Source organism: Oscillatoria sp. HE19RPO (genome assembly GCF_024220515.1).
GTDB lineage: Bacteria > Cyanobacteriota > Cyanobacteriia > Cyanobacteriales > Laspinemataceae > Laspinema.
Window position 1 is genome coordinate 1 of the sequence record NZ_JAMXOT010000033.1, and the last position, 47,494, is coordinate 47,494.

Consider the following 47,494-nt stretch of genomic DNA (forward strand, 5'->3'; position numbering starts at 1 on the left):
AGAACCGGCAGTGGCCTTTTCTTTCACCTCTTCCGGCAGCAATTCCGACGTCATGGCAGTCCATTCGTCCGAGAGTTGGCGCACTTCCCTGCGGGTGATGCGATCGCCATCTCGGGCCGCTTGGGTGACCATCTGCTGCACCTCCGGGGCAGATTTAGCCGTTTCCACAAACGCCCGTTTGCTAAATTTATTAATGGTATCCGGGTCCAAATCCCCCTGACTTAAGAGGGTATCGGCACTGTTGGCCAGTTCAATCAGGGAGTATGCCTGACTTTTGCTGATTTCCCGGTCTTTGAGCCAGTTGAGGAAGCCCCTGCCGCGTCCTTCCCCGCCAATTTTCTCGCGATCGCGCACCGCACTCAGGATCCGTCCACGCCAAATATCCGTTTGCAGGTCAAAATGGTCGCAAACTTTCCAGGCATTATCCACCTGATGCTCAAAATCAGGCTCGGAAATGTCCTCATCTTCCGGGTCCGGAAGGTTAAAATTCAAGTCCGTGATGTTTTCTAAAACCGCAGCAAGTTCTTCCGGGGATTGGGGTCGTTCAGCCATTGACAGCAGCAATTTTGTTGGGCGACAGCCGACTTATTATGGCATGAGTTGGGTCTAGTCCATGCATTGTTTTGCCCGCAGAGACTCCGGGTCCCAGGGGCGATCTCTATCCTCTCTACCTGATTGACTCCCCGTGATGTAGGGGTTTGGTCTCCAAACCCTCCCCTCCGTATCAAGAGGATTTGGGAACCAAACCCCTACATCATCAAGAGGGTTTGGGAACCAAACCCCTACATCATCAAGAGGATTTGGGAACCAAACCCCTACATCATCAAGAGGATTTGGGGACCAAACCCCTACATCATCAAGAGGGTTTGGGGACCAAACCCCTACATCCTCCAGCGGGTTTGGGAACCAAACCCCTACATCAGGGGGGCGATCGACTTACTCCTGTACTCCGGTTTTAGCGCGATTTCATTTCGGCTAATGCACCTCTAGCCATATCGGCGATCGCCCGGTCTGTGGCCTTGGGTAAACTATAATATCGACCCCCTGCCGCTTTGGCCAACTCTTTGGCAAACCCAGTAGAAACAAACTTATTCTCTGTATCAATCATCAACAACTGCATTCCCACGCCGCGAATTTTTCCGGCAATTTCCAGTAATTCTCCCTTAATATCCGGTTTCTCACCTTCGATCTGGGGTTCACCCAAGGACCGAGATAAGGGAACATTCCCCCGTCCATCGGTAATGGCGACGATCGCCACCTGACCGATATCTCCCGATTGTTGAGCATTTAATCCCACCCGCACTGCGGTGGTTAACCCATGTGCTAAGGGCGAACCCCCGCCACAGGGCAACCGTTCCAACCGTCTGCGGGCGGAAGTAATCGATCGCGTCGGGGGTAACAAGACATCCGCCTGTTCTCCCCGGAACGGAATCAAAGCAATTTGGTCGCGGTTTTGATAGGCTTCGGTCAACAGTTGTAAGACCGCACCTTTAGCCGATTGCATCCGATTGAGTGCCATCGAACCCGAGGCATCCACCACAAAAATTACCAAAGCACCAGCTTTTCTCGCCAAGCGCTTCGATCGCAAATCCCCTTGTTCTACAATCACCTTCCGGTCCGGTTGCCGTTCCCGACGGGCTTTTTGATAGGGGGCAGCAGCGCGTAACGTCGCATCCACCGCCACCCGTTGCACTTTCCCCTTGGGTAACATCGGCTTAATATACCGTCCGCGATCGTCGGAAAAAATAATTGTGCGACTGCCGGTCTTGCCTTGCCGCTTCGCCATTTGTGCGAAATACAGCACACTCGGGTCCATGATCACCCCTTCGGGGTCGAACAAAAACTCCTCGGGAATACTTTGTTCCTGTTCCGGTTGTTCCGGTTGTTCCTCTTCTTCCTGTTCTTCCGGTTCTTCCTCCTCCGGTTCCTCTTGTTGCTGATCCGAGTTGTCTTGCGGCGGTGGCGGTGGCGGTGGCGGTGGCGGTTGTTCCTCCTCTGGTGGCGTTTGGACAATCGTGCAACGGGGAACGATCGCCAATTCCACCGCCCGACGCAGGTCCTCGGCATTGACTGCGGTGCGACCATCCAGGGCCGCCGATGCCTTGGCAACGCGCAGGGCAAATAATTCGGCGCGATGACCCTGAACGCCCCCTCGGAGGGCTTCATTGACGAGATAGGCGATTTGGTCCGATTGAATTTCGACATCTTTTAACCATTCTCGGGCGAGGAGAATTTGGGTTTTGAGGTTGTCGATGTCTTCGGTGTATTGGTGTAAGAATGCTTGGGGAGAGGCGGAGTAAGATAAGGCTTGTTCCACCGCTTCCACGCGCTGATCGAGGCCGAGGACCCCATCGGCGGAGAGGGTAATGGCAATGCGATCGAGCAGATGTTCGCGCAGGGACCCTTCCTCGGGGTTATAGGTGGCGATAAATAGGGGTTTGCAGGGATGTTGGAAGCTAATCCCTTCCCGTTCGATTTGGTTGCGTCCATCGGTGAGGACGCTTAACAGCAGGTTAGCAATTTGGTCATCGAGGAGGTTGATTTCATCGATATAGAGTACCCCCCGATGCGCTTGGGCGAGTAAACCCGGTTGAAATACGGTGTCCCCTTGCTTGACCGACTGTTCCACATCCACGGACCCTAAAAGACGGTCTTCCGTGACCCCGAGGGGGATTTGGACAAAGGGGGCGGGAATAATTTGGGTGGGAACCTCATCCGGGGTCGTGCCGTTGCTACCTTGGGTCGGATAAGTGTCTCGGGTGAGGTCGTCCCATTCATCGGGATTGCTGGGATTGCAGTTGGCGAGGGAGTCTTTGACGACTTCAATCGGGGGTAACAGGGCGTGAATGGCACGCGCCATCACGGATTTGGCGGTTCCCCGACGACCGGCGATCGCCAGTCCTCCCAATCCGGGGTCTACTGCGGTTAACAGTAGGGCGAGTTTAATCGCCTCCTGACCAACAACTGCTGTCAGAGGAAATGCTGTGAGGGTAGAGGTGCTGGGCGCGGGCATGGTTTGAATAATTGCTAGTCCAATGGTTCAGAATATCAAAAAAGCGGGCGGGTCCGGGGATTTTTTACCGGGTAGGGGCAAGAGACTGCCCTAAAATCGCGGCCCCTCTCCCCAATTTGCCGAGGTCATGGGCTATATTCCTAAAGGAAAGTTTATTATCGCGCGCGAGCAACACCTGTGAAATTTGGTCAATGGCTGGGGTTTGTTGCCATTCTGATTTCCCTTTATATTCTGTGGGAAATTCGGCAATTGTTGTTACTGTTATTTGTTGCGGTTGTTTTTGCTACTGCTTTAAATAGTATTGCCAAGCAGTTCCAGAAGCGATTACGTCTCAACCGCACGGTTGCTATTTTCATCACTCTGAGTTTGACGGTTTTGTTCAATGTGCTGTTTATTTGGCTGGTGGTTCCTCAGTTTCTGGAACAATCCCAACGGATGATTGAGTTATTACCGCAAGTGTTTCTAGCGTTGCGGGTTTGGCTGCGATCGCTGGAGACTCAGTTGCCCCTGTGGTTACCTCAACCGCCGAGTCTGGCTGAGTTGATTGTGCAGTTGCAGCCGTTGGTTTTGCGATCGGTCACGAATTTTTTCGATTTCTTCTCCAATTCTTTTAGAATTGCCCTGCAATTTTTATTTGTGATTGTGCTCACTTTAATGCTGTTAGCCAATCCCTTGGAATATCGGCAGGCATTTGTCCGGCTATTTCCTTCTTTTTATCGCCGTCGGGCCAATGAAATTTTAGATGAATGTGAAATTGGTTTGGGGAACTGGTTGGCCGGAATTACGATTAATTGTATTTTTATCGGGAGTTTAAGTGGACTCGGCCTCTGGATCTTAAAAGTGGACCTGGTTTTAGTTCATGCGTTAATGGCAGGGCTTTTTAATTTTATTCCCAATATTGGCCCAACCATGAGCGCGGTCTTTCCCTTGATGATTGCGTTATTAGATGCCCCGTGGAAAGCCTTGGCAGTGTTGATTTGGTATATCATTATTCAACAAATTGAAAGTTATTGGCTCACCCCTACGGTGATGGCCAAACAAGTGTCTTTGTTACCAGCGGTGACCTTGGTCGCGCAAATTTTCTTTGCCAGTATTTTTGGGGTGTTGGGATTATTGTTAGCTCTCCCGTTGACGGTGGTTGCTCAAATTTGGATTCAAGAGTTATATTTTAAGGATATTATGGATAAATGGAAAAATAGACCCTCTAAATATGAATTGGAGGGGGGCGATCGCTACTCTCCTATCCCGACAGCGCCACCGTTACAGGCGGAGGATTGAGCCGATCGCCGGTTGATTCCATCCACCCAAATGGGTTCTTAATTCAGAACCCATCACCAATCTCGAAGATGCGGATTAATAGAGGGTGAAGGGAATCAAAATTAGGGTTAACTTCGGGGCGGAAAATGCGCCACAAGGGTTGCCACATCAGGATGTGCTCGCACGATGGCTTCCGGTTCTACTAATCTGCCGGATAAGCCAAAGGCTTGATGTTGATGAGAAGCGGAGGTTAAAACTAACAAATCATCGGTTTTGAGCATTCTTGATACTTTTCTAACAAAGTTTCCCCGCAGGCGTTGAACGGGAGTTGTTTCATTCAATCCAAAGGCTTCGAGGTCAAATTCTATGTCTTTAGAACTTCCAGTGACAATTAATAATAACTGTAAGTTAGCCTTGAGTTCAGTGGCGATGGTGTTGGCAATTTCTAGGGTTTGTTTAAATTCCCCAGAGGTAGTTTCGGCGAGGGTGGCGGCGACAAAAATTCGGGCGGTATTCTCGATAGGTTGGGGAAATCGGGTAATCAGAACTGGGACTGGCGATCGGCGCACAATCCGATCGATCACGTTGCCAAAGAAATTTTCCCGATAGGTAGAGAATCCTTTCCACCCACAGATAATTAAGGTGGCATTGCGTTCCGAGGCACTGCGAACGATCCCACCGGCGATCGCCGCATCAATTCGACCAATGGGTTCTACGGCTACCGTTGCCGCATGAGCAATGGTTTCTGCTGCTGCTAATAACTGGGTTTGTTGAATTCTTTGTTCCGGGGAAATCCGGCCATTTTTATCCGAAAGAACGTGCAAAGGAAGCAATGTACCCTTGGAGTTTTTGGCCAACAAAATCGCCAAATTTAACAGATTATCTTCGGTACTGGGGTTGGCAACGGGAACTAAAACGCGATCGGTCAACCCTTGAGTTTCACTGGTTGTCGTTTTCTCCTCGGGTTTTACCCCTTTTCCCCATTTGGCAGTAATCCAGGGAGAAGCAATACAACTGACGAGAATCATTGCAATAATGCCATTCACGGTGACTTCATCCACCAGTTCTATCTCATAAGCAACGGTAACCGCTGCTAGGGTAGAAGCGGCTTGAGCAACGGACAAACCAAATACGACCATTGTACTGGGAAAGGTCCAGCCAAATAGCTTCCCTGAACCCCAGGCGGCTAGATATTTAGCAATAAATTCAGCAGCAATCATGACCCCGGCGACTACGAGCGATCGGGGTTCACTAATCAGAATCATCGGGTCAATTAACATCCCCACAGACAGCAGAAAGAAGGGGACAAAGAGCGTATTTCCAATAAACTGAATCCGATTCATTAACGGACTCAAAGCGGGAATCAGTTGAGTAATCGCCACTCCCGCTAAAAATGCTCCAATAATGGCCTCAATTTCAATCAGTTGAGCCACATAAGAAACCACCAGCAAGGTAGCCACCACAAAGGTAAATTCTGCTCCCTCATCATGACCAAATTTTCTGAAAAACCATCGCCCGAGTTTGGGAACTCCCCACAAGGTAGCGAGAGTATAAATTGCCAAGGCTGGAATGAGAAACAGCCAAAAGTCTAGGGTTAATTCACCTCCGTATGCTTTAACCACAACGGCTAATACTAACAATGCCAGAACATTCGTGATTAAGGTTCCGCCCAATGTGGCCGTTACTGCTTGCGCTCGCATGATTCCCAAGCGGGTCAAAACGGGCAATGCCAGCAGGGTATGAGAGGCAAAACAAGAAGCAACAAGAATTGAGGCTAACCAGCTATATCCTAGCAACAACATCGCCCCAGTTCCTAATATCATCGGAATGGCAAAGGTAGATAGACCAAAGACAATGGCTTTATCCGCATTGAGTTTGAGGTCATCTAAACTGGTTTCTAACCCCGCCATAAACATTAAAAATAATAATCCAACTGTGCCTAAGAGCACAATCGTTTCATCCCGGGCTAAGAGTCCCAAACCGTAGGGTCCGATGACAACTCCAGCTAGAATTAGACCCACAATTCCCGGCAGTTTTAATCGCTCAAACACCAAAGGCGCGACGAGCATCATTGCCATGATAATCAAAAAAATGGCAACGGGGTCTTTAATGGGGCCGCTTAAAACTTGAGCCAAGGGAGTTTCTATCAACAGTCTGGTGATTTCTCCCCCATTCGTTTCAATGAACGGCCAAAGGTTTGCCATAAACGAACTCCTGGTAATTGTATTGGAAGAAGTAATTTTTGGTAATTCAGTTTATAACATACTTTTCAAAATTTTGCACTCTTATAAACCTGCCAAAATATGTGATTTCAAACCAGTCAAATATTTCTCAGGAGAGATTAACCCTGATTTTTGAGGGACAACTGACCCAAATTTACAAGACCTGATTTTTAGAAGTTAACAAATACAAGATATGCTTTTTATTTATAGAATTAAAATCAGCCCATTAACTCTCCCTAGAGGAATATTTATCAGGCTTAATTTGGCAACGTCCTGGTTAATAGATTAGGAAAGGCACTCGAAGTCAAACGAATCGAATCAATCTGATGACAATTTGTTTTTAAATGATGATGATGCTACCCGGATCAGCCGGAAAGGGGGGAATTTTGGCTGGGGTCGCCCAGAACCGAGGCGATCGCCCCTGACTTCATCCCGGATTGAGTACAGCACCCCGGGCTGAAATTCCCAACTGAGACGGAATTCGGTTGTTAAAGGTCTATAAAAACCCGCACACTCAAGGGTGGGGCTACACAGACAAAGCCTGCCTACGCAGGCTGAAGAGTAAAATAGGTCTTTCACAACCGGATTTGGTATGAGACGAGCGATCGCCCCGAACTCGGAGCAGCTTTGTTAAACTGAAACCTAGGCTGTACAAAGGGATGACTGAGTAGCAACATGAAGATTTCCGAACTCATTCAATGGTTTGAAGGCTGGGCAAACCCAGCATGGCAAGAAAAATGGGATAATTGTGGTTGGCAAATCGAACCGGGAATCTTAACCCAACCGGCGCGGGTGTTAGTCTGTTTAACCCCCACCTTAGCCGTCATGGAAGAAGCCATCGCCCTCCAACAAACCGATGAACCCGTTAATTTAATCTTTGCTCACCATCCCCTGATTTTTGGAGGAGTCAATTCCCTCTGTAGCGGTGAAGCAATTGGTGAGATGGCAAAACTTGCCTTTACCCATCGCATCGGCATTTACAGCGCTCACACCAATTTTGACCAAGTGAATCATGGCACGGCTGATGTCTTAGCGCAGCTCTTAAAACTTAAACAAGTCAAGGCGGTTGTCCCTACCCAACCGGGACTCGGTTATGGAAGAATCGGACAACTAGAACCGGCACTTCCCCTCCGGGATTTGTTAACCCTAATTCAAGCAAAATTGCAGCCGCCCGAACTGATTGTTTCTCCGGCTGACCCCGAGAAACGCATCCGCAGGGTAGCGGTTTTAGGTGGTTCTGGAGCAAGTTATATCGATGCCGTGGTTCAAGCGGGTGCTGAGGCTTATCTCACCTCAGATTGCAAATTTCATCAATTCCAGGAAGCGCGCGATCGCGGCTTAGTTTTGATTGACGCGGGTCATTATGCCACGGAACGCCCCGCCTGCGATCGGCTGGTGGAAAAATTAAGTAAAGCGGGAGCAGACTGGGTAAAATTGAGTACCCAAGATGAAGATTTCCGGCAGTTTGTTCGCAGATAAAGCCAGCACAACTTCCCGACTGAGTAGAAGAATTTCCTAGAGAAATTAAGTCGATAAGGCGAAAACCGACTTTTATCAATCGGATTTGGAATCAGAACCTTCCTTTGAATCTTTCCCACACTCCAGATCTGGGTTAGCGAAGCGGTTGATTTCCTCCCATTCACCCTCAGAAAGAGGTTGAGGAATCAACTGCACCCCGAAACAACGGGAAGCAGACTCCACCAAAGAGGCGATCGCCCGTTCCCCGAGCACCTCCAACGGCAAAGATAGCACCGGCAACCCCGGCACCCGTCCTTCCGTTCCAAACACCTCAGAAAACAACTCCGGCGACGGGTTTAACTGCATCGAACCCTGCTGCAAAACCGCCCCATTCCGTCGGAGTTGAGCACTGCCAATAAACTTTTCCCCCGACGGCAACACCAAATCCGCACCCGTTGCCGTCGCGAAACAATTCGCCGTCTGCCGGTATCCCCGTCTAGCCTGACCATACCGCAACTCCACCCCCAAACTGCACCAACCCGCGATTAAAAACTCACAAATCGCCTCATATCCAGGCATCGGAGAGCGTTTCGCCCCTGTTCCCTCCCCGGCATCCGGATCCGACATCACCACCATATAAGTCAAATCCCCTTGATGCAGCACCGCGCGACCCCCAGTCGGACGCCGTACCAACTCAATCGGCATTCCCTGCCACGTTAAATTCTCCCACCGTTGGGGCCAGCGCCGTTGATGGTAACCCAGAGAAATTGCCACCGGGTCCCAGGTATAAAATCGCAACACCGGGGAATGATTCCCTGAGACATACTGTTCTAGTAACCATAAATCGATGGTCATCTGCATGGAACCGTTCACCTGAATCGGTGGAATCAATCGCCAAAGGGGACTGTGCATCAGTAACGAGTGAAGGGTGCTAGAGAAAACGGACTTTTTACAATCGAATTGGGTATTACCTCCCTTTAACCCACTCATTCGGTGGTTGAACAGGGGAAGGAACATTTGCTAAACTAAATTAAACAAAGAGCCAAGATTATCCTATCCTATAAGGATGGCGGAGGAACTGAACCCATGAATTTAGAACAGGCCGTTTTAGAAAAGTTGCGGACATTAACCCCCGACAAGCAGCAAGAAGTCCTAGATTTTGCGGAGTTTCTTAATCAAAAGAACCCACATAAACGACCGTTAAAGAGCGTCAAAGGATTGTGTGCTGATTTAAAAGTTGATATTACGGAAGAAGACATTGCCCAAGCCCGGAAAGAGATGTGGGGTAATTTTCCCCGGGAGATTATTTAATGCCATCTGTCGTAGCAGATACGCATACCATAATTTGGTATGTTTTTGACCTCCCCAGACTTTCTCCCTCGGCATTAAATGCTTTAGAACAAGCAGCGACTGAGGGAGATATCATCTATTTTTCTGCTATTTCTATTGTAGAAATTTCTTATTTGATTGAACGAGGGCGTTTAGTAAATGAGGTGCTGACCCGAGTTTTAAATGCAGCGGATAATCCGAATATGGGCATTTTATTAGCACCCTTGGATCGGAATATTGCCGCAACTGTTCGACAAATTGACAGGGCAACTGTGCCAGATATGCCAGACCGGATTATTGCGGCGACTGCTTTATCTTTAAATCTTCCCTTAGTCACCCGTGACCGGAAAATTCAGGCATTAACGACGATTCAGACGATTTGGTAATTCATACAATCGAGGGTCATTAGTCCTTGGTCATTTGTCATTTGTCATTTGGATTGTTGAATACCAAGGACTATCGAGGGTCATTAGTCCTTGGTCATTTGTCATTTGTCATTTGGATTGTTGAATACCAAGGACTAAGGACTAAGGACCAAGGACAAATGACAAATGACCCTATGTCCTGCTTCACCTATTGTCCGTACTCCGCCAGCAGTTTTTCATCATTTTCATCCGCGATCGCCGCTACGATGGTGACGCATCGCGAAATTTCGCTGGGATTGAGGTCCATGACGGTGCGGCTACTGAGGACCGTCACTCGGTCGTCCACAATGCCAAAGTGGGCTTCATAAGTGCTCAGCCAGTTCATTTCCAATAACTTCCGCATTAACTCCGGTTCGTTCTTGGCGGGGAGTTGGAGGACGAAGGACCAAACGGTTAAAGTATCCTCATCACTGGTTCCTGACAGTTGCACGAACACTTCAACACTGCCGTATTTGAATTTCCAAAGATGACCCGATTCGTTGAGCGCAAACATCACCTTTTGGTCCTGAGCCAAACTGCCAATGACGGTTTCAAGTTCCTCTACGAGGTTAGTCTCTGAAGGCTCCTCTAATAACTCTTCCGTAGAAGGGGTGGGAGTGCATTGGGTTTCTAAGTCGGTTGTCATTATCAGGTTCCTACTGGTGCATCGTTGGGTTTTTCTTAGACCTTGTATAGCGTATCCATGCCGTTTCTGTCTACTCTCCAAGGACTGATAGATTGCGGTGGCATTGATCATTCGAGTGCGAGCAGTTGAGTCGCTTACCCTTGACAATAGAAGCGTTCAAAACGCTGTCGTCTCTATTTTTAAGGCTTAAATAGGGTTTCGGCTGATTGGATAGGGCCGATCGCCTCCGCCACAGCAGGCGATCGCCTCTTTCAAGTCGCCCGACCTATTCACTCAAGTGAGGCTTACGGGCGGTCCAATATTTACTCATGAAATGGGTTTCAATTTCAACATCCTTGAACCCGGCTGTTTCTAATCGCTCGACTAAATCATCCTGAATATAATGCCGGTAGTAGGGTTCATGAAACATCTGAGGAAAGTTTTCCATAACCTCTTTCAATTCAGGAGAATCACTCACTTGAATCGAATCACAAAGGGTTAAACTTCCCCCGGGTTGCAGAACCCGGAAACATTCATTAATCACCGTTTGTCGAGCGTTCGCTGGAAGTTCATGGAATAGAAAAACGCTAGTTACGGCATGAAAATAATTATCCCGATAGGGCAACTCCTCTGCATTTGCCTGAGAGAGTTGGGGTAATTCCCCCGGAATTTGAGAGAGAATTTGATTCGCTTTTCGCAAGTAAGCCGGGGATAAATCAATCCCAAAAAGTGCAGCTTTCGGGAGCATTCCTCGGAGGAATTTTAGGGTGCGTCCGGTGCCACAGGCCACATCTAAAATGCGGAGTTGATTTTGAGGAATGGCAGGCCAAGTATTGAGAGAGCGCTTTACGGGGGCTAAAATTCTTCGCCGCATGGCATCGGCAGACCCATTAAATAACAATTCTACCTGTAAATCATATAAGTTTGCCGAATTTTCACTTAAGTAACCATCGGTTTGGTGATGGAAGTTTTGCAGATAGTAGGCCGGATAGCTGCTGGTATCGATGTCCGAGGGAAATTCCTGATTCTTGTTTTGTTGCGATCGCATCCAGACTGTCGGCATATCTAAACAGAGCAACGGATACTGCCGCAAAAAGTCTTCCCAGGGATGATCGAACAGCAGATCCGTCGGATAAATCCCCTGTTCTGCATCATTCCAGTCGGTTTCAATCAGGCGATCGAGTCGTTCCCGAATCAGCATTAACAGCTTGGGGGAGATGGGATTCGTCTTAGATTCGCGCGGGGGTGCAAAGGTTTTGAGTAACTGAGTGCTGATGGATTTATGAGCCAGACTAAAATAGGTTTTGCTGTTTTGAACCGTTTGATAGGCTACTTTAGTGAGATAGTCGGTCATGGTAGGGGTGAATCAATGCGATCGATGATGTTTTAATATAAATAATTGTAACGAAACCTCAGTCAACCCGCTTTGTTCACTGGTGTCACCAAAAAGGGCCACCCTAACCGGGTGGCCCTTGTCTAATTAATTCGCCAAGGGTATGTAACCCAAGGGATTAACAATCGTAGTAGAGTGCAAACTCGTATGGGTGAGGACGCAAACGCATCGGGTTCACTTCATTGTCAAGTTTGTACTCAATCCAGTTGGTGATGAAATCTTCCGTAAACACACCGCCAGCCGTCAGGAACTCATGATCCGCTTCCAGGGCCTTGAGTGCATCCAACAGAGAGCCAGGAGTAGAGGGGACCTTAGCCAACTCTTCCGGGCTCAAGTCATAGATATCCACATCCAAAGGATCACCGGGATCAATTTGATTCTTAATCCCATCAATACCAGCGCAGAGCATCGCCGCAAACGCCAAGTAAGGGTTACAGGTGGCATCAGGACAACGGAACTCCATGCGTTTCGCCTTTGGATTCGGTCCAGAAAGGGGAATCCGGATCGAGGCAGAACGGTTACCTTGGGAATAAGCCAAGTTCACCGGGGCTTCAAAACCAGGAACCAACCGCTTGTAAGAGTTGGTGGTGGGGTTAGTAATCGCTAACAAAGCCGGAGCGTGCTTGAGCAAACCGCCAATATAATACAGTGCAGATTTGCTCAAATTCGCATACTCATTTCCAGCGAAGGTGGGTTGACCATTTTGCCAGATCGACTGGTGGGTGTGCATCCCCGAGCCATTATCGTTAAATAAAGGCTTCGGCATAAATGTCACCGTCTTGCCATATTTCTTAGCAACGTTTTTGATGACATACTTGTAAGTCATCAAATAGTCCGCCGCTTGCACCAAGGGAGCAAAGCGAATCCCCAGTTCATTTTGTCCGCCGGTGGCGACTTCATGGTGATGCTTTTCAATGGGAACACCGCAATCCGCCATTGTCAGCAGCATTTCGGTCCGCATATCTTGGAGGGTATCCGTTGGCGCAACGGGGAAATACCCTTCCTTGTAACGGGGTTTATAACCGAGGTTCCCACCCGCTTCTTGCTTACCAGAGTTCCAGCGTCCTTCCACGGAATCAACGTAGTAATAGCCGGTGTTTTCAGTTTGATCGAAGCGGACATCATCAAACACAAAGAATTCAGCTTCAGGGCCGACGAAAGCCATATCGCCCAACCCGGTGGCAATCAGATAGTCCAAGGATTTTTGAGCGATGGTGCGGGGGTCGCGGCTGTACCATTCGCCGGTGCGGGGTTCCTTGATGCTGCAAATCATGCTGAGAGTTTTCTCGGACATGAAGGGGTCGATCCAAGCCGTTGTGGGGTCGGGGACCATTGACATATCCGATTCATTGATGGCTTTCCAACCCCGGATGCTGGAACCATCGAAGGCGACGCCTTCATCGAAGGCACTTTCGTCAATCAAGTCGCGATAGAACGAGCAGTGCTGCCAGATTCCTGGCGTATCGATGAACTTGAGATCGATGATCTTGATGTCTTGCTCGCGGATATAATTTAAAACTTCTTGTGGAGTCTGGAACATTAATATCTCCTCTGTTCTGGGTTAGGGTCAATCGACGTCAGGGAACGAGCGTGCCGACAAGGGGCAGGATGTCAAAGCGGTTTGGGTACGAACCTAGATCTAGCCGGATCTCTTTCCGGGTCAGGTTTAGTGGGAAGAGAGGCATTCGGGGTGCGCCCGCGAACTTCGAGGATTCAGATCTATCGGTCTATTTTCGATGGCAAAGTCGGTGCCGATCGCCAGGAACAATGCAGGGTCAATACATTGCAAAATTCCCCTCTGTCGCTTGAGTTGATAGCGCATCTGCTCCCTTATGGCGTTGGCGATCGCGGATTAGCAAGGTGCAGATCCGCCGGTGTGCAGCACCATCGCTCGTCAGGCTCCAAGATTCAGTTGCGTTATCTCTGAATCATCCTAGGGATTGACTTAGGGATTTTTTGTATCAATTGATACAAAAATCTGTTTCCTGAGTATTCTGGACAACTCTGGTTGGATTTAAGCACAATTCTGAGTGACGACGAATAGAGAAAATATTAAGGATTTAAGGGGGAGGATGGGGAGGGTGGGAGAGATGGGGTAGATGGGGTAGATGGGGTAGATGTTTGTAGTAACGACTTCAGTCGTTGCTTTCGTGTCATGGCGGATGCCATGACACGCACACTGAGCGCCTTAAGCACCTGTTTAGGCACTGGAGCGATCGCCTCCAAAGGGGCGCGTTACTTGGCATCCGCCAAGTAACGCGGTAACGACTGAAGTCGTTACTACAAACATTGGACCCATCTCCCCCATCTCCCCCATCCTCCCCATCTCCCCCATCCTCCCCACCCCGATCGCCTTTCTATCGAGTGTACGCTCGATAGTCTGTTCCTGGGTATCGCTTTGTAGTAGACTACAAACGTTCGAGCATCTGACGTCCGAGGGGAAGCAAAGGCCAATTTGCCTCCATCCCTCCTAAGTATTCTTGCTCATTAAAGGAGTCAAAATACTCAAGGGCGATCGGTCCTGTTGTTGCCCGAATCTGGATAACGCACAACACTCTCATTGACACAAGAGTGGTAAACCATCTGTTGACACTGTTAGGAGAAGAAATTTAATGCGCGACGCAATCACAAGCCTGATAAAAAACTATGACGTCACAGGTCGCTATCTCGATCGCGACGCCATTGATAACCTGAAGTCCTATTTTCAAACCGGGACTGTCCGGGTACAAGCGGCTGGAATTATTAATGCCAATGCAGCCGAACTGGTGAAACTAGCCGGGATCCGTTTATTTGCCGATTTACCTGAGTTAATTCGTCCCGGTGGAAATGCCTATACGACCCGTCGCTATGCGGCCTGCCTGCGGGATATGGACTATTATCTGCGGTATGCCAGCTATGCCTTAGTTGCAGGAAATACCGACGTTCTCGATGAACGAGTTCTGCAAGGATTGCGGGAAACTTACAATTCTTTAGGCGTTCCCATTGGACCGACCGTAGTTGGGATTCAAATCCTCAAAGAAATGGTCAGAGAAAAGGTCACCGAAGCAGGGATTCAACCCGGTGATTGGTTAGATCAACCCTTTGATCATATTAGTCGCGAGTTAAGCGAACGCGACATTTAGTCGTCAGACTTTAAAACCGAATTTTGAATCTCGGGAAGTCCGCATTGGCGGACTTTATATTTTTTGGGGGTGAGGGGTCTTAATCAATCCTTTAATTTTTCCCTGATTAGCTTAATAAAAAGGTTAATCAGGGAAATCCCCAATCCGGGTTAGTAACCTGATAGCTGAATTTTATATCCTCACACTGCTATAGAGATAAGAAATGGAGCATTTCTACATCTTCTTTTTATTTGAGGTTATCTCCACCGGATTTTGGATGACTCGCTATCCCTTTTTTTAAAAAGCAGCCAGGTCGCCCCAGACATGACAACCCTGAAGTAGGTTTTTAATCCGCGATCGCTCTAAAAATTGACTGGCGATCGCTTCTACCTTGCCATTGGGATAAACAATATAAATGCTATCTCCACTCAGAACCGCTAATGGATTTTCTGAGGGGTTGAAGGAATCACGGTCGGTCGCTTGTAAGAAGGCCATACCTGAATTTGCCTAGAACGTCAATATTGGTTCTGAAATTGTTGCCTATATCAATCATCAAGCCATTTCTATATTTGCTAAGTGATCCTACTTAGTCCATGAGGCGATCGCAAACATCTACAAAGGCGATCGCGATCGTTTCTAAAATGGACTGTATGTGATATAGACGTAAAAAGTTCCCTGATTCCTGAACTTAAAGAGGATTCCCCCAGTCCTGAAAATGCCACACCCTTTTCAGAGTATGACCTTCTGGTATAAGGCCCAGATGTCCAGGATGATTTTAAAAACGGATTTTGTGATGTTATCAAAGCTTTAAAGGGATTTTCAGTCTATTTCAGTCTATAGATAGATTTAAACCCTTAATAAGTCTGATGGTCCCCCAGTACACTCCAGGGCGTGAGAGTTTCCACTTGCGCCACCTGGGTTTCAGGCAGAGTTTGAACGACGACTAAGGGAATGAGTCCACAGAGAAAAGAACTCAAGACAACCAGGGAAACGGTTAGGAATCGATTCGGGCGATCGCCTGAAATCTCATTCCAAGGGCGTTGATTTCCTGAATGTTCTCCGGTGAAATTGCATTCATTTAGTAATAATTCCAGAGACGGATGCTCGGTAGAACCTGGGATTTCTCTTGGTAAAACAGAGACTGTGACTTCAGTTTTCGAGATCGCTACCGCTGCGAGTTCTTTTAATTGTTGCAAGGCATCAAAAATTTCGCGATCGCTATAAGGATGATCCCGATATTCTGCTGTCCAGGCTTTAAAATCTTGCAAATCCACCTTAACAGGTGATTCCCCGCTTCCTCTGCGCTGAATCCAGCCATACAACAAATTGGCGCAGGGATTGAGTTTTGCTTCTAACATGAGTGCCTCTCCACTGTAACTTCAACTGCGGATCCAAGCTAATTCCTCGTCTTAATCAAACTCCCTCACTCTATTCAATCGCATCTCGTCTCTCCAGACTCCAGGGATCAAGAGGGGGATGAAGAACATGGGTCATTTTTCTTGGATTTCTCTTTAATGGTAACATTGGTTACAGTTCCGTCCATAATTCTGTGCGTAAGTTTTCGTAAAAAAATATGAAGCATTCAGCTTTGAGTGCTTCTGGAGAGGTTCTGCACAACGAGGACCCTCCCAGGTCCCTCTTGGTCAATGAAAAGTTTGGGAAGGATGTAAAAGCTTCAATGGTCATCAATTCTTGACAATTCAAAATTATTAATGATTCATGACGGATAAAAATTTATCCCGCTTGATCCAGTGCCTGAAACCTGGTTCACTGACAAAAGAATCAGAGGAGAAGGCTGAAGAATTTGCTAGACATCTCCTCCTAACTGAGATCGGTCTGTGTCCTTTCTCGCCTCTGCTTTGTTCTGGCTTTGGCTATTTATGTCCCGGCTCAGGGTCTTGATGTTGTCCATTCTGGCCAGCTTCGATGGGTTGACCCTCATTGGTTTCGGGGGAATAGCTATTTTCGTCTGGGTCTTGAGTGGGTTCGCTGTGTTCTTGCCCAAGGTTTGCGCTTCCTTCGACCCGTTGTTTTTACTTCTAATTCTGACCCTGACCCGGCTATGGCTTCTCGCTCTGAGTATGGGCTTCGCTCTCAATGGCTTGAGTTTCCAGGTCGGCTCTTTTTCTTACTCCCCTGAGTGATCTTTTGTCAGTCAATCAGGGCATTTCATCTCAAACCCAATGGGTTGCATATCTTCAAATTGAATAGGCAAAAGCGAGGATCGATTGGATTACCATCAACACTGAAATTGACCATATCTGTCAGATTCGGCAACTGGGCTATATCTTTAATTTCATTGTTACTAAGGTGAAGGTGTTTCAACTGTGTCAAACTGGCTAAAGGGGCTACGTCTTTTATTTCATTGTCACCAAGCTGAAGAAATGTCAACTGTGTCAGATTGGCTAACGGGGCTACGTCTTTAATTTGATTTTGATAAAGGTCAAGAATTGTCAACTCGGTCAAACTGCCTAAAGGGGCTACGTCTTTTATTTCATTGTCACTAAGCTGAAGAGATGTCAACTCGGTCAAACTGGCTAAAGGGGCTACGTCTTTTATTTCATTGTTACTAAGCTGAAGGCTTTTCAACTGTGTCAAACTGGCTAAAGGGGCTACGTCTTTTATTTCATTGTAACGGAGGTCAAGGTCTTCTGTCAGATTGGTCAAACTGGCTAAAGGGGCTACGTCTTTTATTTCATTGTCACTAAGGTTAAGAACTGTCAACTGTGTCAGATTGGCTAACGGGGCTATGTCTTTAATTTGATTTTGATAAAGCTCAAGAGATGTCAGATTGGTTAGACTTGATAACGGTGCTAAATTGACAATTTTATTGTTACCAATGCGAAGCTCCATCACCTTAGTGAGACCTTTTAAAGGGGCTAAATCTTCAATTTCATTACTACTGAGATAAAGCCGTGTTAGCTTGGTCATACTTACTAACGAAGCCACGTCTTTAATTTGATTACCATCAAGCCAAAGCGATTTCAAATTAGTCAGCTTCGCTAACGGGGCTACGTCTTCAATTTGATTGCCACTAAGATGAAGCTGTGTCAGTTTGGTCAGACTAGCGAAGGATGCCACCTCTCCAATTTTATTTTTATCGAGCCAAAGCACTTCCAAGTTAGTCAAATTCGTTAATGGCGCTACGTCTTCAATTTGATTGTCACCGATAGCAAGGAATTTCAGATTAGTCAAATTGGCTAACGGGCCTATGTCTTTAATTTTGCCATCTAGGCGATATCCGTTATCGAGGTCAAGGTGTGTCAGATTGGTCAAACTAGCTAATGGAGCTAGGTCTTTAATTTTCTTATTATCACTAAGGTCAAGCCATTCCAAGTTAGTCAGACCCGCTAACGGGGTTATATCTTCAATTTGATTATTATTCAGGTCAAGCCCTTTCAAGTTAGTCAGACCCGCTAACGGGGCGATATCTTCAATTTCATTGATATATAGGTTAAGGACTTCCAAGTTGGTCAGACCCGCTAACGGGGCGATGTCTTTAATTTCATCACCTAAGATACTGAGTTCTGTCAGTTTGCTGAGGCTCTCTTGAGCCCGATCGCACTCTTGAGTTTCCGCTTCCTTTAATAGCACTTCCACCGTATGCTTTGCATCGGGACTCAAGCTCTCTTGGTTTTGACACCACTCAATAAAAGTTTCAAAGGTTGGAAAAGTTTTTGACTGATCTGGTTGAGGTAAGTCACTTTTGCCACAAGCTGTTGTAATCAGAAGCGACAGCAAGCCAAAGGTAAGTAGTTTCTTCATGTTTCTGTTATTTTCACCTCGGTAATTTGAGAAGTTTGCGAATTAAACCAATGGTTAATCCAGGTAGTTCTAACTGTGTGGTTAAGCCGACATCTTCAATCTGTTGAAAAATCCGAACGGCAGTGGGGTTGATGTTAGCCAACCGCTGACCAATTTCAGGATTGGTAAATTGAGATTGCCGACCCCAGATAATGGCGGTGGGGACGGTGAGTTGGTTCATGTACAGAAATAGATCGAAGCAGAGATCGCCTCGGACCAAGGAAAAGGCTGCATATTCGCTATTGGGTTGTTTGGCAGATTCTAGGTAGGCTTCAACGATTTCCTCATCTATGCGGTTGAGTTGGGCAAATTGGCGAATTTCTAAGAAGTGACGAATTCCCGACGGGTTGGTGATGGCGACATTATAGAAGAAGCGATCGAGTATTGGGTTTTTCACCACTTGGACAAAAAAAATGAATTCCCAAGTGTTCGTAATTGTCAGTTTAATAGTAGCAGATTCTGGATCGAGCCGTCAGATCTCAATGGTTGTTGGTTATTCGGTTCAAACAACTAATAACCAATAACTAATGTAAATTTAAATAAATTTTTCCGTGGTTTCGGGGGAATAGCTATTTTCGTCTGGGTCTTGAGTGGGTTCGCTCTGCTCTTGCTCAAGGTTTGCGCTTCATTCGACAAGTTGTTTTTACTTCTAATTCTGACCCTGACCCGGCTATGGCTTCTCGCTCTGAGCATCGGCTTCGCTCTCAATGGCTTGAGTTCCAGGTCTACTCTTTTTCTTACTCCCCTGAGTAATCTTGTGTCAGTCAATCAGCGTTAGGGCTTTAGAATGAACCCTGTCAAGGTGTACTTGTAGGGGCGCTGAGGGCGATCGCCTCTACAAAGGGCGCTTCCCGAAGCGCCCCTACATTCCATCCCTCTTTTTCGTCATGAACTTGACAATTTGGACTGGCGAAAAACGAATCGCCCCTACAGGAAACAACGATTTTTCATAGATTCAATTTACCACCTTGACAGGGCTAGGGCTTTAGAATCGATGTCCGCAAACATCCTATAGACGAAATGATGACAGCCGGGAAGACTCAATTCCTGACTGTCCGACCCTACCAAGGGCAGCAAGGCACCTGTTAGACTGGAACGGTAAAAAAATTGGTACTCAGTATGGTGAAGTCTACAGTTGCGCTTCTAGTCACGATGTTAGGCACTGTAGTGATGGGATTGCCTGCGATCGCCCAACCCGAACTAGAGTTCAACTCCCAAACCCCCTCCTTCGAGGATAGTCTTTCCCTGGGCAATATTCGCGTTCAAGTGAATTATGAAGCCAGTGAAACTCTGTTTGAAAGTGATGTTAATTACATTCTGTATTATCAAGACCAAGCCCAACTTCAAGAGCAACGCTCAGAATTCATGCTCGGTAAAATCTGGCTCCAGGATTTAACGGGTGATGACAATGCCGAGGTAATTGTTGAAACCTACAGCGGTGGTGCTCACTGCTGTACCAGCCACGAAGTCTACACATGGACAGGGGAAGAGTTTGAAGAAATCGACTTCGGCTATAGGGATGGAAATGGCGGCGAGTTTCAAGATTTGGATAACGATGAAGTCTTTGAATACTTAACTTTTGACGGGGCATTTTTATATGCCTTTAGTTCCTACGCAGGCTCATTTCCTCCCTCTCAAATCCTCCGCATTGGTAATAATGGCTTGGAGGATGTCACCCGTGAATATCCTGAGCGATTGCGGGGTACGGCATGGCAAATGTATCAAAGCATTCAAAGCCGAGACTATGAATTGAATGGAATTTTAGCCGGTTATGTTGCTCAAAAAATGCTTTTAGGGGAATTTGAGGAAGGCTGGGAATTCATGTTAGCCCGCTACGATCGCACCTCAGATCAGGGTCTCGATATCCGTAACAGCAAAGGCGAAGTGATCGGTCAATATCCCGATTTTCCCACCGCATTACGGGCCTTTTTAACAGAGAACGGGTATTTTTTATCCCCGTAGACATAACGCCAGCAGGGGGTTAGTCCTCCAGGAGGTTATGACTGAGACCAATATGAATCAGAGGGTTCGGGCTGATTGACTCACAAAAGAAAGAGTAAAGATGAAGAATTTAAACTGCTTTATCTCATCTTTAAAAAGAGGGAAGCTTGAGCAATTTATGAAGCATTCAAGGTTGACGGGGTTGGCCGGATCCTCGCCATTGTTCCCCAGCGATCGCCTAAATTCTCGCCCAAAAAACGGTAAAATCAAGTATTCCAAATCCCTCTGCACCCTGAAATCCCGTGGCTAAACAACGACTCGACACCCTGTTAGTAGAAAAAAACCTCTGTTCCTCCAGGCAGCAGGCACAGCGGTTCATTCGGGCTGGGGAAGTCAGGGTGAATGGGCAACTCCTGGATAAACCAGGGACCGAAGTCGATATCAATGCCGAACTTCATATCAAAGAGCGATCGCGCTTTGTCTCCCGAGGCGGCGAAAAACTAGCCAAAGCCTTGGAAACCTTTCCCATTCCCGTGAGCAGTCGCCTCTGTCTCGATGGTGGCATTTCCACTGGAGGCTTTACCGACTGCTTGCTGCAAGCTGGGGCTAAACTCGTCTATGGCATTGATGTCGGCTATGGACAAGTGGATTGGGGACTGCGTAACGACCCCCGGGTAATTTTGCGCGAACGCACTAATTTGCGGTATTTGACCCAGGCGGATTTGTATGAGTCTGAAGAGAATCTGCCGGATTTGGGGGTGGTGGATGTCTCGTTTATTTCCCTGACCAAGATATTACCGGCCTTATGGGAATTGCTGGTGTCTCCCCGAGAATTAGTCTTGTTGGTCAAACCTCAGTTTGAAGTGGGCCGATCGCGGGTGGGGAAAAAAGGCGTCGTCCGGGATCCAGCAGACCATACCGATGCAATTTTCCAAGTTTTGCAAGCGGCACTAGAACTGGGTTGGGGTTATGGGGGGTTAACTTGGTCTCCCATCAGTGGTCCAGCGGGAAATATTGAGTATTTATTGTGGTTAAAGATGGCAAGCGAGACCCCCGCACCGGATAAAGCGGCGATCGGCCAGATGGCAAAACAGGCGCAACAAATCTCCAAAAAACCCGCAGGCTGAAGCCTGGGGCTATACGGACGAAGCCCGCCTGCGCGGGCTGAACCCCTACACCGGATAAAGCAGCGATCGCCCTGATGGCAAAACAGGCGCAACAAATCTCCAAAAAACCCGCAGGCTGAAGCCCGGAGGCTACACGGACGAAGCCCGCCTGCGCGGGCTGAACCCCTGCACCGGATAAAGCAGCGATCGCCCAGATGGCAAAACAGGCGCAACAAATCTCCAAAAAACCCGCAGGCTGAAGCCTGGGGCTATACGGACGAAGCCCGCCTGCGCGGGCTGAAGAGAAAAATAAAAACTTGTTTAGGTGCGATCGCATCACATTTGGATGATTTATTTGTTGGAATACTCTACGCTGTTGCTGTACAGGCGATCGCCCCTGATACCAAATCCGGTTGTCAAAAGTCGGTTTTCTCTTCAGCCCGCGCAGGCGGGCTTTGTCCTGTGAGCCTCCAGGCTTCAGCCTGCGGGTTTTTATTTCAGCCCGCGCACGCAGGCGGGCTTCGTCCGTATAGCCCCTTGACGCTGCGGGTTTTTATTTTACTCTTCAGCCCGCGCAGGCGGGCTTCGTCCTGTGAGCCTCCAGGCTTCAGCCTGCGGGTTTTTATTTCACGCCCTCAGCATCCGCAAACCGTTGAGGGTGACCAGCAAAGTCGAACCTTCGTGACCCAGCACCCCAGCAGGTAGAGTGAGTTCCCCCAGGAAATTGGCCACCATCAGCAGACTAATAGAAACCAGAGCCAGGGTAATATTTTGCCGAATGATTTGCTGGGAGCGTTGACCGATGACAATGGCCTGCTCTAGCTTTTCTAGGCGATCGGCCATCAGCACAATGTCCGCAGTCTCCAGGGCCACGTCTGACCCGGCTGTACCCATAGCAATGCCCACCGAGGCTTGAGCCAGGGCCGGGGCATCGTTAATGCCATCCCCCACCATCGCGACGATGCCGTACTGCTGTTGCAGACGCTTGATCACCTCAACTTTATCTTCCGGCAGCAGGTCGGCATAGACCTCGGTGACACCCGTTTCAGTTGCCACAGTTTGGGCGGTGGCGCGGTTGTCGCCGGTCAACATCACCGTGGCTGCAATGCCCCGATGTCGCAGGGTTTGGAGTAACTGAGCCGACTGGGGTCGCACCTGATCGGCCACGGCCAGCAAGCCTAAAACCTGCTGCTGACGGCGCACCCAGATCACGGTTTTGCCTGCTGCCTCTAGCCGTTGACTGGCTTGCACCAGGGTCGGGTCTATGGGGGTAGCTAGGTCCGTGGAGATATAGGCCAGCTTGCCCACCTGCATCGGTAGCCCATCCAGTTCACCGCTAATGCCTCTGCCGATGCTGGCTTGGACTGCTGCGGCTGGGTGTAGTGGAATCTGGCCCTGGTGGGCGGCAGAGACCACGGCCTGGGCGATGGGGTGTTCGGAGTAGGTTTCTAGGGAGGCGGCGATTTGCAGCAGTTGTTCTGGGGTGATGCCGGGGGCGGGAATTTGGTCGCTGACATTCAACAGGCCGGTGGTGAGGGTTCCGGTTTTGTCAAAGGCGATCGCCTTGACCTGGCCAATGGTTTCTAGCAGGGCACCATCTTTGAAGAGAATCCCCTGTCTCGCCCCCCGGGCAATCCCCGACAGCAGGGCGGGCATAATCGACGCCATCAGGGCACAGGGGGAGGCGACCACCAAAAACACTAACGCCCGGTAGATGGTGATGTCCCAAGCCCAGCCCAGGATCAGGGGCGGCAGGGTAGCCAGCAGGACCCCGGCCCCAACAATCACCCGAGCGTAGCCCCGCTCAAACCGCTCTAAAAATTGTTGGGAGGGGGGTTGACTGGTTTTGGCTTGCTCCACTAGCTGAATCACGCGCTGAATCAGACTGCTTTCTGGGGGTTTATGCAAATCGACCAGCAGCACACCGCTACCGTTGATGGTGCCCGCAAACACTTCATCGCCCCTGGTTTTTTCCACCGGAATCGATTCCCCGGTGATGGGGGCTTGGTTGACGGTGCTATCGCCTTGCGCTACTAAGCCATCGGTGGGGATGAGGTCGCCCGGTTTGATTAAGATGCGATCGCCCACCCGCAAATCCGCCGTAGCCACCTGCTTTTCCTGCCCCTGCACCAACACCCGGGCAGTATCCGGCGTTAACTGCATCAGGCTGCGAATATTGCGCTCAGTGCGATGCATAGCGATGTCTTCCAATGCACCGCTGAGAGCAAAAATCAAAATCAGCACTGCCCCATCCACCAGCAAGTGGTAATCCTGCTGCCACAGCCCCAAAGCCGCCGCCCCTAGGGCCGCCACAATCATCAGCAAATCTACATCCAGTTCGCGCTCTTGCCACAGAGTGGTCAAGCCCTCCCGAGCACTGCTATACCCACCAATCACGTAGGCAGCAAACAGCACCCAGACTCCAAACCCCAGCCAATGCATCTGGAGCGCCAGCCAGCCCAACAGCGTTAAGCCAGCGCAGAATCCGGCGGCGATCGCCTCTGGGTAGGTCTGCACCCAAGCGGGCAGCCTTTTTTGCAAGGGGAGGGGAATGTAAACCATGAGACAGAGCTTTGAGGAAGAACTCTTTTAGGGTAAACCTTGACATTAATGGCAATGTCAAGCTCAAGCGCAAATGTTTTAGCTATTCTAGGACCTACCCATAGTTTTGAGCACCCATCCTAAATGTAGAGGCGATTCGCGAATCGCCTCTACATTTAGGGTTCAATTTGAAAGATTGCGTAAGTCCTGTATGGGTTTGCGGTAATGGCGAAAAACAGCAACCCTTGACCTTGAACATTGACATTGATGTTAAACATTGATGTTAATGTCAAGGTAATAACGACAATACTGCCCTCATGCCCCCCCAGTTATCTCCTCAACTTGCTCCTAAGCTCACCATCAAAGCCCTGACCCAAGCTGTGGGCCAGGGGGTGACCCCCCGGATGGTGCGGCACTATCACCAAATTGGTCTACTGCCCCAGCCAGCGCGGTCTGAGGGCAACTATCGGCTCTATAGCCAGACCGATGTGCAGCGATTACAGCGAATTGTGGCCCTGAAGCAGCAGGGGTTTCAGTTGGCCCACATCCAGCAAATGCTGGTTAAATCGTCCGAGGCTCCCCAGGTGGAGCCGTTGGTGGAGCAGTTGCAGCAGCAGTATCAGAGGGTGTTGCAGCAGTTGGTGCGATTGCGGCAGACGGCTACGGCCCTAGAGGGGCTGCTGGGTCGCGATCGGTCTTGCCAAATGATGCAGGCGGAGGCCCTAGCCCAGTTGCGATTGCTGGATGTAGAAACCCAGAGCGCTCAAACCCTGGCGGCGGATTTGTGGGAACACTTAGATGGGGCGGTGGCTGACCATCCTGAAGACTTTCAGGCGGCGCTGCAACGGCTGCTGCCCGATCTGTCCCAACGACCTGAAATTGAGGTGGATATTCTGTCTCAGATGATTTTGGCCTGTGGCGATGTGGGGCTATCGGCTTTTGTGCGTTTTAGCCCGGATGCGATTAAGGCGGCGCGGCAGGCGTTAACCCAGGGCTGCACGGTAGTGGCCGATGTCCCGGCGGTGATGGCGAGTTTTGATCAGGCGCGTTTGGCTCATTTGGGCTGTACCTGGCAAGCTCTAATCGACGACGGGCACATCGACAGTGCTGCTGATGCAGAGCAACAGTTTTGGCATGATGCCAGGGGGCGGGGGCAGTTGGCCTCTCTGGTGGAGGGCAATATTTGGGTGGTGGGCTATGCCCCCTCGGTGTTGATAGCGCTTTGTGATGCGATCGCCACCCAGCAGCTACGCCCCGCCCTGGTGATTGGGTTACCGATTGGCTTTAGCCATGCCCCAGCGGCAAAGCGGCGGCTGATGCAGTTGGCGGTACCTTACATTACGACAGAATGTGCCCTGGGTGGGGGCTTACTGGCAGCGGTAGCCCTCAACCAGTTGGCGGCTTCGCTGATTGAAAAGCCTGATTGCCACTGCTATTTGGGTAATGGTGAACCGGGTTGACAGTTAAATGTAAAACCCCCGCAGGCTAAAGCCTGGGGCTACACGGACGAAGCCCGCCTGCGCGGGCTAGGAATAATGTACCCCCACAGGCTGAAGCCTGGGGCTACACGGACGAAGCCCGCCTGCGCGGGCTAATTCAGAAAACCGACTTTTAGGGGATTGCAAAATATAAATCCTCCAAACGTTGAACTGAAAGGAAGGTATGTGTAGGGGCGCAAGCATTGCGCCCCTGGGGCGCAAGCATTGCGCCCCTACATTGACGGGACTACTCCGTTGATCCGTCAATACGAACGTTTTGGAGATTTTATTTTTTAGAGTTCCTTTAGCAACTGGATTGGGTCTCATACCCAATCCAGTTGCTAAAGGTCGGTTTTCTGGATTAGCCCGCGCAGGCGGGCTTCGTCCGTATAGCCCCAGGCTTCAGCCTGCGGGTTTTAACAGACCTTTACCAACCGGATTTGGTATCATCACCGGGATGGGTGAAAGATCTGACGACTTTCTGCATCGCCAACCCAGCGCCAGTGCCAGGGTTCATAGTTGATGGTGGGATGATTTTGAGGGAAAGAGAGTTCAAAACCGAAGTTGGCGGCGTTTGCGGTTAACCAGTGAAAAGCGGGGGTATTTTCAAAGCTGACGCGCAAGTCATGGGTGGGTGCAGATGCATCTCCAATATCGATCGCATAGCCGGTATGATGTTCGCTGTGACCGGGGGGTGCGGCATAACGGGCGCGTTGTTGTAGGGTTTGACCCCGTTGGTCGGCGATCGCATAAAAAACGTAAGATTGAGCCTCGCGACTGCGAAATCCTGACAAGGGAACCAACTGGACGCCATCGGCAGCGGCGGCGTTTACCATTGCTTGAAATTGGACTGCTGCACCTTGACGCAATTTTTCCCCATTTCCCACGGCAACTAAATCTCCATCTGGGGCTTCGGCGTAGGCTAAATGACCATACAGGGTTGAACTGGGACTGTTAGTCGGCAAAGGAATGTAGCGACTGGAATCGGGTAGAGGTGGCAAGGGGGGTGGCGTTAAATCCAGCAGGGATTTCCACGATTCCTCAAGGGTGAGTGCTGGGGGAATCGCCGGGGGTGGAGTCAGGGCGCGGATTGGGCTAGGGTGAGTGAGTAGGAAGGCGATCGCGCCCAAGGGAATCAGGGCAAGCAAATGGGAAATCATTCATTTTCAGGGCAAATCATCCGATAGTTTCAGAATATCTGGACTTCCCCTGCCCCGACATCGCCCCCCTGACAGAAATTCCCCGGGGATCAGGTGAAGAAAATTACCCCTCGGGGATCGATCCCCGGAAAGAGCGCTCTCTTGTCAACTGCATCCGGGGATTTCGCGATCCAGCGTTTGCGAAGTGTTCCCACGAATAGAGCTGCTCAAAGTATTAAACTCCTCGGAGTGCCTGTTCATTCTGATATAGCATGAGTTTAGATACCCTGGCTGCGCCAAAGATTTGCAAGCCCCAAGCTTGATGGTATTCTGGCGAGTTGAGGTCACCTTAATATTAATATTGAAATCATAAGGTACGAGCATGGCATCCATCCGCGAGTTACACAAACAACTAATCCGAAAAGAACGCTCGGCGGTAGAAATTACCAAAGAAGCCCTAGAGCGGATTGATTCGTTAGAACCCAAACTACATAGCTTCTTACTCGTGACACCCGATCGCGCTTTGGAACAAGCGAAACGGGTGGATGCCAAAATCGCTGCCGGTGAAGAAATCGGTATGCTCGCAGGCATTCCTATCGCGATTAAAGACAATATGTGCACTGAGGGAGTCCGCACCACTTGCGGGTCCCGAATGCTGGAAAACTATGTGCCGCCCTACGAATCAACCGTGACTGAGCGCTTAATTGAGGCGGGCGCGGTGATCTTGGGTAAAACCAATATGGACGAGTTTGCGATGGGGAGTTCCACGGAAAACTCCGCATTTCAGCTCACCTCGAACCCTTGGGACCTTGACCGGGTTCCCGGTGGGTCTTCCGGAGGGTCTGCGGCAGCGGTTTCCTCGGGAGAATGCATTGTGGCCCTCGGTTCGGATACCGGGGGTTCGATTCGGCAACCGGCTTCGTTTTGCGGCGTAGTTGGGATGAAACCCACCTACGGATTAGTCTCCCGGTATGGGTTAGTCGCCTATGCCTCTTCCCTGGACCAAATTGGACCCTTTGGACGCACGGTAGAAGATGCGGCAATTTTGCTCAAGCATATTGCAGGCTATGATCCCAAGGATTCAACGAGCCTGAATGTGACGATCCCCGACTATATGAAATTCGTGAAACCCAATTTAAAGCCGAAGGGTCAGCGACGCATCGGGATCATCAAAGAAACCTTTGGGGACGGGTTAGATGCGGGGGTGGAAAGAGCGGTTACCAAGGCGATCGAGGTGTTGCAAGAGTTAGGGGCGGAGATTCAGGTGGTATCCTGTCCTCGGTTCCGCTATGGGTTGCCGACTTATTACATCATTGCCCCTTCGGAAGCTTCGGCGAACCTGGCCCGTTACGATGGGGTGAAATATGGGTTCCGCGCCGAGGATAGTGAAAGCTTGATTGAGATGTATGGCAAGACGCGGGCCCAGGGATTTGGGGCGGAGGTGAAGCGCCGGATTGCGATCGGGACTTATACACTATCGGCTGGGTATTATGATGCTTATTATCTGAAGGCGCAAAAAGTTCGGACTCTGATTAAGGAAGATTTTGAACGAGCGTTCGCCCAGGTGGATATTTTAGTCTGTCCCACGGCTCCTTCTACGGCATTTAAGGCGGGGGAAAAGACTGCTGACCCCTTGAGTATGTATTTGTCGGATTTGATGACAATTCCGGTCAATTTAGGGGGGTTACCGGCTTTGAGTATTCCCTGTGGTTTTGATGAGCAAGGATTGCCGATTGGAATGCAAATGATTGCGAATGTGTTGCGGGAAGATTTACTGTTTGAAGTGGCCTATGCTTATGAACAGGCGACGGATTGGCATAACCGCAAACCTCAAATTTAGAAAAGGGATGCCGGGATTGTCCAGGAAACCTGTGATGATCCTCTTGTTCATCTCAAATCAAATCTCTAAACATTGCAATTGGCATGAGTGGAATGGGACTGCCGACTTCTGTAAAAGGACCTTTTTTGATTGCAGGGATTTTGGCGATCGCCTACTTTGGGGCTTGTTTGTTTCTTTATTTCCGGCAAAATCGGTTTATCTTTTTTCCTGCACCTGTGATAGAAACAACTCCGGCTGAACTCGAACTCAAGTATGAAGAAGTTTGGATTCCCGTGAGTCAGAAAAGTGGCAAGGTAGAACGGATTCATGGATGGTGGATTCCGTCAGAAACCTCAAGCGATCGCGTCCTGTTGTATCTACATGGAAATGGGGTGAATATTGGGGCCAATGTCAATCATGCCGCCCGGTTTCATCAGTTAGGGTTCTCCGTGTTGTTAATTGATTACCGGGGGTATGGACTCTCGGAGGGGTCATTTCCCACGGAGAATACCGTATTTGTAGATGCACAAACCTCTTGGAACTATTTAGTGCAGGACCGGGGGATAGCGCCAGAACAGATTTTCTTGTATGGACATTCTCTCGGAGGAGCAATTGCTGTTGACTTGGCGATTCGTCAACCCAATGCCGCTGGGGTAATTGTCCAAAGTTCCTTTACCACCATGCGAGAAATGGTGGATTATCGCTTCCATTTTTGGATGTTTCCCATTGATTTATTGTTGACCCATCGCTTTGATTCTCGGGCTAAAATCAGTCAATTACAGATTCCGGTTTTGTTCATTCATGGGACGGCTGATCCAGAAATTCCCAGCAAAATGAGCGAACAGCTTTATCAAGTTGCACCGCAACCGAAACGCCTCTTTTTAGTGCCGGATGCCGGACATAATAATGTGGCATCGATTGCCGGTGAAGCCTATTTTCAAGTGGTGAGGGACTTGATCGCCGTTGCTGAAGGGGAAGGCATTGCCAACATTTCCCGGGATGAAATCCAATCTTTGCGATAACGGGTTTTAATCCTTCTCGGACAGGTTAAAGGGTGCAGCTATATGAATTAAGCCCGCTGGTGTGGGTTCCCTTTAAAATCAGGGGTTGACCATCCGATTGAGTTTGATTCTAAATCATACAGTCTATAAAAACCCACACCCTTAAGGGTGGGGCTACACGAACAAAGCCCGCCTGCGCGGGCTAAAAGCGAAAACAGACGGTTTACAACCGGATTGGGTATCACTCGAAAAAGCGTTAAAATAAGACTAACTGTGGGATAAATTCCCAAGTTTTGGAATATCAATACTCTATTCATTTCATCATCAAACTGCAATTAAACGGAGCGTTATGTCATTTGTTGGTTTACATATTCACACCGATTACAGTCTGCTTGATGGGGCCAGTCAGATTCCGAAACTGATTGACAAGGCGATCGAGTTGGGAATGCCGGCGATCGCCCTCACGGATCATGGCGTCATGTACGGGGCGATCGAACTGATTAAAGCCTGCCGAGGAAAGGGAATTAAACCGATTATCGGCAATGAAATGTATGTGATTAATGAACCCTTAGACACCACAGCCCGTTGCCGTCGCTATCATCAAGTGGTGTTAGCTAAAAACACCAAAGGCTATAAAAATTTAGTTAAATTAACCACTATTTCCAGTTTAGAAGGAATTCACGGCAAAGGCATTTTTGCCCGTCCTTGTATTAACAAAGAACTGTTAGAACAATATCATGAAGATTTGATTGTCACCAGTGCTTGTTTAGGAGGAGAAATTCCGCAAGCGATTCTGCAAAACAAACTAGATGTCGCCCGGAAAGTGGCGAAATGGTATAAAAAACTCTTTGGGGATGATTATTATTTAGAACTCCAGGATCATGGGTCTCAGGAAGACCGGATTGTGAATGTGGAATTGGTGAAAATTGCCCGAGAACTTAATATTAAACTGATTGCCACCAATGATTCCCATTTTATCTCTTGTTATGACGTAGAAGCTCATGATGCGCTGTTATGCATTCAAACCGGCAAGCTGATTACCGAAGATAAGCGACTGCGCTATAGCGGGACGGAGTATATGAAATCCGCCGAAGAGATGGCGTTGTTATTTAGAGATCACTTGTCTGATGAGGTGATTCAAGAGGCGATCGCCAATACCCTGGAAGTTGCCAGCAAAATCGAACCCTACCACATTCTTGGCGAACCTCGAATTCCCGATTTCCAATGTCCTCCCGGTGAAACTCCCAACACCTATGTGGAATGGATTGCCAAAGAAGGACTGAAGGAACGCTTTAAGGTTAAAAGCTACGAAGAAATCCCCCAAGTCTATCGGGACCGACTGGTTTATGAAGTGAAAATGCTGCAACAAATGGGGTTTGCGGCGTACTTTTTAGTCGTTTGGGATTATATCAAATATGCACGCGATCGCGGCATTCCTGTCGGTCCGGGACGGGGGTCTGCCGCCGGGTCTCTCGTTGCCTATGCCATGCAAATTACCAATATTGACCCGGTACATCATGGGCTTTTATTTGAGCGCTTCTTGAACCCAGAACGGAAGTCCATGCCTGATATTGACACGGATTTCTGCATCTCTCGCCGGGATGAAGTCATTCAATATGTGACTGAAAAATACGGCAAAGAACGGGTTGCCCAAATTATCACCTTTAACCGCATGACCTCCAAAGCGGTGTTAAAAGATGTCGCCCGGGTGTTAGGAGTTCCCTACAAAAAATCCGATGAAATGGCGAAATTAATTCCCGTGGCGCGGGGAAAACCGGAAAAATTAGCAGTGATGATTTCTGATAAATCCCCCGCACCAGAATTTCGAGAAGCCTATGTTAAAAACGAAGAAATTCCCCGAGATGATGGGACTGTGGTCGAATTCCGCCAATGGTTGGATATGGCAATTAGAATTGAAGGAACGAACAAAAGTTCTGGAGTTCATGCTGCCGGAGTCGTGATTTCTGCTGACCGCTTAGATGAAATTGTTCCTTTACAAAAGAATAACGATGGCGCAACCATTACCCAATATCCGATGGAGGATTTAGAATCTCTAGGGTTATTAAAAATGGACTTTTTGGGGTTGAAGAATTTAACCATGATTCAGAAAACCCTAGACTATATCAAGGAAACCAAACATCTCAACTTTGACCCTTATCAGTTTCCTGCTGAAGAACGCAGAGCACAGGAAGTCCGAGGCAGAGGCACTAAAAAATTCCCCGAGGATATTGATAAAACTTACAAGATTTTAGCCAAGGGAGACTTGGAAGGGGTCTTTCAATTAGAATCCTCGGGGATGAAACAAATTGTGCAAGAATTGAAGCCTTCCAGTTTGGAAGATATTTCTTCAATTTTGGCTTTGTATCGTCCGGGTCCGTTGGATGCGGGACTGATTCCCAAATTTATCGATCGCAAACATGGACGGGAAGCGATTCAATATGAACATCCCATGTTAGAAACTATTCTGAATGAAACCTACGGGATTTTGTGTTTACCGCAAGGGACACAGATTAACAAACCGGATGGGTCTACGGTGGCGATCGAAAACATTCAACCCGGAGACTGGGTACTGACTTCAAATGGTCATCAAGTTTGGAAAGCTAAGGTTGCCAAACAATGGCGCAGTGGGTCCAAAGAAATTCTCAAAATTACCCTCTCTAGCGGGACGGTGATTTATACCAGTAAATCCCATCGATTCTTAACTCCAGAAGGAGACAAGGAAGCGTGGAAGTTGAAATCTGGACCCGGAGGCTTGAAAAATGCTCATATTTATAGTTCAGTTCTCTATGAAAAGTGGCCGATTTCTAACAATTCCAAACAGCTTAATCCCAATGAAGCCTATCTGTTAGGATTATTCATTGGCGATGGCAATCTGGTGTCATCTACCCCGAATATTGCTTGTTCCACAGAAGAAACCGCCGAGTATGTGGCAAATCTAATCGGGTCAACCTGGGGAGGTGAACCGAAATATTATTTCCATACGCGATGCTGGTACGCTTACTCGAAATTCAAGACCCAACCGAAACCGACTCCGTTAACCCAATTTATGGATGGGTTGTATGGTGGACGGAGTTGGAAGGTGAAATCGCAACAGAAACATTTACCGGCAGATGTGTTGGATTATTGCGAAGGCGCTCGCCTCGATTTGTTACGCGGTTTATGGGATAGCGATGGCTGCTATCATCCCACCTTATTATATTTCCGCAGTTCCTCTCCCCAGTTATTGCAACAAGTGGGGTTATTGTTAGGCAGCCTAAAAATCTCTTATGCGGTGTTGGACAATTACGTTTATGTCCTCGATCGCACTCGGTTTAAATCCCGGTTAGGCAAATCTCAACTTCCGGCAAAACTGGATGAAGGGATTGTTGATAATTATTTAGCAGTTGCTGCCAATCGGTTTAGCGAATTGCTCAACGAGGCGATCGCCACTACCGATTCCAAAACCAGGCAGGCGATTAACACAGCCCTCCAAAATGCCCCACTGTTTAAACCCAAAGCATCCCAATACAAACAAAAATTAGACCGCTGGGACGAATTTTACCACCATCTTTACGCAGAAACCTATCTGCAAGATGCCCGATATGTGTATGTTATGGCAGTAGAAGAGGCAGGCGTCGCCGAATGTTTTGACATTCAAATGGAAGACCAATCCTCACCCTATTTTCTAGCCGAGGGCGTGGTTACTCATAATTGCTATCAAGAGCAAATCATGAAAGTCGCCCAGGATTTAGGGGGATATTCCTTGGGTCAAGCGGATTTATTACGCCGCGCAATGGGTAAAAAGAAACCCGAAGAAATGAATAAACATCGGGAACTTTTTCTGGATGGCGCAACAAAAAATGGAGTCTCCAAATCCATTGCAGAAAATTTGTTTAACCAGATGCTTTTGTTCGCGGAGTATTGCTTAAGCTACGATACGGAGATATTGACCGTAGAATATGGCCCAATGGCGATCGGGCAAATCGTCGAAAAGCAAATCCCCTGTACCGTTTATACGGTCGATGGTGAGGGCTATATGTACCGCCAAACCATCGCCCAATGGCATCATCGGGGTCAGCAAGAGGTGTTTGAATATGCCTTGGCAGATGGTCGAGTGGTTCGGGCTACCAAAGACCATAAATTCATGGTAAAAGCCGGTCAGATGTTGGCGATTGACGAGATATTTGAACAGGGTTTACAACTGATAGGAGTCTCAGAAAAACTGGTCTCCCGTCAATTGTTGGGAATTCAAGACGTTTATGATATTGGCGTTGAACGGGACCACAATTTTATTCTCGCCAATGGGTTGGTGGCGTCAAACTGCTTTAACAAATCCCATTCCACTGCCTACGGTTATGTAACCTATCAAACGGCTTATTTGAAGGCGAATTATCCCGTCGAATATATGGCGGCTTTGCTGACTTCAAATAGTGGTGACCAGGATAAAGTTCAGAAATATATCGCTAACTGTCAAGAGTTAAATATCACTGTCCAAGGACCGGATATTAATCGGTCGGGGGTGGATTTTACTCCGGTGGATGCCAATGCGGAAAAGGGAACGATTTTGTTTGGATTGTCGGCGGTGAAAAATATTGGCGACAATGCGATTCACGCTATTTTGACCGAACGAGAGGCGAATGGTCCGTTTCACTCTTTGGCGGATTTGTGCGATCGCATTAATCTCCATACGGTCAACAGTCGCGCCTTAGAAGCGTTGATTAAATGTGGGGCGTTGGATGGTCTCAATCCTAACCGCAAACAGGCCATTGAATATATGCCTCTGGCAATTAAATGGGCGCAGGACCGGGCCAAGGAACAAGAAACCGGCCAGCTTAATTTATTTGACCAGTTAGCGGTGATGACCGAAACTTCTACTTTTGAATCCGCCCCGGTTCCCCCGAATATTGCAGATTTTCCGGTGGAGGAAAAGCTGCAATTTGAGAAAGAATTGCTGGGATTTTATGTATCTGAACATCCCTTAAAAAATGCGGGCAGAATTGCCGAACACTTGGGGATTGAGGTGGTGAGTCTGGGGAAACTGGATGAACAGAAATCCCGGACCAAAATCAGTGTACTGGTGGTGTTGACGGAAGTTAAACAGATTCTCACGAAAAAAGATGAACGCCGCATGGCTTTTCTGCAAATGGAAGATATTGAAGGGAAGGCAGAAGCGGTGGTGTTTCCGGATACTTATGAACAAATCCACGAGTTGCTGATTCCGGATACGCCGATTTTGATTGATGGGAAAGTCGATCGCCGGGACGATCGCACTCAGTTGATTGTGGAAGAAGCCAAAGTTTTGAAATTGGATGAGTTAACCCCACTCCGGGAAGCGGTTGTACCGACGAGGATCGCGGAGATGATTTTGCTAGAACTGACGACCGATCTCATCCATACACCGGCAATGCTCGATCACCTGAAAGTGATTCTGCAAGAACATTCCGCAGACAAAACCAAGGCAACGGTCCCGGCAGTTGCCATCATTGTCAAAGCGGGCGATCGCCATCGCGCTGCTGCAATTTGTGGACCCAATTTCTGGGTCCAGGATTGTCATAATGTGGTCACCGCCCTCAATGCTGCTGGATTCCCAGCGGTGGTGTATTCTCTCCCTCCTGGGAATGGGATGGGGAATTTACCCCCATTTTCTGACCCGCTTCCGTTCCAGCAGCTTACGGTTGCCTATCTCAACTCGATTCGGTCCATTTTGCAGGAATTGGATGAGGATAACGACTGAAGTCGTTACTACGAACTAAGAGGGGATAACGACTGAAGTCGTTACTACGAACAGGCGGGTTTCTACCCCATCCCCCCCATGAACCTAGGACAAATGACAAATGACAAATGACAAATGACAAATGACAAATGACCCCCATCACGGTGCCTGCCACAACTTCACCGTCTCATCTCCTGCGGCAGTGGCGAGGGTTTTGCTATCGGGACTGAAGGTGACGGCAAAGACGCGATCGCTGTGGTCGGTCAGGGTACAAAGGGGCTTGCGTTTGCGGATATCCCAGAGGATGACGGTTTGATCCCGGCTGCCACTGGCGACTAATTTGCCATCGGGACTAAAGGCGATCGCATTGATCCGTTCGGAATGTCCCGGTAAGCGGGTGATTTGTTCACCTCGACCCACATCCCAAAGGACCAGAGACCCGTCAAAATTGCCGCTGACGATGGTTTGGCCATCAGGACTGAATGCAACCGCATTGACCAGGCCAGAATCGCCGTAGAGAGTAAAAAAGTGCTTGCCGGTGTGGACATTCCACAGCATCAGGGTGGTGTCGCGACTGCCGGAGGCGAGGGTAATGCCATCGGGACTAAAGGCGAGGGAATAGACCCAACTTGAGTGGCCCCTGAGCTTGCGGATGGCTTTGCCGGTGTAGGGATTCCATAAAATCATTTTGCGGTCCCAACTGCCAGAGGCCAACATAGTCCCATCGGGACTGAAGGCGAGAGCATCTACTAATTCAGAATGGCCGGAAAACCATCCCCCAAGGTTCCGAATTTTTTCTCCGGTTTCGGCGTTCCAGAGAATGATGCTTTTATCCCGACTGCTACTGGCAAACAGGGGAGATACGGGACTAAAGGCGACGGAGAGGACTAAATCGGAATGACCCTCTAGGGTGCGGAGGCGATCGCCGGTGATGGGATTCCAGAGAATTACCGATTGATCTGCGCTACCACTGGCTAAGGTATTGCCATCGGGACTAAAGGAGATCGCCCAGACCCAACCTTGATGACCTTTGAGGGTCCGCAGGCATCTCCAGGCATGGGGATCTGCCTGGGGTGGGGTTGCCGGTGGAGGGACGCTGGGGACGGTTGGCGGTAAACTTTCCTCTTCTAAGCTATTCAAAAAAGTAGGTCGCAGGGAATGCAAGTCTTCCAGAATCTCCGTTACAGACTGATAGCGTTCATTCACGCGGTCTTGCAAGAGTTTTTCTAGAATTTGGGCTAAACCGTCACTGACATCGGACCCAATTTTCCAGAGTCGTTCTCTCCAGATCCATCTTCCCTCCAGGGGGTCGTACAAATCATCCACCCACTCTCCCGTTAACAGTTGAATGCAGGTGACCCCGAGACTGTAGAGATCGCTGGCGGGATAGGCGAGTCCCCCCCGGATCTGCTCAGGGGGTGCATATCCTTCGGTCCCAATGGTGCTCCCGGTTCGGGCGAGTCCCAGACTGGCTAAATGTTTAGAAATGCCGAGATTGGTGAGGACTAATTGTCTGTTATGGCGGCGACGAATATTATCGGGTTTGATATCTCGGTGAATAATATTGCGATCGTGGATGGTTTTGAACACGGGTAATAGGTGATCGAGCAGTTCCCAGATTTGGGGTTCTCGGAACGCCCCATGTTGTTCCATCTCTTCGAGCAAACTTTGGCCGTCGATAAACTCGATCGCCATGTACAGGCGTTTGTCTTGCTCAAAATAATCTAGCAACTTGGCAATCTGCTGATGATCTCCCATTGCCTGCCGACGTTGAGCATCGTGACGAAAGACTTCAATCGCCTTTTCCAGGGTACTACTGTGGACGGAGGCTTCTAAGCCATTTTCGACCGGCAGCAGTTGCTTGATAATGCAGTACCTGTCCTGGTTTTGTTGATCCACCGCCAAAAAAGTTCGTTCCATACCCCCTTCTCCTAGCAGTTGGATGGTCCGGTAGCGCTCTTTGAGCAGCAAATGCGATCCACAACTTAGACAAGTCTGGATATTCGGTGGGTTTTGGGGATTTTGGCAAGCGGGATTCACGCAATAAGTCATACCAGAAAACACTCAAAAGTGGTTATATAATAGTCAGTCTTTACCAAAATTTTGGTCTTGGCACGTTTACCGAATGGGTCCATCGGTGCTGATTTTCAAGAACTATTTGGTATTACAGACTACCAATATTCGGGAATTAATCAGCTTTTTCTGGTTCACACTCGTTTTGTTGATGGCCTAATTTTATGTTTTATTTTCAGTTGACAAGACAGCTTGCCAAATTTTGATTGTATTATCCCAACTGCTACTCACTAATTTGTTGCCTTCTGGACTAAAGGCAACGGAGGTAATAGGTCCAGAATGCCATTTTAAGGTACAGAGTTCTTGTCCGGTTCTCAAATGGAACAATCTAATTAGCCGATCGCGACTGCCACAGGCGATAATTTCTCCATCGGGACTCACGGCGACGGCTTGGACCCAATCTTTCACGGTTTGCAAGCTGTAGGTCTCGGTGTGGGTCTCTAAATCCCACAGTTTCACGGTTTTGTCTTCACTGCCACTAACTAACTGTTGACTGTTGGGGGTAAAGGCAACGGCCCTGACTGAGGCCAAATGTCCCTGGAGGGTGGTTTGCTCTAAGCCACTGCTCAAGTCCCATAATTTGATGGTATGGTCATCGTATCCACCCCCACTGGCTAAGGTTTTCCCATCCGGGGCGATCGCCACCGATTCCACATACCCCGTATGTCCAGTCAGGGTCCCCACGGCCATCCCCGTTGTCAGGTCCCACAGTTTCACGGTCCCGTCAAAACAACCTGCCGCTAGTATTCCCCCATCGGGACCGATCGCAATCGACAACGGATAGGCATTTAATCCATCCCAGGTCTGCAATAAGTTCCCACTGCCCAAATCCCACAGCTTGAGGGTGTTATCCAAGCTGCCACTGACCAGAATTTGGCCGTCGGGACTAATCGCCAGACAACTCACCCATCCGGTATGAGCGGTTAAAGTCCCGATCGCATTCCCGGTGGCCAAATGCCAGACCTTAATGGTTTTATCATAACTACAACTGGCTAAGGTTTCTCCATCGGGGCTAATCGCCACGGCGATCGCATAGTTCTGATGACCTGTCAAGGTATGAACACATTTCCAGGTGGTCGGAATTGAGGGGTTAATCGTCGGGGTTGCTTTGGGGGATGTTGGGGATTTGGACATAAATCCTTGGGGAATCGACCAATAGAGGTCTGCCAGCGCCCCTCGGGCACTTTCGTAGCGATCGTTTACCCACTCCTGCACCATCTTATCAATCACTTTTTCTAAGCGGCGATCAATCGTTATCCCTTTTTTGATTAATTCTTCTCGCCACAACCAGCGGCCCTTCATCGGGTCGTACAATTCATCGGGGTTGGTATCAGTCATCAAATGAATACAAGTCACCCCCAAACTGTACAAATCACTGGCCGGATACGCTTTCCCTCCCCGCAGTTGTTCAATGGGTGCATAGCCTTCGGTCCCGATTTTGGTTCCCGTTTTCACTAAAACGTTATTACTGAGTTGTTTCGCTACACCAAAATCAATTAAAACATATTTTCCATCGGATTTTTGTCTTAAAATATTTTCCGGTTTAATATCTCGATGCACCACATTTCTATCATGGATATACTGCAAAACCGGCAATAAATCTAATAATAAATTCTTGATTTTTTCGCTAGAAAATGGCCCATTTTCATCCAACTCCTGTAACAAGGTTTTGCCATCGATAAACTGTTGCACTAAATAGAGACGTCCGTCAATGGCAAAATCCGCAAATAAGGTAGGAATCTGGGGATGATCTCCCAGTTGTAACAGTCGTTGAGCTTCCTGGGCGAACATTTTAGTCGCCGTTTCCAATAGTTCTGAATTTTGCTGCACTTGGGGTAAGGGCAAAAATTGTTTAATCACACAGGTGGCATTTAAGCGATCGGCATCTTCCGCGATGAAGGTGCGCCCAAATCCCCCTTCCCCCAACAGGGAAAGTGCTCGATAGCGATCGTTCAGTTGTAACTCGGTGCCACAACTTTGACAAAACTTGATACCGGCTGGATTCTCGGGATTTTGACAGTAGGGATTGAGACAATAGCTCATGCCATTTTTCAGGTAAAACAGTTCAGGATACGGGCAATTCTTCTAATTTTATATTTTAATCCCAATTTACCTAAATTACCCGCTTTCTGATAAAATCAAGAGAGTGACTGACGGAGGTATTCTCTGATTCATTTAACAGGACTTGAGCAATTTAACAAATTAAACGCTAAATGTGTAGAGGCGATTCGCGAATTGCCTCTACACATTTAGGTGGGATTTAGTTGGGATGAATTCTCAAATAAAAATCGGCGTAAGTCCTGTTACAGCAGTTTATATTACCAGAAATGGGTGATAATTTAAACCGCTTAAATTAGGTTTTTATAAAAGAAAATCAAGGAAAATTTTAACAGTCAACAAATATAGGCTGTGGATTTTTCTTATGAAATAAATTGATTTTTATGGGAAATAAATCTCTATTTTGCTAGGTTTTGAGTGATTAAGGCTCACCTCCAAATTCAGAGCGTAAGGCTTCTAATTCAGCGGCGATCGGGTCAAATCCAGCGGGTTTATTGGGGGGAGTTGGGTTCGGTTTGGGTGGGGGAGAGGCGGGGGGTGAAGCATTACCCGGTTGTCCTTGACTAAAATGAGTTTTAATCGCTTCTAAATCCACGGAAATCGGGTCAAATTTTCCCGGTTGAAACCGGGTGGAGGGAGGCGTTTGGGCGGCAGCAGGGGGTTTGGGGGGAGGGGAGGGGAGTGAATTGGGTTGCAACCCCTGTAAAACCTCTGTCGCTGATTGATAGCGATCGCGCACCAATTCTTGCAGCAGTTTATCTAAAATTTTTGCTAAAATGGGAGAGATACTTTTCCCTTGCTTTGCCAGTTGTTCTTTCCACACCCAGCGGGCATTCATTCCATCATATAAATCATCGGGCATTTTGGCCGTTAATAACTGAATACAAGTCACGCCCAAACTATATAAATCACTGGCAGGATAAGCTTGACCCCCGCGAATTTGTTCGATGGGTGCATATCCGTGAGTCCCGGCGCGAGTTCCTCGTTGAGCCAGGGCAGTCCCCGTCCCTTCTTTCGCCACACCAAAATCGACTAAAACGAGCTTATTATCCTTGCGCCGCCGTAAAATATTATCCGGTTTGATATCTCGATGAATTACATGATTGTCATGAATAAATTGCAGAATTGGCAATAAATCCAGTAACAGGGATTGAATTTGATTTTCGCTGAATGCTCCTTGGTGTTTGAGTTCGTCTAAAAGGTCCGGGCCGTCAATTAATTCCTGGACTAAATACCAGCGTTTGTCCTGTTCAAAATAACCATAAAGGGAGGGAATTTGAGGATGTTCCCCCAGATGAAGCAGTTGCACCGCTTCCCGTTGAAACAGTTCTGTCGCTTTTGCTAAGGCAGCAGTCCCTTGAATTTGGGGAAAAAACTGTTTAATCACACAGGGTGCATTGAGGCGGTCTTCATCAACGGCGAAAAAGGTGCGACCCATCCCCCCTTGACCCAGGGGTTGGACTGCGCGATAGCGATCGCGCAACAGTAATTTAGCCCCACAGGTTAGACAAAATTTGGTAGCGGGGGGATTGGAGGGATTAGGGCAGTTTGAATTGAGACAATAGGTCATAATTTTACCGAACTTGACAGCATGGGTATCGGTCCTCGGTGATGAGTGGCGATCGCACCGAAACAAGTCAACCGCAGTCCAAACTCGGCTGATCCGCCTGGTTTTTAGGACAAGACTTGCCAAATTTTAATCGTTTCGTCCCAACTGCCACTAATCACCAGTTTACCATCTGGCGCAAAAATCACCGCATTCACCGCGCCGGTATGTCCATTGAGGGTGGTGACATGATGAGTGGAAACCTGGCCTTTTTCCTGGCGAATTTGCCAGAGATTTAAGGTTTGGTCGGTACTGCCACTGACGATATGTTTGCCATCGGGAGAAAAGGCCACAGAATTTACCATATCCCGATGGCCGGATAGGGTGGCGATCAGCTTTCCGGTGGCAAAATTCCAGAGTTTCAGGGTTTTATCTTTACTGCCACTGACCAAAAGTGTGCCATCGGGACTGATTGCCAAACAGTTCACCGATTGGAGATGTCCCAAAAGGGTATAAAGAACTTTATGGGTTTTTAAATCCCAAATTTGGATGGCGTTATCCAGACCCCCACTGGCTAATTGTTGACCCTTGGGTGCGATCGCAATGGCTTTAATCATTCCCGAACGACCGGCCAAAGTACACAAAGGTGAGGCAGAAACGTTTCCTTTCGGTCCCGTTCCCATCTGCCAAAGTCGCACGGTTCTATCTTCAGAACCGGAGGCTAAAATAGTACCCGTGGCGTTAAAAGCTAGGGAATTTACATCCCGTAAATGTTCGGTGAGGGTGGCAATTTCTCGCCCGGTATTTAGATGCCAAAGCTTGATGGTATCATCATCGCTGCAACTGGCAAGAAGATTGCCATCGGGGGAGATTGCCAGTCCATTAATGGATTTGGTATGACCGGAGAACCCGCGAAGAGTTTCCCCGGTAAAAAAGTTCCAAATCAAGATGCGATCGTCGAGACTGCCACTGGCGAGAATATGACTGTTGGGGTCGATCGCCAAACAAGTGACCCAAGAGGTATGGCCGGTGAGGGTCCGCACACACCGAGGCCCACTGGAGGTGGAGGTGCGATGACTAATGGGGGGTTTCGAGAAAACCGCCACCGGACTCACCCGATCCCCAGGGGGAAGTAAATTCTGGGTTGAGGGGGGTTTCATGAACGGGGGAGTTTGAATCCGAGTGGCGGCGTTACGGAGTTCCTGGCGATCGCCCGGGGGTAACAAAGCGGCCAAATCGGTCAAGACTTCCTGGGCGGATTGATAGCGATCGCTCAAGTTATCTTTAATCATTTTATCCAGGATATCCGCGAGGCGCGGGGCGATCGTCCGACCTCGATGCACCAAATACTCCCGCCAAATACATCCCTTAATCGGGTCAAAGAGTCCATCGGGTTTTGCACCCGTCAGCAGGTGAATACAAGTCACCCCTAATCCATACAAATCACTGGCGGGATACGCTTTCCCACTGCGAAGCTGTTCGATCGGTGCATAACAGGTGGTCCCAACTTTGGTCCCAGTTTTAGCCGCAGAAGCGTCCGTCAGTTGTTTGGCCACCCCAAAATCAATCAAAATCAGTTGACCATCGCGTTTGCGTCGCAACAGATTCCCCGGGGTAATATCTCGGTGAATCACATTTTTGGAGTGGACAAATTGGAGAACCTGCAAGACTCCAGCGAGGAGTTCGCAAATTTTCCTATCCCGAAATGGACCCCCTTCTTTGAGTTCATGCCAGACGGTTTTGCCGTCAATATACTCTTGCACCAAATACAGGCGTTTGTCCTGTTCAAAAGAGGCCAACAGGGTGGGAATTTGGGGATGTTCTCCCAGTTCGTAAAGTCGGACTGCTTCTTGGTTAAACAGGGCGACGGCCTTCTCGAACAATCCTTGTCTGGATTCACCGCTGCCTTGTAGGGTAGGCAGCAGTTGTTTAATGGCACAGGGGGTATTGAGGCGGTCTTCATCGATCGCAAAAAAGGTTCTGCCAAATCCCCCTCGGGCGATCGGTTTGATCGCTCGATAGCGGTCTTTAAGCAGTAACTTTGATCCGCAACTTTGACAAATTGAAGTCTTCGGCAGATTTTTGGGATTTTGACACCGGGGATTTAAGCAGTAGCTCATATAGGGGCAGGCGATGAACCGATCTAGTTTTATTTTGCCTTGTCAGCGTCCAAGTATTTCGACCATCTTGAACAAAACCCCTCTGCCTCGGTGGTCATTTGATCTTTTGTGCCGCGATCGCCCGGAGTTTTGTGGTCCTCCCCTCAGTCCCCTACCCGCCAACCTGTAGAGGCTTTGTTGGGGTAAACCCCCCTCGGGATCACCCAATTTTTAGCCCAAATTTTACACTTCTTGAATATTTATTAATTTTTATGGATTAACCGCCTAAGTCCCAATTGTTGTCTGCTATTATGGGTTTGGAATGCAGTCTTGATTTTTGATTAAAGGCTTGCACTCTTTTCCGGCCAAGATTCTCCTTCTCCCCATCCGCTTTCCCCAGTCCGAGGACTCGGTTTCCCTTCAGAGTGTCCTAGGTCAATGCTGACTTATTTCTCCGAAAAGAATTGGGGCATTAGGACTCAATAACCCTCCCCTAAACTTTTAGATTAATCAGCGACTTCTGACGGATGATTACTATTAATAAAATTTCCTACGACTTGACGCAGTTGGGCTGCATCAAAGGGCTTCGTTAAATATTCCGTTGCTCCGGCTAACCGACCTTGGACCTTATCAAACAGACCATCGCGAGCGGTTAGCATGACAATGGGCAGTTCTTGAAATTGCGGAATATTCCTCACGGTGCGACAAAGCTCTAAGCCATCGATTCCGGGCATAGAAACATCAAGTAACAAAATTGAAACCTGCTCGTGATAAATCATCGACAAAGCATCCACGGCATTATCTGCCACTAGCACACGATAATCCTGAGCCAATGCTCGCTTGACTAAATCTTGCATGACCACACTATCATCGACGGCTAGAATGGTAGCTACCGGACTATTATTTTCAGACATTTTTTCTCTCCAGTCCTTAAAAACACTTCAGATGGACAGGTTAGAATCGCAACAGCTTGACCGGCTTTTCAGCCAAATCTTTGTTGACTCAATCGGACGATACTCTATCCCCTGAGCGATGGGTATATCTCTATTTAAACTTTACCCTATTTGTCCCCTGAAATAACGGATAGGGTCCAGAAACAAAATTCGGGGTTTTGGTGGATGATGCTCCAGTGGTTTTACCTAGATTAAACGCCGAAAATAACCGCCCTTGGCCCGAGCAGGCGATCGCTCTCTACTCCAGCAATCAAACCCCGATGTTTTCCGGTTAGCTTGAGCATTCTTAAAGCTTTGATAAAGTTTGCTCATTGGCTCAAGTTGACCCCTGGATTAATCGCCGTGCTTTCATTCTTAACCGAGGACGGACTCAGCTTTTTGACCCGTTTGTAAGTCAAATTGACTCGCGGATGTCAGCATTGGGGTTGATATCACCTGTTCAATCTCTCAGGAGGGCTGTTCCGGAATTTTCAGCCTTTAAACTCTACAGCAATTGTAGGGTGGGCATTGCCCACCTGACTGGAGAAGAACTTACGGTGGGCCTTGCCCACCCTACTCCTCCTCCCCGGATAATGCCAACCGTTAACTCCCGAGATTAGCGGTTTCCGGTTGGGGTTTTTTGACCTTTGGGGGTTTGCGCTGACCCATTCCCAAGGCGGGTAACAGTTTGTCTTTCAAAAAGATACTGACCGTCACCAATAATGTAATGATTAATGCCCCAATTCCAATCGGACTCGGGACCCAGAATCGGGTCTCCAGATGATTTAGTTGTCCCGGTTGCAAGGTCCAAACCAGTTGCCGTCCATTGTTGCGAATCTCTGGCATTAGTCCATCGTCTGAGGCGAGGGCTGTTGCGCCCCAGGGCGTATTTAAGGTAAATTCCAGATCTAACAGCACCCCCGGACTGACAATCACGGTGCCATTGGAGGAAATTACTCCGAGCGATCGCAAATCTAACTCATAATTTAGGTGATTATAAATCGCCAGTAAAAAGTTCCGTTGTCTGACTGCCATCTGAGAAGAAATATCCGGAATTTGCGCCTCGGGGGAATTCGCTAATTCCCTTTGACTTTCATCAGCGGGATTAAAAAATTGGTTGAACTTGTCTACTAATTCCGCCCCATTATTAAACGGAATTTTCACCGTAATTTCTCGGTCAGAACTGCGCTTAACCTGCCCGTGCAATTGGCGAGTGCGCCGTTCAATACTCTCTAACCAGGCTTGCGCGGTAGAACTGCTAAAGGCTTTCAGCCGTTCTCCCAGTTGGATATGTTGGACAATTTCTCCGTGAGTTTGACTCTCAAAGTTAATCCCCACATCATATTCCACACAGCCGGTGAGCAACATCGGGACCAGTAACAGGACAATCCAGACTGGCGATCGCCTCATACTCCCCCAAATCCACTCCCGGACCATCCTCCCAAAAAGTGCTAAATTCACAAACTTATCTCCCTCCGGTCAATTGATTAACTCATTTTTTACAAAACCAGAAATTTAACCTTGTCTGGCAGAAACTCCCAGTTTCCCAAACAGCATACTCGGCAATAATGCACCGCCGCCTACCCAGTCCCGTTCCTGACTAAAATCTACTAAATGGTCAAAGGCTTCAAAAATACTCCCGGCAACCATTGTATTTTTTACTCGCCCAACAATCTCGCCATTTTCGATTTTATACCCTAAATCTAAGTTAATCGAAAATTCCCCCGCCAGTTGATTCGATTGACCAGCACCGAGCACTTGCTCAACAATCAATCCTTCTTTCACGCCAGCAATTAAATCAGCAATGGAGGTATTCCCGGGATTCACGCAGAGATTGACCAAATCGGGTCCCGGGCGCGACAATCCACCGCGAAACCCGTTCCCGGTGGATTGTAAACCAGCACGGGCGGCCCAGCGTCGGTCCCAGTAAAACCCGTTCACTACGCCGTTTTCAATCAGGGTATTGGGACTGGTGGGGGTGCCTTCATCGTCAAATTCACAAGCGGAGGGGCCGAGAGTGGGGTCTTCAAACAGGGTCAGACGTTCATCGAATACTTTTTCGCCGACTTTATCCATGAGGGGGGATGCCTTTTGCACCACCGCTTGACCGGATAAGATGGTATCGAAGAGACTGCCTAGGGTACTCGCTGCCGCTCTCGGGGTAAAGAAGACGGGGAAGGAACCACTGGTGATGGTGGCGGGACGTTCGGCGAGTTGGTATTTTCTGAGGATGTCTTTGAGGAGGCGATCGAAGTCCGGCAGGCGATCGCGGGCGACATCATAGCTATAAACTTGCAGGAAATCTTCCCCTTTGACCAAGTTACCACTCAGACTGGAACTCATAATCTGGCTCGATCGCGTGGCATACAAGTCTTGACTGGTCATAATTTTGACCGTCCCACTGCGAACATGAAAGCTGACATCTACCAGAATATCGGGGTTGTAACCGTGAACTTGCTCAATTTGATTTCGACCGACTTCCAGCAATTCCTGGGTGGTTGGGGGTTGAAATTCTGAAGTTGGGGAGGACAGATGCAGGTTACTGGCAAACTCAAATTCGGCACTGTCCCCAATTTTCGAGGTTTGGACGGCAGCATCGACTAAATCATCCAGGCGGGTGAGGTCCGTGGAACTGGCAAAGCCAATTTTACCCTTGGAAATCACCCGCAGGGCGACCCCTTGCAGGGCTTTGGTTTGCAGGGATTTCAGGCGGTTGTTTTCAAATTCAATCGGGGTATCTTGACTGGAGACATAGTAAACCTCGGCAGAGTCTACCCGAGATTTTGCCAAGTCGAGAATTTTCTCTAGAGTCGAATCACTCACAATTTCTGTCGCTGTTACTGGTTTTCTTCTCGATCTTAGGTCGGATCGGGCTGCGATCGCTACCCGTCTGGATCGGAATCTGCGAATAACATCGGTGATGAGCAATAATACCAGGGTTTTTTTTGAAAATTCCAGGAATTTACTCGGGTTTGGGCGGTTTGCTGGGACTGCGACGGGATTTTTCCTGCTGTTTCTGTCGTTTGAGGCGCTGAATCTCCCCGAGTACCTGTTGCCACTGTGCGTTTAATTCCTTGGAGGCATCATCGCTGTGAAAATCCAAATAGGTGACCGTTTTGCGAATTAAATACTCAAATTCTGGCAAGTTCATAAGTGCTATCTTTGTACAGTGCAGGTTTTGTGAGAATCGGAAAGCATTAGGTATATCCGCAGTTTAAAATGAATTGGACCCGTTCACATACATCAATGGGAGCATCTTGTAACCGATGCTCAGTCGGTCACAATATGCTCCTCTTGCACAATTCTCTTGTCAAATTGCTACCTAAGTTTGTAGTAACGACTTCAGTCGTTTCCGGCTTCATTAAGCCTGGGGAAATAACGACTAAAGTCGTTACCACGAACCCGGAACCCTCTTAAGTTTGTAGTAACGACTTCAGTCGTTTCCGGCTTCATTAAGCCTGGG

Annotated in this window: 32 protein-coding genes and 2 pseudogenes; 12 read left to right on the plus strand and 22 right to left on the minus strand. The window is 48.5% G+C overall.

Annotated features, from left to right (window positions below; translation table 11 throughout):
• Positions 1–552 (minus strand): annotated as a pseudogene (locus NG833_RS03630) (hypothetical protein); the annotation flags it as partial.
• Positions 553–734: 182 nt separating this feature from the next.
• Between NG833_RS03630 and NG833_RS03635 the strand changes: the two are divergent.
• Positions 735–959 (plus strand): hypothetical protein, encoded by a 225-nt coding sequence (locus NG833_RS03635; protein ID WP_254563971.1) that lies wholly within the window; start codon positions 735–737, stop codon positions 957–959.
• On the opposite strand, the gene bchD is transcribed toward NG833_RS03635, so the two are convergent.
• A complete protein-coding gene (gene bchD, locus NG833_RS03640) occupies positions 956–3,013 on the minus strand; it encodes a magnesium chelatase ATPase subunit D (RefSeq protein WP_254563972.1) in 2,058 nt (685 codons plus the stop codon). The genes NG833_RS03635 and bchD overlap by 4 nt on opposite strands.
• Positions 3,014–3,190: 177 nt before the next feature.
• Here bchD and NG833_RS03645 point away from each other — a divergent pair, with 177 nt between their 5' ends.
• The gene (locus NG833_RS03645; RefSeq protein ID WP_254563973.1) at positions 3,191–4,291 is read left to right on the plus strand and encodes an AI-2E family transporter; all 1,101 of its coding nucleotides are present in this window, start codon (positions 3,191–3,193) and stop codon (positions 4,289–4,291) included.
• 107 nt (positions 4,292–4,398) lie between these two features.
• Here the strand turns inward: NG833_RS03645 and NG833_RS03650 are convergent, their stop codons facing one another.
• Positions 4,399–6,474, minus strand: a complete 2,076-nt coding sequence (locus NG833_RS03650) for a cation:proton antiporter (protein WP_254563974.1) — start codon at positions 6,472–6,474, stop codon at positions 4,399–4,401.
• A 693-nt stretch (positions 6,475–7,167) separates the two neighbouring features.
• On the opposite strand from NG833_RS03650, the gene NG833_RS03655 reads away from it, so the two are divergent.
• Positions 7,168–7,971 carry a Nif3-like dinuclear metal center hexameric protein gene (locus NG833_RS03655; RefSeq protein ID WP_254563975.1) on the plus strand — a complete coding sequence of 268 codons (804 nt, stop codon included), beginning with the start codon at positions 7,168–7,170 and terminating at the stop codon, positions 7,969–7,971.
• 75 nt (positions 7,972–8,046) lie between these two features.
• Here NG833_RS03655 and NG833_RS03660 read toward each other — a convergent pair whose 3' ends face one another.
• Positions 8,047–8,862, minus strand: a complete 816-nt coding sequence (locus tag NG833_RS03660) for a biotin/lipoate A/B protein ligase family protein (RefSeq protein ID WP_254563976.1) — start codon at positions 8,860–8,862, stop codon at positions 8,047–8,049.
• Between the two features lie 174 nt (positions 8,863–9,036).
• Between NG833_RS03660 and NG833_RS03665 the strand changes: the two genes are divergently transcribed.
• Together NG833_RS03665 and NG833_RS03670 are read left to right on the plus strand one after the other, a co-directional pair.
• Positions 9,037–9,261, plus strand: a complete 225-nt coding sequence (locus NG833_RS03665) for a DUF2281 domain-containing protein (protein WP_254563977.1) — start codon at positions 9,037–9,039, stop codon at positions 9,259–9,261.
• Complete coding sequence (locus tag NG833_RS03670) at positions 9,261–9,665, plus strand: type II toxin-antitoxin system VapC family toxin (protein ID WP_254563978.1); 405 nt, start codon at positions 9,261–9,263, stop codon at positions 9,663–9,665. The genes NG833_RS03665 and NG833_RS03670 overlap by 1 nt, the downstream gene beginning before the upstream one ends.
• Positions 9,666–9,852: 187 nt before the next feature.
• On the opposite strand, the gene NG833_RS03675 is transcribed toward NG833_RS03670, so the two are convergent.
• The 4 genes from NG833_RS03675 to NG833_RS03690 form a co-directional block, all read right to left on the minus strand.
• Positions 9,853–10,329 (minus strand): YbjN domain-containing protein, encoded by a 477-nt coding sequence (locus NG833_RS03675; RefSeq protein ID WP_254563979.1) that lies wholly within the window; start codon positions 10,327–10,329, stop codon positions 9,853–9,855.
• 265 nt (positions 10,330–10,594) lie between these two features.
• A complete protein-coding gene (locus NG833_RS03680) occupies positions 10,595–11,662 on the minus strand; it encodes a class I SAM-dependent methyltransferase (protein WP_254563980.1) in 1,068 nt (355 codons plus the stop codon).
• A 157-nt stretch (positions 11,663–11,819) separates the two neighbouring features.
• Complete coding sequence (gene glnA / locus NG833_RS03685) at positions 11,820–13,241, minus strand: type I glutamate--ammonia ligase (protein WP_254563981.1); 1,422 nt, start codon at positions 13,239–13,241, stop codon at positions 11,820–11,822.
• 868 nt (positions 13,242–14,109) lie between these two features.
• The gene (locus tag NG833_RS03690; RefSeq protein WP_254563982.1) at positions 14,110–14,262 is read right to left on the minus strand and encodes a hypothetical protein; all 153 of its coding nucleotides are present in this window, start codon (positions 14,260–14,262) and stop codon (positions 14,110–14,112) included.
• Positions 14,263–14,313: 51 nt separating this feature from the next.
• On the opposite strand from NG833_RS03690, the gene apcB reads away from it, so the two are divergent.
• Positions 14,314–14,823 carry an allophycocyanin subunit beta gene (apcB, locus tag NG833_RS03695; protein ID WP_254563983.1) on the plus strand — a complete coding sequence of 170 codons (510 nt, stop codon included), beginning with the start codon at positions 14,314–14,316 and terminating at the stop codon, positions 14,821–14,823.
• 276 nt (positions 14,824–15,099) lie between these two features.
• On the opposite strand, the gene NG833_RS03700 is transcribed toward apcB, so the two are convergent.
• The 4 genes and pseudogenes from NG833_RS03700 to NG833_RS03715 all read right to left on the minus strand — a co-directional run.
• Positions 15,100–15,297 (minus strand): hypothetical protein, encoded by a 198-nt coding sequence (locus NG833_RS03700; RefSeq protein ID WP_254563984.1) that lies wholly within the window; start codon positions 15,295–15,297, stop codon positions 15,100–15,102.
• Positions 15,298–15,656: 359 nt separating this feature from the next.
• A complete protein-coding gene (locus NG833_RS03705) occupies positions 15,657–16,160 on the minus strand; it encodes a hypothetical protein (protein ID WP_254563985.1) in 504 nt (167 codons plus the stop codon).
• Positions 16,161–16,971: 811 nt separating this feature from the next.
• Positions 16,972–18,567 carry a leucine-rich repeat domain-containing protein gene (locus NG833_RS03710; protein ID WP_254563986.1) on the minus strand — a complete coding sequence of 532 codons (1,596 nt, stop codon included), beginning with the start codon at positions 18,565–18,567 and terminating at the stop codon, positions 16,972–16,974.
• A 13-nt stretch (positions 18,568–18,580) separates the two neighbouring features.
• Positions 18,581–19,015 (minus strand): annotated as a pseudogene (locus tag NG833_RS03715) (alpha/beta fold hydrolase); the annotation flags it as partial.
• A gap of 710 nt (positions 19,016–19,725) precedes the next feature.
• Here NG833_RS03715 and NG833_RS03720 point away from each other — a divergent pair.
• Together NG833_RS03720 and NG833_RS03725 are read left to right on the plus strand one after the other, a co-directional pair.
• Complete coding sequence (locus tag NG833_RS03720) at positions 19,726–20,568, plus strand: hypothetical protein (RefSeq protein WP_254563987.1); 843 nt, start codon at positions 19,726–19,728, stop codon at positions 20,566–20,568.
• Positions 20,569–20,849: 281 nt separating this feature from the next.
• The gene (locus NG833_RS03725; protein WP_254563988.1) at positions 20,850–21,674 is read left to right on the plus strand and encodes a TlyA family RNA methyltransferase; all 825 of its coding nucleotides are present in this window, start codon (positions 20,850–20,852) and stop codon (positions 21,672–21,674) included.
• Positions 21,675–22,280: 606 nt separating this feature from the next.
• Here NG833_RS03725 and NG833_RS03730 read toward each other — a convergent pair.
• On the minus strand, positions 22,281–24,215 hold the full coding sequence (locus tag NG833_RS03730; RefSeq protein WP_254563989.1) for a heavy metal translocating P-type ATPase: 1,935 nt from the start codon (positions 24,213–24,215) through the stop codon (positions 22,281–22,283).
• A 296-nt stretch (positions 24,216–24,511) separates the two neighbouring features.
• Here NG833_RS03730 and NG833_RS03735 point away from each other — a divergent pair, with 296 nt between their 5' ends.
• Entirely contained in the window at positions 24,512–25,654 is a 1,143-nt protein-coding gene (locus tag NG833_RS03735; protein WP_254563990.1) for a precorrin-8X methylmutase, read from the plus strand.
• Positions 25,655–26,121: 467 nt separating this feature from the next.
• Here the strand turns inward: NG833_RS03735 and NG833_RS03740 are convergent, their stop codons facing one another.
• Positions 26,122–26,832: a D-alanyl-D-alanine carboxypeptidase family protein gene (locus NG833_RS03740; RefSeq protein ID WP_254563991.1), complete on the minus strand. Its 711-nt coding sequence runs from the start codon at positions 26,830–26,832 to the stop codon at positions 26,122–26,124.
• A 361-nt stretch (positions 26,833–27,193) separates the two neighbouring features.
• Between NG833_RS03740 and gatA the strand changes: the two genes are divergently transcribed.
• The 3 genes from gatA (at position 27,194) to dnaE (ending at position 35,344) form a co-directional block, all read left to right on the plus strand.
• Positions 27,194–28,651: an Asp-tRNA(Asn)/Glu-tRNA(Gln) amidotransferase subunit GatA gene (gatA, locus tag NG833_RS03745; protein ID WP_254563992.1), complete on the plus strand. Its 1,458-nt coding sequence runs from the start codon at positions 27,194–27,196 to the stop codon at positions 28,649–28,651.
• An 83-nt stretch (positions 28,652–28,734) separates the two neighbouring features.
• Positions 28,735–29,652: an alpha/beta hydrolase gene (locus NG833_RS03750; protein ID WP_254563993.1), complete on the plus strand. Its 918-nt coding sequence runs from the start codon at positions 28,735–28,737 to the stop codon at positions 29,650–29,652.
• Between the two features lie 328 nt (positions 29,653–29,980).
• Positions 29,981–35,344, plus strand: a complete 5,364-nt coding sequence (gene dnaE, locus NG833_RS03755) for a DNA polymerase III subunit alpha (protein WP_254563994.1) — start codon at positions 29,981–29,983, stop codon at positions 35,342–35,344.
• A gap of 138 nt (positions 35,345–35,482) precedes the next feature.
• Here dnaE and NG833_RS03760 read toward each other — a convergent pair whose 3' ends face one another.
• The 8 genes from NG833_RS03760 to NG833_RS03795 form a co-directional block, all read right to left on the minus strand.
• Positions 35,483–37,375, minus strand: coding sequence for a serine/threonine-protein kinase (locus tag NG833_RS03760; protein WP_254563995.1), 1,893 nt, complete (start codon positions 37,373–37,375; stop codon positions 35,483–35,485).
• Positions 37,376–37,558: 183 nt separating this feature from the next.
• Positions 37,559–39,439, minus strand: coding sequence for a WD40 repeat domain-containing serine/threonine-protein kinase (locus NG833_RS03765; RefSeq protein ID WP_254563996.1), 1,881 nt, complete (start codon positions 39,437–39,439; stop codon positions 37,559–37,561).
• 436 nt (positions 39,440–39,875) lie between these two features.
• Complete coding sequence (locus NG833_RS03770; RefSeq protein WP_254563997.1) at positions 39,876–41,024, minus strand: serine/threonine-protein kinase; 1,149 nt, start codon at positions 41,022–41,024, stop codon at positions 39,876–39,878.
• Between the two features lie 104 nt (positions 41,025–41,128).
• Positions 41,129–43,120 carry a serine/threonine-protein kinase gene (locus tag NG833_RS03775; RefSeq protein ID WP_254563998.1) on the minus strand — a complete coding sequence of 664 codons (1,992 nt, stop codon included), beginning with the start codon at positions 43,118–43,120 and terminating at the stop codon, positions 41,129–41,131.
• Positions 43,121–43,605: 485 nt separating this feature from the next.
• Positions 43,606–44,013, minus strand: a complete 408-nt coding sequence (locus NG833_RS03780) for a PleD family two-component system response regulator (RefSeq protein ID WP_254563999.1) — start codon at positions 44,011–44,013, stop codon at positions 43,606–43,608.
• A gap of 621 nt (positions 44,014–44,634) precedes the next feature.
• Positions 44,635–45,492, minus strand: coding sequence for a DUF3153 domain-containing protein (locus tag NG833_RS03785; RefSeq protein WP_254564000.1), 858 nt, complete (start codon positions 45,490–45,492; stop codon positions 44,635–44,637).
• Positions 45,493–45,546: 54 nt separating this feature from the next.
• Complete coding sequence (locus NG833_RS03790) at positions 45,547–46,854, minus strand: TldD/PmbA family protein (RefSeq protein WP_254564001.1); 1,308 nt, start codon at positions 46,852–46,854, stop codon at positions 45,547–45,549.
• 139 nt (positions 46,855–46,993) lie between these two features.
• The gene (locus tag NG833_RS03795; protein ID WP_254564002.1) at positions 46,994–47,182 is read right to left on the minus strand and encodes a hypothetical protein; all 189 of its coding nucleotides are present in this window, start codon (positions 47,180–47,182) and stop codon (positions 46,994–46,996) included.
• Between the last annotated feature and the right edge of the window lie 312 nt (positions 47,183–47,494).

Excerpts from the sequence above, each read along its gene's own strand:
- NG833_RS03730 (WP_254563989.1), bottom strand. The coding sequence starts at position 24,215 with ATGGTTTACATTCCCCTCCCCTTGCAAAAAAGGCTGCCCGCTTGGGTG.
- NG833_RS03660 (WP_254563976.1), bottom strand. The coding sequence starts at position 8,862 with ATGCACAGTCCCCTTTGGCGATTGATTCCACCGATTCAGGTGAACGGT.
- NG833_RS03740 (WP_254563991.1), bottom strand. The coding sequence starts at position 26,832 with ATGATTTCCCATTTGCTTGCCCTGATTCCCTTGGGCGCGATCGCCTTC.
- NG833_RS03675 (WP_254563979.1), bottom strand. The coding sequence starts at position 10,329 with ATGACAACCGACTTAGAAACCCAATGCACTCCCACCCCTTCTACGGAA.
- NG833_RS03710 (WP_254563986.1), bottom strand. The coding sequence starts at position 18,567 with ATGAAGAAACTACTTACCTTTGGCTTGCTGTCGCTTCTGATTACAACA.
- NG833_RS03770 (WP_254563997.1), bottom strand. The coding sequence starts at position 41,024 with ATGACCTATTGTCTCAATTCAAACTGCCCTAATCCCTCCAATCCCCCC.
- NG833_RS03720 (WP_254563987.1), top strand. The coding sequence starts at position 19,726 with ATGGTGAAGTCTACAGTTGCGCTTCTAGTCACGATGTTAGGCACTGTA.
- NG833_RS03735 (WP_254563990.1), top strand. The coding sequence starts at position 24,512 with ATGCCCCCCCAGTTATCTCCTCAACTTGCTCCTAAGCTCACCATCAAA.
- NG833_RS03655 (WP_254563975.1), top strand. The coding sequence starts at position 7,168 with ATGAAGATTTCCGAACTCATTCAATGGTTTGAAGGCTGGGCAAACCCA.
- NG833_RS03665 (WP_254563977.1), top strand. The coding sequence starts at position 9,037 with ATGAATTTAGAACAGGCCGTTTTAGAAAAGTTGCGGACATTAACCCCC.
- NG833_RS03705 (WP_254563985.1), bottom strand. The coding sequence starts at position 16,160 with ATGTTAGAAGCAAAACTCAATCCCTGCGCCAATTTGTTGTATGGCTGG.
- NG833_RS03750 (WP_254563993.1), top strand. The coding sequence starts at position 28,735 with ATGAGTGGAATGGGACTGCCGACTTCTGTAAAAGGACCTTTTTTGATT.
- NG833_RS03700 (WP_254563984.1), bottom strand. The coding sequence starts at position 15,297 with ATGGCCTTCTTACAAGCGACCGACCGTGATTCCTTCAACCCCTCAGAA.
- gatA (WP_254563992.1), top strand. The coding sequence starts at position 27,194 with ATGGCATCCATCCGCGAGTTACACAAACAACTAATCCGAAAAGAACGC.
- NG833_RS03650 (WP_254563974.1), bottom strand. The coding sequence starts at position 6,474 with ATGGCAAACCTTTGGCCGTTCATTGAAACGAATGGGGGAGAAATCACC.
- NG833_RS03670 (WP_254563978.1), top strand. The coding sequence starts at position 9,261 with ATGCCATCTGTCGTAGCAGATACGCATACCATAATTTGGTATGTTTTT.
- NG833_RS03765 (WP_254563996.1), bottom strand. The coding sequence starts at position 39,439 with ATGAGCTATTGTCTCAATCCCTACTGTCAAAATCCCGAGAATCCAGCC.
- glnA (WP_254563981.1), bottom strand. The coding sequence starts at position 13,241 with ATGTTCCAGACTCCACAAGAAGTTTTAAATTATATCCGCGAGCAAGAC.
- NG833_RS03680 (WP_254563980.1), bottom strand. The coding sequence starts at position 11,662 with ATGACCGACTATCTCACTAAAGTAGCCTATCAAACGGTTCAAAACAGC.
- NG833_RS03775 (WP_254563998.1), bottom strand. The coding sequence starts at position 43,120 with ATGAGCTACTGCTTAAATCCCCGGTGTCAAAATCCCAAAAATCTGCCG.
- NG833_RS03780 (WP_254563999.1), bottom strand. The coding sequence starts at position 44,013 with ATGTCTGAAAATAATAGTCCGGTAGCTACCATTCTAGCCGTCGATGAT.
- bchD (WP_254563972.1), bottom strand. The coding sequence starts at position 3,013 with ATGCCCGCGCCCAGCACCTCTACCCTCACAGCATTTCCTCTGACAGCA.
- NG833_RS03690 (WP_254563982.1), bottom strand. The coding sequence starts at position 14,262 with ATGAGAGTGTTGTGCGTTATCCAGATTCGGGCAACAACAGGACCGATC.
- NG833_RS03795 (WP_254564002.1), bottom strand. The coding sequence starts at position 47,182 with ATGAACTTGCCAGAATTTGAGTATTTAATTCGCAAAACGGTCACCTAT.
- apcB (WP_254563983.1), top strand. The coding sequence starts at position 14,314 with ATGCGCGACGCAATCACAAGCCTGATAAAAAACTATGACGTCACAGGT.
- dnaE (WP_254563994.1), top strand. The coding sequence starts at position 29,981 with ATGTCATTTGTTGGTTTACATATTCACACCGATTACAGTCTGCTTGAT.
- NG833_RS03760 (WP_254563995.1), bottom strand. The coding sequence starts at position 37,375 with ATGACTTATTGCGTGAATCCCGCTTGCCAAAATCCCCAAAACCCACCG.